The sequence below is a fragment of the Amycolatopsis sp. NPDC021455 genome (genome assembly GCF_040640995.1).
Classification (GTDB): Bacteria; Actinomycetota; Actinomycetes; order Mycobacteriales; family Pseudonocardiaceae; genus Amycolatopsis.
Genome location: NZ_JBFACT010000029.1, coordinates 53866 through 103513, shown reverse-complemented (window position 1 = coordinate 103513; position 49648 = coordinate 53866). Strand labels below are relative to the sequence as shown.

Below are 49648 nucleotides of genomic sequence, written 5' to 3'. Positions count from 1 at the left end.
GAGTGCTCGCCGACTTCACGAGTGCAGCCGCTCACGCCGTCCTGCGCGACGTCGAGCTGCTGGTCACCGGCTGGGGCTGCCGGCCGCTGGACGCGTCCGTACTCGCCCGCGCGCCGCGGCTGCGGGCGGTCGTGCACACCGCGGGCTCGGTCCGCGGGCACGTCACCGAGGCGTGCTGGGAGCGGGGGATCGCCGTGACGTCCGCCGCGGCGGCGAACGCGGTACCGGTGGCCGAGTACACCCTGGCGATGATCCTGCTCTCCGGCAAACGAGTCCTGGAACGCGCCCGTGATCACCGGATCGCGCGGTGTGCGGACGACGGCCTGAGCGTGCCGCCGCACCTGGGCAACTACCGGCGGACCGTCGGCATCCTGTCGGCGTCGATGATCGGACGGCGGGTGATCGGCCTGCTGCGGCCACACGACTTCCACGTCCTCGTGCACGACCCGCACCTGACGGCCGCGGAGGCGGCGGAGCTGGGCGCGGAACCGGTGGGCCTGGCCGCGTTGTTCGCCCGCGCGGACGTCGTCAGCGTGCACACCCCGCTGCTGCCGGAAACCCGGGGGCTGGTCGGGCGCGAGCTGATCGCGGCGATGCGGCCGGACGCCGTGCTGATCAACACCGCCCGCGGCGCGGTGCTCGACCAGGACGCCCTGGCCGAGGCCACCGGCGCCCGCCGAATCCGGGCGATCCTCGACGTCACCGACCCGGAGGTCCTTCGACCGGACCATCCGCTGTGGACGGACGACAGCGTGCTGATCACCCCGCACCTGGCCGGCTCCCAGGGCAACGAGCTGCGGCGGCTGGCCGAACTGGCCGTCGCCGAGGTCACCCGCTGGGCGGCCGGGCAGCCGTTCGCTCACCCTGTCCACCGCGAGCGCCTGGGGATGATCGCGTGAAGCTGCCCGGCGAAGACCGCGTGCTGAGCCCGCACACCGGGTACACGCGGGACCACTGGCTTGCCGTGGCGGACGGCCTGCTGACGGCGGCGTGGCGGTGGGCCACCCCGGGTGGCGCCCGGCTTGATCTGCCGGGGCCGCCGTCGGGCAGCGGTGTCCGCTCGGACGGCCTGGAGGGCTTCGCCCGCACCTTCCTCGCCGCCGCCTTCCGGGTCGCCGGGGAGGACGGGAAGGACCCGCACGGCTGGCTCGAGCGGTACGCCGAAGGCCTCGATGCGGGCACCCGGTCGCCGGGACGTGACGACGCGGAGTCGTGGCCGGTGATCGCCGACCGCAGTCAGCCGATGGTCGAATCGGCCTCGATCGCCCTCGGCTTGCGGCTGACCCGGCCCTGGCTGTGGGACCACCTCGCGCCCGCCGTGCAGGACCGGATCGAGGCCTGGCTGCGCGGCGCGCTTCGGCACCTCCCGGCGCCCAACAACTGGTACCTGTTCCCGTTCACGGTGGCCGGGTTCCTCGCCGAGGTGGGCCGCGCCGACGTCGAGACCGTCCAGGCCCGCGAGCGGGCGCTGGAGCTGCTGGAGGGCTGGTACCGCGGCGACGGCTGGTACGCCGACGGCGACGGCCGCGCCTTCGACCACTACAACGGCTGGGCGCTGCACCTGTACCCGGTGCTGGACGCCCACCTCGCGGGCGAAGCCACGCACTTCGGCCCCCGGCTGCGCGAGCACCTCGAGAGCTTCGGGCTGTGGTTCGGCGGCGACGGCGCACCACTCCACTTCGGACGGTCGTTGACCTACCGGTTCGCGGCCGCGTCGGCGGTCGGCCTCGGCGCCGTCACCGGGAACACGCCGTTGCCGCCGGGGGTGTCACGACGGCTGCTCAGCGGCGCGCTGCACTACTTCCTCGACCGCGGCGCCGTGGACGAGCGCGGGCTGCTGAGCCTCGGCTGGCACGGGCCCCACCTGCCGACAGTGCAGCACTACTCCGGTCCGGCCTCGCCGTATTGGGCGTCGAAGGCGTTCGTGTGCCTGCTCGCGCCGCCGGAGCATCCGCTGTGGACGGCCACCGAGGAACCCGCGCCGAGCGAAACGGCCGACACCGTGTTGGCGCTGCCGACGATGGGCCTGCTGCTGCAGTCGACCCGCGACGACGGCGTCGTCCGGCTGCACAACCACGGCAGCCACGACGTCCGGCCCCACCAGGCCGAGTCGGCGGCCGAGGACAACCCGCACTACGGCCGCTTCGCCTACTCGACCCGGACCGGGCCGACTGCGCGGGACAACCCGCCCGACAACCACTTCGCCGTCGTGGTCGACGGCGTCCGCAGCGTCCGGCGCCGGATCCACCCGCTCGGCGCGGGCCAGGGCGACGGCTGGGGCTGGGCCGCGTCCTGGCACCGCCCGGTGTTCGGGCACGGCCCGGCGGCGGTGCCCGGGCTGCGCGTGGAGAGCGTCACCGTCGTCCGCGGGCGGGACGAGCTGCGGGTGCACCGCGTGCTCGGCGCCCCGCCGGGCGCGGTCGTCGAGCAGACGGGCTGGGCCACCGCGCCCGGCCGGTCCGTGCTCCGGCCCCTCTCCGGCTGGACCGGCCAAGACGAAGCCCGCGCGCCGCACGGCACCGCCGTCGACTCGTGGGTGTCGCTCCCGCGGCTCACCGCGGACGTCCAGGGCAGGGGCGTCTTCGCGGCCTTGGCCGTGCTGGGCACCGAGACGGAGCATCCGGTTGCCTCGGCCACCACCGAGGGAGTCGAGATCGGCTGGCCGGACGGGTTCGCGGTACGCATCCGGTTCGGACCGCTGCAGGTGAGTGCGTTGCGGTAATCCCTTTCGGAAAGGAGTACGCGCATGAGGAAGAAGCGAGGGTTCGCGAGCCTGGTCGCCGTCATCGGGGCGGCGATGGCGGTGACCGGCGGCGGGGTGAGTGCCTCGGCGGCGACCGTGACGCATGTCTACATCGCGGGGGATTCCACCGCGTCGACCTACGTTTCGGCGCAGGCCCCGCGGGCGGGGTGGGGTCAGGCGCTGCCGGTGTTCCTGACGCCGAACGCCGTCGCGGTGAACGTGGCCAAGTCGGGGGCCAGCTCCAAGAGCTTCATCGACCTCGGCCGGCTCGACCACATCCTCGGGCTCATCAAGAAGGGCGACTACCTGCTGATCTCGTTCGGGCACAACGACGAGAAGAGCGACGACCCAGCCCGCTACACCGAGCCGTCGACGACGTACAAGCAGTACCTCTCGCAGTACATCGACAAGAGCCGGGCCAAAGGAGCGATCCCGATCCTCCTGACGCCGGTGGAACGGCGTCACTTCGGCAGCACGGGCGTGATCACCCCGTCCCACGGTGCCTACCCGGCGGCGATGCGGGAGCTCGCGGCGGCCAAGCGGGTGCCGCTGGTCGACCTGACCGCGGCCAGCACGGCGCTCTGGAACCGCGCGGGTGTCGAGGGGACGAAGAAGTACTTCATGATCTTCCCGGCGGGGAAGTACCCGAACTACCCCGACGGCAGCCAGGACAACACGCACTTCCAGGCGTCCGGCGCGATCGAGGTCGCCCGGCTGATCGCCACCGCCCTGCGCGACCAGGGTGCCGTCCCGGCCGCCGACTTCCGGCAGCTCACCGCGACGATCCCGACGAGCGCGATCGTCTGGCCGGCGACCGCGCCTTACTGAGGCGCCGCCGTACCGCGGATGCGGTACGGCGATGACCGCGCGAGGCTGACGCCGTGGACGGCCGGGACCGGAAGGCTGGTCGTTGACCGACTTCCTTCCCGAAAGGCTTCTCACCGTGAGTTCTCTCGCACGTTGGTGCTTCCGGAGGCGGGGTGTCGTCCTCGCCGGCTGGGTGGGCGGCCTCGTCGCCCTGGCCTTGCTGGTGTTCGGCGCCGGTGCGGCGTTCACCGACTCCGCCGACATGCCGGACAGCGAGTCGGCCACCGCCTACCACCTGCTCGGCGAAGCCGGCGGGCAAGCTTCGGCGAACGTCGTCCGTGGCACGATCGTGTGGCACACCGGCGATGTCGGGTCCGGTCCCGTGCGCGAGCGGGTCACCGCGACACTGCACGACATCTCCGCGCTGCCCGGGGTGAAGCAGGTCGTCAGCCCATACACCGCGGTGGGTGCCGCCCAGCTCAACCCCGGCGCCGGCACCGCGTACGCGACCGTCGTCCTCGACAAGGGCGCCGCCACCGAACCGATCGTCCAGGCCGCCGAGCAGCTGCGGGCGCCGGGCTTCGACGTCCAGGCCGGCGGGCAGGCGTTCACCGAGAAGCCCGCGGGGTCGAACGGCACCGAGGCGATCGGGATCCTCGCCGCGCTGGTCCTGCTGCTGTTGTTGTTCCGATCCGTGTGGGCGGCGGTGCTGCCGATCGTCACGGGCCTGGTCGGCGTGGGTGCGTCGCTGCTGGTCGTGATGCTGGCGTCCCACGTGATCGATCTCGCGGCGACCAGCCTCACCATGGGCGCGCTGATCGGCCTGGGCGTCGGCATCGACTACGCGCTGTTCATCGTGAACCGGCACCGCAAGGCGCTGCGGGCCGGCACGAGCGTGCCGGACGCGCTGGCGCAGGCCGCCGACACCTCCGGCCGCGCGGTGGTGTTCGCCGGGGTGACGGTGATGATCGCGCTGCTCGGCATGTTCGTGGTCGGCCTCGGCCTGCTCACCGGCATGGCGCAGGCCGCCGCGGTCACAGTCCTGTTCACCGTCGCGGCCGCGCTCACGCTCCTGCCCGCCCTGCTCGGGTTCCTCGGCTACCGGGTGCTGTCGCGAAAGGACCGCGCGGCCATCGCCGCCGGACGCTTCCCGCTGGCCGAGCGCCGGGCCGCCAAGACGCCCCTGGCCGCTCGCTGGGCGAACCTCGTGCAGCGGTTGCCGGTGGCCGCGGGCGGCGCCGCGCTCGTCGTGACGGTGCTGCTCGCCTCGCCCGTGCTGGGCATGCGGGTGGGCAACGCGGATGCGAGCAGCGACCCGGTGGGCACGCCCACCCGCGCTTACCACGACCTGATGGCCGGCGCCTTCGGCGACGGTTTCGACGCCTCCTTGCTGCTGGTCGCGAGCACGCCGGACACCGCTTCGTCCCGGGCGTTCGCCGCGCTCACGCACCGGCTGGAAGACTTCCCCGGCGTCGCGCACGTCGCCCCCGCCCCGGCACGCGCCGGGCAGCCGGTCGCCTCGGCGACCGTGACTCCGGCGACCACGGCCCAGGCCGAGCAGACCGCGGACCTCGTCACGACGCTGCGCGACGACGTCATCCCGGCCGCGGAGGCGGGCACCGCGCTGAAGGTCTACGTCGGTGGTCAGACCGCCACCAGCATCGACGTCGCCGACGCGCTGATGAGCAAGCTGCCGCTCTACCTCGGGCTCGTCGCGCTGCTCGGCTTCCTGCTGCTGGCCCTGGCCTTCCGTAGCATCCTGGTGCCGCTGGTGGGTGCGGTGAGCAACATCGCCACCATCGCGGTCGGGCTGGGCGCGGTCACCGCGATTTTCCAGAACGGCTGGGGGCTGGCGCTGCTGGGCGTCGGTTCCGGGGCGCCGGTGATGTACCTGGTGCCCGTGTTGGTGGTCGGGGTCATGTTCGGGTTGTCGATGGACTACCAGGTGTTCCTGGTCAGCCGGATGCACGAGGAGTGGGTCCACACCCGCGACAGCAGGCGCGCGGTGCGGGCCGGGGTCGCCGAGACGGGCCGGGTCATCGCCGTCGCGGCCACGATCATGCTCTGCGTGTTCGCCTCGTTCGGGTTCAGCGGTGAGCGGATCGTGGCCATGATCGGGATCGGCTTGGCGATCGCCGTGCTGGTGGACGCGTTCGTGGTGCGGATGACGCTGATCCCCGCCGTGATGACGCTGCTGGGCCGGGCCAACTGGGTCTACCCGCGGTGGGCGGAGCGGATCACGCCGCGGCTGTCGGTCGAAGGCCCCGAGCGGGAGCCGGAGACGCGGGAGATGATGATCCGATGACGATCCGCGTCCTGCTCGCCGACGACCAGGCTCTGCTGCGGGCCACCTTCCGCCTCCTCATCGACGCCGACGAGGACATGGCGGTGGTCGCCGAGGCCGCCGACGGGCAGGACGCGGTCACCAAGGCCCGGGAGGCGCAGGCCGACGTCGTCGTGATGGACATCCGCATGCCCGGGGTGGACGGCATCGAGGCCACCCGGCGGATCACCGCGGACGAGGACCTCGCCGGGGTGAAGGTCCTGGTCCTGACCACGTTCGAGACCGACGAGTTCGTGGTGGCCGCGCTGCGGGCCGGGGCCAGCGGCTTCCTGGGCAAGGGCGTCGAGCCGGAGGTGCTACTGCAGGCCATCCGCACGGTGGCGGCGGGGGAGTCGCTCCTGTCGCCGTCGGCGACCACGGCGCTGATCGGCCGGTTCCTGGCCCAGCCGGAGGCCAGGGAGGCCGGGCCGCGGGCGGAGCTGGGCGAGCTGACCGCACGGGAACAGGAGATCACAGCCCTGGTGGGGGCGGGTCTGTCCAATGCGGAGATCGCCGCGAAGCTGTTCATCAGCGCCGCGACGGCGAAGACGCACGTCAACCGCGCGATGATGAAGACCGGATCGCGGGACCGGGCCCAGCTGGTGGTCTTCGCCTACGAGACCGGGCTCGTCACGCCCCGGGCGCCGCGGTGAATCCGCCGCGGTGGTGGCACGTCGCGGCGCCGGTGGTGGCCGCCGTGCTGGTCGGGGTGTTCCAGCTGTCCTACCGGGGCGCGGACGGCTGGGTGCCGCCGAGTACCTGGCAGCTCGCGGTGTACCTGGCCGAGTGCGTGGCGCTGCTGGTGCGGTACCGGCGCCCGGAGGCGGTCGCCGGGGTGACCGTGGTGTTCAGCGCCGCGCTGCCGGTGATCCGCCCGCACGCGGTGATCGTCGACGTGCCGGCGATCGTCGCGCTCTACACCCTCGCCCGGTACACCGACCGCCGCACGGCGTGGGCCGCCGCGGCGGCCGCGGCGTTCCTGCTGACGATCAGCTCGGCATGGTGGCGCTCGGAGCAGCTGCTCGACATCCGCAACCTGCTGCCCGCCAACTACGTCGGGATCGCCGTCGCGGTCGGCGACTCCGTGCGCGCCAACCGCGCGGTCCTGCGCCAGGCCCAGGACAAGGCCCGCGAAGCCGAACGCACCCGCGAGGAGGAGGCGCGCCGCCGGGTGCGCGACGAACGCGTCCGCATCGCGCGGGACCTCCACGACGTCGTCGCCCACCACATCACCCTCGTCAACGCCCAGGCCGGAGTCGCCCACCACCTGCTGGACCGCCAACCGGACCAAGCCCGCCAGGCCTTGGCCGGCATCAAGGACACCAGCCGGGCCGCGCTCGACGAGCTGCGCGCGACGGTGGGCCTGCTGCGCCAGGACGACGACCCACCCGAATCCCGCCGGTCCGTCCCGGGGTTCGCCGAGGTGGGGTCGCTGGTGGACTCCTTCCGGTCCGCCGGGTACGACGTCCGCCTGACCTCCCACGGGACCGCCCGGCCGCTGGCCGGCGCCGCCGACCTCGCGGCGTACCGGATCGTGCAGGAAGCGCTGACGAACGCCGGCAAACACGGCAGCGAACGCCGCGTGGACGTCGCGCTCACCTACACCGGTGATCAGCTGGCACTGACGGTGTCCAATCCCGGACGGCCCGGCTACCGCGGAGCCGGCACCGGGCACGGGCTCATCGGCATGCGGGAACGCGCTTCCAGCGCCGGGGGTACGTGCACGGCCGGATTCCGGGACGACGGGCAGTACGAGGTGCACGCTGTGCTGCCGCTGCGCGGCGAGGCCGGCTAGTACCGCGTCCGCGGTAGGTGCGGATACCGCTGCACGCCGACGTTTTCCGGCGCCGCCGCGACCAGCATGGAACCGTGATCGACAGTCTGGGCGCGGCCCCGCGAACCAACCGCCGGAGTATCCTGATCCGCTGCGCGACGGCGGTCGTCGTCGTGGTGGCGCTGGTCGCCTTCGTCCGCACCGCCGGCACCGCGGACCTCGGAGCGGTCCTCGGCACCGCCGAGCCGCTGTGGGTGCTCGCCGCGGTGCTGGTCTTCCTCGTGCCGCTGCTGGGCAACGTGCTGGCCCTGCGGGCCGTCGCGCCGGTGTCCCTGCCGTGGGGGCTCACGACGGTCGCCCAGCTGGCGGGTGCGTTCGGCAACCTCGTCGCGCCGGGGAACCTCGGCGGGATGGCGACCAACGTCCGGTTCCTGCAGCGGCGCGGGGTCGCGACCACCGGCGCGGCAGGCGCGGTCGGGGCGGCGCAGGCCACCGCGGTGGTCGTGACGGTGGCGGTGGCGTTGCCGGGCCTGATCGCATCGGGACGGCTCGCGGCCGTGGGTTCGGCGGTCTCCGGCCCGGTGGCACCGATCGCCGTGGCGGTGCTGGCCGCCGTCGTGGTTGCGCTGGGGTGCACGCCGGTCGGCCGGCGGTGGGGGAGCAAGCTGCGCTCGGCGGCGGTGGCCACCTTCGCTTCGTTCCGGTTCGCGCTGGCCGCGCCCGGCCGCGCCGGGCTCGCCGTGGCGGGAAACCTGCTGGTGACGCTGGGCTCGACCGCGGCACTGGCCGCGGCCGTCCAGGCGTTCGGCAGCACCGCGTCGTTCGGTGATCTCCTGCTCGTCGTGGCGGGCAGCGCCCTCGCCGGTGTCCTGCCGGTGCCCGGCGGGGCGGGCGGGGCCGAGGTGATCCTGGCGGCCCAGCTGACCGCGGTGGGACTCCAGCCTCCGGTCGCCTTCGCGGCGGCCGTGCTCTACCGCGTGGTCACGTTCTGGTCCCGGGTCCCGGTCGGCTGGCTCGCCTTCTCGTGGCTGCGGCGAGCCGGTCACCTCTGAAGCCGCCGACGGTCGTTCACCACGCTTCCGTGGGGCGATGGCAGGCAGAAGCGGTGGCAGCCGCCGGACGACCGTGCGTAAGCGATTTCTTGATTGTTTGATCGATTCCTGCTGCGTCCGGCTGAATCGTTCGATTCTTTCGAGGGGGCTCGTACTTTGCTTCTGGCGCTGTTGGTTGACGAGGCGCATCGGACGCGCTTAACGTGCGTGAACCGATTCAAGGACGAATTCCGGTGAGATCGCCGGCGACGGTCGGAGAAGGGATCCGATGTACAGGAGATCCGGTGAGCTCACTGGGCGGGCTGACGGTCCGGCAGGCCGACTGGTCACCGATCGTGCTGGGGGAGGTCGCGGTCCGGCTCTCAAGCCGGCAGCGGCCCAGGGGCGAGATCGTTGTTCGAGAAAGCGCTTACAGGAGTATCGCAAAATCGGGCGGAGCGTTATGATGGGAACGCTCCTGATTGCCTGATCCTGTCGAGTCCAGCTCCAGGATGCCGGTGTGGACCGGCGCTCGATCATGCCTATCGGATAGAGGAGTTCGCATGTCCGCCAAGAACAACGGGATGCTCGCCGTCCTGGCTGTGGCCGCGGCGCTGACCCCGGTGCCCGCCGCCGTGGCAGCCGAGCGGGCCCTTCCCCCGCAGTGTTCGGGATCGGCGCCGATCAAGTGCCATTTCGCGGTCTCGCCGGGAAATTACGACGTCACGGTGGGGCTGGGCGGCCCGAAGGCGGCCGAGACGTCGATTTCGGTGGAGGCGCGGCGGCAGGTGCTGAACACCGTCCGGACGAACGCGGGCCAGGTCGTTCCCACGACGGTCACGGTCAACGTGCGCAACCCGGAGGGGCAGCCCACCGGTCAGGGCGGCACCGGTACCCCGGGGCTGGACATCACCTTCGCGGGAGCCACTCCGGCGATCGGTTCGCTGACCGTCACCCCGGCCGCGGCCCCGCTGGTGACGTACCTAGCCGGCGATTCGACGGTCTGCGACCAGCCGGTCGCCCCCTACACCGGCTGGGGGCAGATCCTGCCCACGGCGGTGCGCAGCGGTGCCGTGGTCGCCAACTACGCGGACTCCGGCGAGAGCTCAGGCAGCTTCCTGGCCAACAAGGCCCTGTTCCCGACGATGAAGCCGTTGATCAAGAGCAAAGATCTGGTGTTCATCCAGTTCGGGCACAACGACAAGCAGACGTCGGCGACGGCGTTCCGCGACAACCTCACCAAGATGGTCAACGGCGTGCGGGAACGCGGCGGGATCCCGGTGCTGGTGACCCCGCCGGTGCGACGGCTGTTCAGCGGCACGAAGCTGACCGCGACCGCACTGCACGTCAACGGCGTCGGTGTGGACCTGCCCGCGGTGATCCGTGCGCTGGGCAAGAGCGCGAACGTCCCGGTGATCGACCTGACCGCCAAGAGCAAGGCACTGGTCGAGTCCCTCGGCCCGGCGGGCTCGCAGAAGATCTACCTGACCCAGGCGGCCGACGGCGTCACCGACAACACGCACTTCTCCGCCTACGGCGCGACCCAGATGTCGAACCTGGTCGTGCAGGGCGTCCGCGAACTGAACCTGCCGCTGGCCGGCTTCCTGCGCTGAGGGAGAGGTGATGGTGTTGTCCACGCTCCGGCAATTCCTCATCGGTGTGCTGGCGCTCGTGCTCGTCCCGCTGACCGGGGTGTCCGCCACCGCGGCGAACCGGTACCGGACGGTCACGGACTTCGACGCGGGCTGGTTGTTCAACTACGGGGACGCCAGCGGTGCCAGTGGTGCGTCCTACAACGACAGCAGCTGGCGCAAGCTCAGCGTGCCGCACGACTGGAGCATCGAAGGCAAGAACCCGCCGTCGAACCCGTTCTCGCAGTCGGCGCCGAGCACCGGCCGGGGCGGGTATCTGCCGTCGGGCATCGGCTGGTACCGCAAGCACTTCTCGCTGGCCGGGGTGCCAGCGGGCCGCCGGGTGTCACTCGAGTTCGACGGTGTGATGGCCAACGCGAGCGTGTACGTCAACGGCACGCTCATCGGCACCCACCCATACGGCTACACAAGTTTCCGTTACGACATCACGGCGGCGGCGAAGCTCGGCGGCGACAACGTCGTGGCGGTGAAAACGGACACGACTTCGCAACCGGCGTCCCGCTACTACACGGGTGCGGGAATCTACCGCGACGTCCGGTTGATCGCGACCGACCCGCTACACGTCGCCCAGTGGGCCACCCGCGTCACCACGCCCGGCAACAAGACGGTGCACGCGGAGACCACGGTGGTCAACGAGAGTGGCGCGGCGGCCAGCGTCAGCGTCCAAGGTGTCCTCACCGATCCCGGCGGGGCCACGCTGCCCGCGGTCACGACGGCGGCCAAGACCATCGCCGCCGGGACGTCGGCCACCTTCGCCTACGACGTGCCGGTGAGCAACCCGAAGCTGTGGGACCTGGCGAACCCGAACCTATACTCGCTGGCCACCAACGTCCTCGTCGGCGGCACGGTGGTGGACGACGACATCACGTCGGTCGGCATCCGCACCTTGACGTTCAACGCCGCGACGGGCATGAGCCTGAACGGCAAGAGCGTGAAGTTCCAGGGGGTCGCCCTGCACCAGGACCTCCACGGCCTCGGGATGGCCGCGCCGCAGCGGGCGGTCCAGCGGCGGCTGGCCCAGCTGAAGGCGCTCGGGGTGAACGCCATCCGCACCGCGCACGACCCGCCGAGCCCGGCGTTCCTCGACCTCACCGACCGGATGGGCTTCCTGGTCCTCGACGAGTTCTTCGACGTCTGGACCCAGCACAAGTACTCCGACGTCGGCGACTACGCGACCTACTTCAACCGGACGGCGACCACTCCCACCGGCACGCCCGCGGTACCCGGAGCGAGTGGCTCGGTGCCGTGGTACCAGGTGGACGCGACCAGCGTGATCACGCGCGACCGCAACCACCCGAGCGTGGCGATGTGGAGCACCGGCAACGAGATCCGCGACCCGATCGCGACCCGGACGCCCCTGCTGACGAAGATGGTCGCGATCGCGCACGCCTTGGACGGCCGTCCGGTGACCCAGGCGCTGTTCCGGCCGGGCGACAGCGGGGACGTCACGGGGGCCACCCGGACCATCGTGGACGTCTTCGGCGGCAACTACCGCCCCGACGAGGTCGTCCAGGCTGCCAAGGCGTCCCCGGCGCGGGCCGGGCTGTTCACCGAGATGGGCACCGACACCGGGGCCTGGACGACCGTCCGGAACAACGCGAACATCACCGGCCTGTTCGTGTGGACCGGTGCGGCGTACCTGGGTGAGGCCGACGGGCTGTGGCCGCGCGCCGAGCCGGACTTCGGGCTGATGGACGCCGTGGGCACGGTCCGCCCGATCGGGTACTCGTGGCAGCGGGCGTGGAGTGCGCCCACGACGTCACCACCGGCGACCGGCACTACCGCGAGCCGCGTGCTGCTCGCACCCGACCACAGCACAGTGTCGACCGACACCGACGACGTCTCCTACGTGAAGGCGACCGTCGCCGACGCGTCCGGCCGGGTGGTGACCGGCTCGTCGGCCCCGATCACCTTCACGGTGAGCGGGCCGGGTGTGCTGGTGGCGGTGGACAGCGGGAGCCCGGTGCAGGAGACGTTCCGCGGCTCGGTGCGCAAGGCCTACCAGGGCGTCGCCTACGGCCTGGTGCGGGCGACGGGCGCGGGCACCATCACGGTGACCGCGAGCGCGGCCGGGCTGACGCTCGGCACCACCACGCTGACCGGCACCACGGCGCCGTTCGTGCCGTGTTCCGGCAACTGCAACTGAAGCCGCTTCGTGGTCGCCGCCGGTGTCCGACGGCGGCGCCCACGAAGCCTCCCACCTTGGAGTGTGCGATGAAACCCTCTGTTTTGGGCCGTGTGCTCGTGTTGTCCGCGGCCGCCGTGACCGCCGCCGTGGCCGGCACCCCGGCCGCCGCGGGCAGCCCGGCGGCCGCGAATACCTACTACGTCGCCCCGGGCGGCAGTGACAGCGCCGCCGGGACACAGGCCGCGCCGTGGGCGTCGGTCGCGCACGCCCAGGCCGTCGCCCAGGCGGGTGACACGGTGTACCTGCGCGGCGGCACCTACACCTACACGCGGGCGAACAAGGCCTGCGCGAGCGGGACCGACCGGGTGGACGCGATCACGCTGAGCAAGAGCGGCAGTTCCGGCAACCCGATCCGCTACTGGGCGTACCCCGGGGAGACACCCGTCTTCGACTTCTCCCGGGTGAGTGACAACTGCCGGATCAAGGGCTTCGACGTTACCGGGAACTTCATCCACCTCAAGGGGCTGGAGGTCAAGGGCGTGCCCCAGAACAACAACCTCAACCACGAGTCGTGGGCCATCTGGATCTCCGGCAGCAACAACACCTTCGAACAGCTGAACCTGCACAACAACATGGGCCCCGGCCTGTTCATCCAGGACGGCGGCGGCAACCTCGTGCTGAACTCCGATTCCCACGACAACTACGACCCGCGGACGTCGAACGGCGCCGGCGAAAGTGCCGACGGGTTCGGCGCCCACATCTCCGCCGGCCACCCGGGCAACGTGTTCCGCGGCTGCCGTGCGTGGTGGAACTCCGACGACGGCTTCGACCTGATCAACGCGTTCTCCTCGGTGACCATCGAGAACTCGTGGGCCTGGCGCAACGGCTACCTGCCGGAGACGACGACGTCGTCGGGTAACGGCAACGGCTTCAAGATGGGCGGCTACGGCGGCAAGTACGTCAGCAACGGCGCCAAGCACACCATCCGGAACTCGGTCGCGTTCAACAACAAAGCCGCGGGCTTCTACGCCAACCACCACACGCTGGCCAACGACTACTTCAACAACACCAGCTACAACAACCACCCGGACTACAACATGCTCGGCATCACCTCGAGCGGCGGTGCCACCGGGCTGGGCAACCTGCGCAACAACATCGCCTACGGCGGGACTCTGACGTCGAACATGTCCGGTACGAGCGCGTCGTACAACTCGTGGAACGTGGGCGGCACGCTGTCGGACGCGCAGTTCCGGAGCGTGTCGACTTCCGGCTGGGACGCGGCTCGTCAGTCCGACGGCAGCCTGCCGGTACTGCCGAACCTCCGCCTGGCGCCGGGCAGTTCGCTGATCGACAAGGGCACGAACGTCGGCCTGCCCTACACCGGCAAGGCCCCGGACCTCGGCGCGTTCGAGTCCTGAGAAGAGCCGGCGGCTTCCGGGAGCGCGGACAGCCGGACGAATCAGCAGAGGTATTCGACAAGGAGGTCGTCACATGCTGAGGAAGAAAGCCCGGCGAACACTCGCCTCGATCGTGCTTCCCGTCGCCGTCGTCCTGACATCCGTCGGCGCGCCCGCGACGGCCGCGCCAGTACCGCAGGCCGCGGCTGCCACGATCCAGAACGACGTGTTCTGGAAGGACACCTCGGGCAACCCGATCTACTCCCAGGGCGGCGGGGTGCTCAAGGTCGGCGGCACGTATTACTGGTACGGGGCCAAGTACAACGGCGCGGTCAGCTACTACAACAACCCGGGCGGCGGGAAGAACGGGGACACCTCGCTCAGCGCGATCACCATCTATTCGTCGACCGATCTCGCGAACTGGAAGTTCGAAGGCAACGCGCTCACCGGCAGCGACCTCGGCGGCGGCTGGGTCGGCCGGATCGGCGTCGCCCGCAATCCGAACACGGGCAAGTTCGTGCTCGTTTCGCAGCTGAACAGCGGGTTGGTGTTCGCCACGAGCAGCACGCCGAACGGCCGGTTCACCCGGGCGGGGACGCAGTCGAGCATCAGCGGTGTGTCCACCGGCATGTCCGGTGACCAATCGGTCTTCACCGACGACGACGGCAAGGCGTACCTGATCTACAGCAACAAGAGCGGCCGTTCCCACCTGTACGTGTCGTCGTTGCGCGCCTCAGACTTCCTGCAGGTAGACCCGGCCAAGAACGTCTACAACAGCTCGGCGGGCGGGCGCGAAGGCAACATCATGTTCAAGTACAACGGGACGTACTACTTCTGTTCCTCGGACCTGCACGGCTGGAACGCGTCCCACACGTACTGCATCAGCGCGAAGAACATCATGGGCCCGTACTCCGGGGAATTCGTCCTGCAGGGAACCGACGCGGACTTCTCGCACGTGACGCAGACCGGCCTGGCGTTCACGGTGACCGGGTCGTCCGGCTCGTTCGTGATGTTCGGTGGTGACCGGTGGAGCGACTTTGCGGGCAACGGCATCGGCTACAACCAGTGGCTGCCGGTGACCTTCAACGGCTCGACGCCGGTGTTCCACTCGCTGAACCAGTGGACCGTCGACGTGGCCGCGGGGACGTGGGCGGTCGGGCGGGGCAACAACTACGTCCTCAACCCGAGCGCGGAGGCCGACCGGGTGGCCCAGAACGACCTCGCCGGCTGGACCACCACCGGTGGCACCGTCAACAGCAACAAGCAGGGCGGGCACACCGGGCGGTGGGCGTTCGCGCAGAGCTCGTCGTCGGCCTACACCGCCTCGCGGTATCAGAACATCTCGCTGCCGAACGGGACGTACACGCTGTCGGCGTGGGTGAAGAGCAGCGGCGGGCAGAAGAAGGCGACCATCTACGCAAAGAACTTCGGCGCGGGTGAGCTGAGTTCGTCGATCAACGGCTCGCTCGGGAGCTGGACGAAGGTGAGCGTCTCCGGCATCACGGTGACAAACGGGTCGATCCAGGTGGGGATGTACTCCGACGCGAACGCGGGCAACTGGGTGAACGTCGACGACTTCAGCCTGGTGCAGAACGGCTGAGGTCCCGGACACGCCCGGCGGGCTGTTCACCCGCCGGGCGCGCCTTCTGCAATCACAGCGTGAGGAGTAGGACGTGTCCCGTGTCTTCAGACGAGCCTTTTCGGGGTTGGTCACGGCCACGCTGCTGGCCGCCTCGGCGCCCGGCGCGCGTGCCGCGCCCAGCGCGCCAGCAGCCGGCGCGACCTACTACGTCGACGCGGCCCAGGGCAACGACAGCGCGGCTGGGACGGACAGCGCGCACGCGTGGCGCAGCCTCGCGCGCGTCAACCAGACGACGTTCCACGCGGGGGAACAGCTACTGCTGCGGGCGGGCGGCCGCTGGAGCGGTCAGTTGTGGCCGAAGGGCTCCGGCGCCTCCGGGGCGCCGGTCACCATCGACCGGTACGGCGACGGCGCGAACCCGCGCATCGACGGCGGTGGCGCGGTCGCGGACACCGTGCGCCTCGCCGACCAGGAGTTCTGGACGATCCGCCACCTCGAGGTGACCAACCAGGCACCGGCGACGAGCACGCCGGGAGCCAACCTCAAGGACCTGCGGGGCATCCACGTCACCGGCACCGGCGGACGGGTGCTCCACGGCTTCGTCGTCGACGGCGTGAACGTCCACGACGTCACCGGCGAGGTGAACTGGATCGGCGGCGACACGGCGGACAACGCACCCGGTATCCACTTCAAGACGGGCTGGGACCGGTCGAAGAAGACCGGCGGCATCGTCTTCGACTCGACCGTGGCGAACATCGGGGCACCTCCGGCGACGCCGACCGTGCTCGACGGCGTCACGATCCAGAATTCGGTCATCACCAACACCTCCTTCGCCGGCATCTCGGTCAAGCAGTACTCCGGGGACGCTCCCGGCGCTGTCGCCACCGGCTGGGGCAGCCGCACCAGCGCTGGCGACAGCAAATTCACCCCGCACACGAACGTCGTCATCAGCGGCAACCACATCAGCCAGCCCGGCACCGCGTACGGGTGCAACGGCGTGTACCTCACCGGCGTCCGGCACGCGGTGGTCGAGCGGAACGTCGTGTACCGGGCCGGGACGTCCGGCATCGAGGCCTACTTCGCCGACGACGTGACCATCCAGTCCAACGAGGTCGCCGAGACCAGCCAGAAGGCCAACGGCGCGGACTCCAACGGCATCGACGCCGACAAGGCCACCACCAAGGTGGTCGTCCAGTACAACTGGTCACACGGCAACGGCGACGGCGTCCTGTTGTGCCAGTTCTCCTTCGGTGACGTCGTGCTGCGCTACAACGTGCTCGCCGGCAACACCAGGTACCCGCTCTACCTGCACTCCGACAAGGCCGCGAAGGCCAAGGTCTACGGCAACACGCTCTACAACGACCGCGGCAAGAACCTGATCTACGGCTACGGGACGTCGCTGGCGTCGTCCTACGACATCACGGACAACATCCTGTACTCGACCACGGCCGGAGCGTCCCTCACTACCAGTCCGACCATCCGCTACGACAGCAACCTCTACGGCGGAGCCACCCTGCCGGTACCTGCCGGCGACACCCACGCGGTCCGCGCGGACCCGCAGTTCACCGGGGCACCGGACTACGCGGCGGGCACACCGGCGTCCGGGCCGCGGCTCACCGCGGCGTACGGTCTGCGGGTCCGTCCCGGCTCGCCCGCGGTGAACCGGGGCGTCGCGATCAGCGGCAACGGCGGCCGGGACTACGCGGGCGCCCCGCTGTACACGGGCAAGCCGGACATCGGCGCATTCGAAGTGGGATAGCCGCTTCCGGGGCAGCGGCCGCCGGGCTCGTTACCGGTAACCGTGGTGCCGGGGTTGATCGGTGTCGTCGCGTCCGTTCCCCAGCTCGTCAGCAGTTGCAGCGCTTCGGCGGATTTCGATCCCGGTTCGGCGTGGTAGGTGACCATCATCTGGTCGGAGTCATCGGGCAGCGGAAACGTCTCGTAGGCCATCCGGAGCTCGCCCACGAGCGGGTGGCGCAGCCGCATCGGGCCGTGGCTCTTGCGGCGCACCTCGTGGGCCGCCCAGAGCCGGCGGAACTCTTCGCTGCGCACCGACAGCTCGCCGATCAGCGCGGTGAGCCCCGGATCGCCGGGGTGGCTGCCGGCGTGCATGCGCAGGATGCCGGTGACCGCGCGAGCCTTGCGCTCCCAATCGATGAACAGGTCGCGCGTGCCGGGGGAGAGGAAGATCAGCCGTCCCCAGTTGCGCTCTCCCGGCGGGAGTTCCGCCCAGTTTCCGAATAGTGCGGCGGCGGGTTTGTTCCAGCCGAGGATGTCCATGCGGAGGCCGTTGACGTAGGCGGGCACGTCGGTCATCGCGTCGAGCAGCTGCTGGACAGCGGGGCGAAGCTGCTGTGCCCGGGGTGCCGGTTTGCCGGCGGCGCGTCGGGTGGGCTTGACCAGCTGCGTGAGGTAGGCGCGTTCGGTGTCGGTCAGCTTGAGCGCGGTGGCGATGGCCTCGAGGACCTCCGTCGACACGTCCGCGGCGTTGCCCTGTTCGAGGTGGGTGTAGTACGAGATCGATATGCTGGCGACCTGGGCCAGCTCTTCCCGGCGGAGCCCAGGAACGCGGCGGCGCGTGCCGTAGTCGGGCCGGCCGACATCGGCGGGCTGAAGCCCGGCTCGGCGGCCTACGGAGGAACCCGCTGAGCTCCTCGCGCCGGTTAGTCATTCCCGAACTTGGTAGCCGGAGACGATGGGTGTGGTGACGGTGCTGATCGACGCGTTGTCACGCCGTGCCCTCCGGTTCGGCCGGATCGATTGTCCTGAACCCGCCGGGCGGTACGCATCCGCCCATCAGGGTCATGTTCTCCACATGGTTGCGCGTGAACCTCTCGGTGTAGGCCATCCGCTTGTCGAGCGGTTGCCTCCTTCCGTTCAACTTGAACTCGGCCCAGGCTTGGATTTCCGGCGCGATGGTCACGCCGGTCAAGTCCACGGTCACTTCCTCCGGCTGAAGAGGTCGGTTTGCCGTGAACCGCCCGACTACAAGTTCTTGTTCGATGTGGCTGTAGGGCATGACGTTCTCGTCGAACAAAATGGTGACGTCGCTCGGCGGGGCAACCCTGATGCGATGCTCATCGACACGGCCAAGCCCGATGTGGAGTTCTCGGTGGCGGTCTTTACGGGCCAGCTCGTTGAGCCACCAGGTCAAGTTGCTCTCGGGTCCCCATGGAGACTGGTAGGGCTGTGCCTTCTCGAGTGCTTCGATGATGCGTTGCGGCAACATCCTGAGACGATTCGCCTGGCGCGCGAAGTCGTCCGGAGTCGAGCAGACCGGAAACTGGATGCTGCCCGCCTGTGGTGGGGGATTCTGACCTGTGACCGCGGCGGCGAGGGCGTAGATGGCGTTGTCAAGGGATGCCCGCAGCGCAGCCAGCCACTCGGAGAAGATGAGTGCCAGCTCGGCCGGCGCGGGCTGGCGCATGACTGCCAAGATCTCCAATGTGCTGGGATCGACGCTCCGGACGTCGATGTCCCACGGGTGCGCCGAGATGTAGGTCGCCCAGCATCGGGCAAACTCCCGGTGCTTGCCGGCTACTCGGTCGAGTCGCGCAAACGCGCGATCGTAGAGTTCTTGCACGGGCTACGCCCGGTTATCAAGGGGGCGTCGGATCCTTGGCTCCTGCTTCGGGGACGCCCTCCGACATAACGTAGGACACCACCCGTTCCGGTCAGAGCCGGTCCGGGAGCGCCCACGTTCGTCGTTGGGTACCCACGCTGCAGGGCGCAGGTGCGGCGAGGGGTGTACTTCGATCACTAGTCCGCCTTTCAGGCTCCCTCGAGTCGTGGAGTTCGACCATAAACCTCCAGCGACCACGTGGGCGACCGGAACCGCGCCGTACCGGGGCCGGCCGTTCGTCTGGCTGGAGTTGTCGCATCGAGGAGAGCAGTACCGGGAGGCTGTCACCCTGCGGGCGGTGTCCTGCAAGGCTGGTCACCACATGTCTCCAGTGGGGCTGATTGCCGGAGTTAGGAGCGTCGGTGTGCCGCACTTGGCACACCATCGCTACTTCGGAGGGGTCATGGGAATACAGAGGTGCTTCGGTGCTGAGGGAGCATCATTTTCGCGGTTTGGGGCGCCTCTTGGCCGCTGTTCCGGTCGGACGCTTCCGACTGGTTTCGGTGCTGCCGTGCTGGCGAGATGAGTGGTATGCCTCGACCACTGTCTTGGAGATGCGCCCCTGATCGGCTACTTCATACCCGTTGGCTCGAGCCCACGTGCGGATGTCGTGAGTCGCCGTGTAATTCACAATTGGCTCCTGTTCCTTTTTTGTGCTGTCGGTCGGCTGGCCGACGGCGACTTTGATCCGGCGGCCTCCGGTTCGACGTGCGGCCGCCACATATGGGGCCAGCGCTTCGCGCAGTGCGTTGGTGTTCATTGTGGACAGGTCGATCTCGTAGGCGACGCCGTCGAGTCCGAACGGGACGGTTTGCTCGGCGGGGCTGCCGTCCGTGTCGTCGAGTATCTCGATCGAGACCCTCTTGGCCATCTGCTCACCCTTTCCTTCTGGTGCTGGTTCAAATGTCGTTTCGTCGAATAGTAGCGTCGCGGAATAGTGGGGTGTTGTTGGGTTTGCTCATGTAGAGGCTCTTTGAGTTTCTTTCGAGGGCCTATTGACTGTCGGTGGTGTCGTCGGCGTGGATAGGTGTGTGCCGGGGCGAACACTTCCCTGGCCGGCTCGATTGTTCGACAACAAGAATGGAGTGCGGGATGGAGATCGAATGTGACCACGGGAACGGGGACGGCTGTGCTGTCGCCGTGGCCATCCGTGAGCTGGCTGCGGCCGTGCGGTCGACTGTGCCGGAGCCGCCGGTGGATCCGGATGCGTTGCTGACCGCGGAGGAGGTGGGGGAGTTGCTGCAGCTGTCCCCGAGGACCTTGAAGGACCAGGCTGCCGCCGGCGTCTTGCCGCATCACCGGTTCGGCAAGCACTACCGGTTCACCCGCGCCGATGTCGCCGAGATCGTGCGCCTCAGCGCCACGCCGATGAAGCCGCCGCGGCGGCGAGTGTCCGTGCAGGACGTCGCCCAGGACTTCCGCGCCGCGTGATGCGGGCGGAGCAAGAAAGAAGAGGAGTGAAGGATGGCCCACGGCCAGGAAGAGCCCGGCACGGGTGAGTGGCGTGCCCGGTACAAGCGTCCCGACGGGACATGGGGAAGCAGGTCAGGGTTCCCCACCAAGAAGGCTGCCGAGGAGTGGGGGCTGGAGCAGGAGGCCCTGATCCGGCGGAACCTGTGGCTGGACCCGCGGGACGGTGAGACCCGGTTCGACGACTTTGCCGAGGAGTGGCTGGCGGCGGTGGCTCCGCGGCTGGAGCTGAACACGGTCGCGAAGTACCGGTCGTTCCTCGACACCCAGCTGCTGCCGCAGTGGAAGGCATGGCCGCTGATCGCGATCTTCAACGGGTATGTCGAGATCGAGCGATGGCTCTCGGAGCTGCACGAGGACTACGCCGAGTCGTCGGTGGCCTCGTACTTCGCGCTGTTCTCCACCGTCCTCAACGCCGCCGTGCGGGCTCGGATGATCCCGGCCAACCCGTGCAGCGGGGTCCGGGTGTCCAGCGGCGAGTTCGACACCGAGCGATTGGTCGCCACGCCGGCCCAGGCGCTGCGGGCCGCGATGCGGCTCTACGAGCTCGGGCTGGGCAAGTCGGGGTTTGTGCTGTGCCTGATGGATTTCTATACCGGTGCCCGATGGGGTGAACTTGTCGGGCAGCAGCGGCACGAGTACGACTCCGAGCGTCGCGGCATCGAGATCCGGACGCCGCTGAAGGAGGTGGCGGGTAAGGTCTACAAAGGAGGCCGGAAGAGTGATGATCATCACGCGGATGCCCGCCAGCGGCCACCGACGCGGCGCGGGAACTCCCGGCCGAAGAAGGGCAGGACCAAAACCCCTGCGGGTACGAGGTTCGTGGCCCTGCCGCCCGGGATCGCGGTGCTGTACGAGGAAGTGATGGACAGCCATCGGGAGCCCTTCGTGCTGTGCACGCCGGAGGGGCACCCGTGGCGGCGGTCGAACTTCCGCATCCGTTTCTGGCGGCCGGCGTGGGACGGCGTCGAACTCGACGACGCCGGAGCAGGGGAGCGACGGCCGCCAATCCTGCCCACGTTCACCTTCCACGAAGGCCGTCACACGCACAGCACCTGGCTGACGGAGGACGGGATCCCGGAGGTCGCCCGCCGCGCGCGGCTGGGCCAGAAGATGAAAGGCATCGCGCGGGTCTACGACCACGTGACCCCGGCGATGGTCAATCAGATCCTGGATGCCCTGGAGGAGCGCTGGCTGCGGTCGCTGGCGGCGCTGTACCCGGGCGAACGGGCGAAACTGGTGTCCTGGTTCCCCCACCTGCGGTCCCGCCGGTTGATCGGGCCGGGTCCGGGAGCCGTCGCCGGATCGTCGCCGACTGACAGCTAGAAGCCCCGCCCCTCCGGGGAGGGACAGGGCTTCTGACCTGCGAAAACATGTGGTGCGCGATACTGGGATTGAACCAGTGACCTCTTCCGTGTCAGGGAAGCGCTCTCCCGCTGAGCTAATCGCGCGAGGTGGAGACGGGATTCGAACCCGTGTACACGGCTTTGCAGGCCGTTGCCTCGCCTCTCGGCCACTCCACCGTGACTAGGCCCGAGAGCCTACCGAGCGGATGACGGGATTCGAACCCGCGACCCTCACCTTGGCAAGGTGATGCGCTACCAGCTGCGCTACATCCGCATTCCGCAGCTCCGGGAACCCGAGTCCCCGTCGCCGTGGTGTGGGAAAACCATATCGGACCCCGGAACCGGGTCCGACACCGGGGTGTCACTTCGCCGTTGCAAGGCCGTCATCAGGCCAGATCGTGCGGGATGAGGTGGGTGAGCGCGTCGTCGACGTCGACCCACAGGTGCTCGTTGCCCGGCAGCACCACGTCGTACGTCCGGTCGAGGAAGTCGGCCAGCTCCTGGGCCGACGCCTCGAACATCGCGTGCCCCGACGGCGAGTTCAGCTCGATCAGGACGGCTTCCGGGTCCTCGACGGAAGGGCGGATGCGGACGTCCCCGTCGCCGGCGTCGGCCAGGAGGCCGTCCGCCAGGAGGTCGCGCGCGTACACCCATTCGACCCAGCCCGCGCGGCCGGTGCGGAAGGCGGCGACGACCGCGTACGGGTCGCGTGTGTCGTAGCGCAGCTCCACCTTGACCGGAACCGCGGGAGTCCGCGGCGCCAGCAGGTCGAAGACCGCCGTCGAGCGGAGCGTCACGTGATCGTTGCGCATCGTCCTACCCTTCGTCTCCCTTCCCGGCCCGGCCCGGCCGAGGGCATCACCACTGGGACGCATCGGGAGGCCGATTCCGTCGCGGGTGAGCCGCATATCACCCGTCCGGGCTCGCCGGCCCCCTTCTCCACCCGTGACCACCCACGGCGCGCAGCTGACCGGCGCGCCCCGTGGGGCCCACGCCTCCATACTGCGCGGTTTAGCCGCCGGGCGATAGCACCGTCGCACGGGTGTCGAACGTGCCGTCAGGCGGCCCCCCGCCGGCACAACCCCGGCTAGCTCGGGTTTGTTCGTTCCGTACTCGCCGGTAAGCGGAGTGTGGTCGGACAGGACCACCCGTTTGCAGGCGCCCTAAAGTCGTAGGCTAGAGTTCTCCCAACAACAAGGCGGGCGATTAGCTCAGCGGGAGAGCGCTTCGTTCACACCGAAGAGGTCACTGGTTCGATCCCAGTATCGCCCACTCGATTCGGGGTAGCCCCTGTTCGCGGAATGCGCGAACAGGGGCTCTCTCGTTCTGTGTCCTGTGGGGGCCGAGCCCCCACACCCCCGCCGGGGGCAAGCCCCCGGACCCCCGCGCGTGGTCCCGTTGCCGGAGCGAGTTCCGGTATGCGGAGTGGTCCATCCAGCCGGGTCGGGTCGCGGGGGAGTGAACTTCCGTAAGTGGAGTGAACGATCCGTTCGGATCTTGCGTATCAGGTGTCGAGAGCAGTTCGCGCCCGTGCCGCCGGGGCTCGCCGGAGCTGCCTCTGAATCCTGCCGCTGCGGTGGGTTTCCGTTGAACGAACCCGTGCGGGAGGTGTGGATGTGATCTTCGGCACCGCGCCTGCCCGGCCGGTCCGGAGTACTTGCGACAAAACTCCGTACGCGTGACGAATTGACGTCGAACGTCACGATCCGTGTACCGGGCACCCGCGCCGCGGTGGCCGCGCCCGCGCTCTGGTCCACTGTGGACCACCGCCGTGGCGCAGTGTCCACAGTAGATCTTTCCGGCCGTGCTCGGCCGTTCGCGAACGCCTGGTCCGCCCGGGTGCGGGTAACGTTCCTCCCATTACGGAACGTAGTTTTCTCGAGGATACGTCCTCTCACTCATCGTCATCTTCTTGTTATCTTTCGGCCATTTTCTGGCGGATAAGACGCGCAGCATGTGGCTGGAAATCCTTGTAACGATGGCGAGAGAGTCGCCGATACCTTGCCGTGTGAAGCCCTCCGCGGGCGCCGCGCGAGACCTGAGTCGTGATGACGCTACGAAATCACCCTCGGTGACGCTGCGTGCTTGCGGATCCAACCCCGATCCCTGTTCCCGGGAGGTCAGATGGAAGAGTCTGTGCGGCCCTCTTACACGGTGAGCCAGCCACCGCCGCACATCGACCTCCAGGCCATCCCGCGTCCCGCCCACCGGGACGCCCAGCCGGACGGTGAACCCTCGCCGTCTCCCAAGGCATTGCCCGCCGCCTGGGAAGCGAGGTACCGGGCCTGGGTCATCGGCAGCGACGTCTTCATCACGCTGTTCGTCATCGCGATCAGCGCGTTCGTCATCGATCGCGTTGCGCCGCACGACATGCACGCCTTCGGCACCATGCTCGCGGTGTTCGTCTCCCTGCCGGTCAGCCGGGCGTGGAGCCCGCGCGTGCTCGGCGAAGGCGCGGAGGAGTACCGCACCCTCGGCCGCGGGTTCATCACCGCCGCCGTCCTGGTCGCGCTGGGCGGCCTGCTGTTCGGCGCGCTCGAGGTCCAGGTCTGGGTGTTCGTCGTCGTCCCGGCGATCGCGCTCGTGGCCTTCCCGCAGCGGTACCTGCTGCGCCAGGTGCTGCACCGCAAGCGCGCCAAGGGACTCTGCCTGCTGCCGGTGATGGCGGCCGGCAGCCCGGAGACCGTCGCCGACCTCATCGCCCGCACCCGCTCCGAGGTGCACGTCGGCTGGCGCGTCGAGGCCGCCTGCACCTTCACCGGGCACGGCGCCGACCGCGACAGCGGCGAGATCGACGGCGTCCCGGTGGTCGGCAGGCTCGAAGAGCTTTCGCGGTACGTGCGGCGCGGCGGCTACCGGGTCGTGGCGATCACCGCGGACCAGTACTGGACGCCGAAGCGGCTGCAGCGGCTGGCCTGGGACATGGAGGGCACCGGCGCCGAGATGGTCGTGGCGCCCGTGCTGATGGAGGTCGCCGGGCCCCGGCTCAACGTCACCGGCGTGCTCGGCATGCCCCTGCTGCGGGTCACCGCGCCGATGTTCACCGGCGGCCGCCGGGTGGTGAAGGAGATCGTCGACCGCTGCGGCTCGGCGCTGCTGCTCACCCTGCTGTCCCCGCTGCTGCTCGCGATCGCGGTCGCGATCAAGCTGAACGACCGCGGCCCGGTCATCTACCGCCAGCGCCGCGTCGGCCGCGACGGCGCGACGTTCACCATGCTCAAGTTCCGGACGATGGTCACCAACGCCGACGAAATCCGGAAGACCCTGGAGGCCGAGAACGAAGGCGCGGGTCCGCTGTTCAAGATGAAGCGCGACCCCCGTATCACCCGCGTGGGTGGTTTCCTGCGCCGGTATTCGCTCGACGAGGTGCCGCAGCTGTTCAACGTCGTCTCCGGGAAGATGTCGCTCGTCGGGCCGCGGCCGCCGCTGCCGGAGGAGACCGCGCAGTACGCCCCGGACGCCCGGCGCCGGCTGCTGGTCAAGCCGGGGCTGACCGGCCTCTGGCAGGTCAGCGGGCGCAGCGACCTCACGTGGGCCGAGAGCATCCGGCTCGACCTGCGCTACGTCGAGGACTGGTCCCTCGCGCTGGACCTGGTGATCCTCTGGAAGACCTTCCGCGCGGTGATGGGCGGGCAGGGCGCCTACTGACCCGTCCCCGCACCGCGCACGCGCACCACGGCCGCCGATCCCCGCCGCAGGGGTCGGCGGCCGTGTCCGTTCCGGCCGGTGATCCGCTTCACAAGTAGTTGAACGCGAAATAGTTGAGCGCTCAACCTGGTTGGAGCGGGTACCGACCCAACGGAAGGAAGAACAGCCCCATGACCACCTTTGCCGAGCAGACCGAGGCCCTTCAGCTCCCCGCGGACGTCCAGAACCTCCTGTTCCGCGAGGCGCGCACGGCCAACAGTTTCAGCTCCGAGCCGGTGACCGAGGAGCAGGTCCGCGCGATCTACGACCTCGTCAAGTGGGCCCCGACGTCGATGAACACCCAGCCGCTGCGCGCGCTGGTGCTCCGCACCGCCGAGGCGAAGGCCCGCCTGCTCCCGCACATGTCGCCGGGCAACCGGGACAAGACCGAAGCCGCTCCGCTGACCGTCGTGCTCGCCGCCGACGTCGACTTCCATGAGAACATCCCGCAGGTCTTCCCGCACAACCCGGGCGTGAAGGACAACTTCTCCGACGAGCAGGGCCGGGTCGAGTTCTCGAAGCTGAACTCGCTGCTGCAGGTCGGCTACTTCATCATCGGCGTCCGCGCCGCCGGCCTGGCCGCCGGCCCGATGACCGGCTTCGACGCCCAGGGCGTCGACGACGAGTTCTTCGCGGACAAGAAGTGGCGCTCGCTCGTCGTGGTGAACGTCGGCAAGCCGGGGGAGAACCCGTGGTTCGACCGCCTGCCGCGGCTGGACTTCGACCAGGTCGTCGAGACGCTCTGACGTCGATCGGGCAGGCCGCTCCCGGCTCCGGAGGCGGCCTGCCCGGCGTTCGCGCCACGCGCGTGAGGCGCGCGCGGGCCGACGACTAGCATCGACGGCGTCGTCTTTGTCACTCCAGCTTGAGGAGCCGATCGTGTCCCAGTCGCCCCCCGTTTCCCCCGTGGCCGCCTCCCGTGTGGTGGTACCGGCGGGCACTACGGCGGGCGCGGCGGTCCGCGAAGCCGGCCTGCCGACCAAGGGCGAGGACACGATCGTCGTAGTCCGCGACGCCGACGGGAAGCTGCGCGACCTCGCGTGGGCCCCGGAAACCGACGCCGAGGTCGAGCCGGTCGCCGCGAACACCGAGGACGGGCGCAGCGTCATCCGCCATTCGGCGGCGCACGTGCTCGCCCAGGCTGTCCAGCAGCAGTTCCCCGAAGCCAAGCTGGGCATCGGTCCGCCGGTGAAAGACGGCTTCTACTACGACTTCGCCGTCGACACTCCGTTCACCCCGGAGGACCTGCAGGCGCTCGAAAAGCGCATGAAGCAGATCATCAAGGGCGCCCAGCAGTTCTCGCGGCGCGTTTTCGACTCCGTCGACGAGGCCAAGAAGGAGCTCGCCGACGAGCCGTTCAAGCTCGAGCTCGTCGACCTCAAGTCCGAAGTGGACACCTCCGAGGTGATGGAGGTGGGCGAGGGCGAGCTCACCATTTACGACAATCTCGACCCGCGCACCAAGGAACGTGTCTGGAGTGACCTCTGCCGTGGTCCGCACGTGCCGACCACGAAGTTCATCCCGGCCTTCACGCTGACCCGCGTCGCCGCGGCGTACTGGCGGGGTAGTGAAAAGAACCCGCAGCTGCAGCGGATCTACGGCACCGCGTGGGAATCCACCGAGGCACAGGACGCCTACCTCGAGCGCATCGCCGAGGCCGAGCGCCGCGACCACCGCAAGCTCGGCGCCGAGCTCGACCTGTTCTCCTTCCCCGAGGAGATCGGCTCCGGCCTGCCGGTGTTCCACCCGAAGGGCGGCATCATCCGCCGCGAGCTGGAGAACTACTCGCGCCGCCGCCACGAGGAGGCCGGCTACGAGTTCGTGAACACCCCGCACATCAGCAAGGGCGAGCTGTTCCACACCTCCGGCCACCTGCCCTACTACGCGGACACGATGTTCCCGCCGGTGCAGTTCGACGAGGAGAACTACTACCTCAAGGCCATGAACTGCCCGATGCACAACCTGATCTTCCGCTCGCGCGGGCGGTCCTACCGCGAGCTGCCGCTGCGGCTGTTCGAGTTCGGCACCGTCTACCGCTACGAGAAGTCGGGCGTGGTGCACGGCCTGACGCGCGTGCGCGGCCTGACGATGGACGACTCGCACATCTACTGCACCAAGGAGCAGATGCCGGGCGAGCTGCGGTCGCTGCTCAAGTTCGTCCTCGACCTGCTGGCCGACTACGGCCTTTCCGACTTCTACCTCGAGCTGTCCACCCGTGGCGACTCCGACAAGTTCATCGGCGAGGACTGGGAGTGGGAGGAGGCCACCGAAACGCTGCGGCAGGCCGCCATCGACTCCGGTCTCGAGCTGGTCCCGGACCCGGGCGGCGCGGCCTTCTACGGCCCCAAGATCTCGGTGCAGGCCAAGGACGCCATCGGCCGCACCTGGCAGATGTCGACCATCCAGCTGGACTTCAACCAGAACAAGCGGTTCGAGCTCGAGTACACCGCGCCCGACGGCTCGCGTCAGCGGCCGGTGATGATCCACCGCGCGCTGTTCGGCTCGATCGAGCGCTTCTTCGGCGTGCTGACCGAGCACTACGCGGGCGCGTTCCCGGCGTGGCTCTCGCCGGTGCAGGTGGTCGGCATCCCGATCACCGCCGACCAGGTCGGGTACCTGCAGGACGTCGAGAAGGCGTTGCGCGCCAAGGGCATCCGCGTGGAGGTCGACGCGAGCGACGACCGCATGCAGAAGAAGATCCGCACGCACACCACGCAGAAGGTGCCGTTCATGCTGCTGGCCGGCGCCAAGGACGTCGAGGCGGGCGCGGTGTCGTTCCGCTTCCGCGACGGCGGCCAGATCAACGGCGTGCCGGTGGAAAAGGCGGTCGAGGCGATCGCGGAGTGGGTCGCGCGGCGGGAAAACGCGTCGCCGTCGGCCGAGGCGCTGGAGACGGTCGTTCGGTGAGTGAGGGTCCCGAGCTCGTCGAGCAGCAGGGCATCGGGGTCCAGGACGCGTTCCAGCGGCTCTGGACCCCGCACCGGATGGCCTACATCAAGGGCCAGGACAAGCCGGAAGACGACGAAGACACCGGCTGCCCGTTCTGCCGCATCCCGTCCCTGGACGACAAGACGGGCCTGATCGTCGCGCGCGGCGAGACGGTGTACGCGGTGCTGAACCTGTACCCCTATAACCCGGGCCACCTGATGGTGGTCCCGTACCGGCACGTCGCGGACTACACCGAGCTGACGGTCGAGGAGACGCGCGAGGTCGCGGAGTTCACACAGCACGCGATGAAGGTGATCCGCGCGGTGTCGGGTGCGCACGGGTTCAACATCGGCCTGAACCAGGGCGTGATCGCGGGCGCGGGCATCGCGGCGCACCTGCACCAGCACCTGGTGCCGCGCTGGGGCGGGGACGCCAACTTCATGCCGATCATCGGCCAGACGAAGGTGCTGCCGCAGCTGCTGGGGGAGACGCGGGACCTGCTCGCCGACGCCTGGTGAAGTCGTCTGGACCACCGTCGGGACAACACCGTGGGACGGCGCGCCGACGACCGGCAAAAACTCCTTATTGAGTGTTCAACCGCGGGTATAGTGGAGGTATGTCCGAAACCCGATGGCTCAGCGACGACGAACAGCGCGTCTGGCGTGAGTTCAACGCGGCCACCCGGATGCTCAGCGCGCATCTCGAGGGCCAGCTGCAGCACGACTCGGGCATGCCGCACACGTACTACGAGGTCCTCGTCGCGCTCTCGGAAGCGCCCGGCCGCCGGCTGCGGATGAGCGAGCTCGCCGACGCGCGGCAGGCGTCGCGTAGCCGTCTTTCGCACGCCGTCGCGCGGCTGGAAGCGAACGGGTGGGTGCGGCGCGAGGCGTGCCCGACCGACAAGCGCGGCGCCTGGGCGGTGCTGACCGACGCGGGTTTCGCCGCGCTGGAAGCCGCGGCGCCCGGACACGTCGAGGCCGTCCGGGAAAGCCTGTTCGACCCGCTGACGCCGGAGCAGGTCAAGGCGCTCGGCGAGATCAGCGCGGCGATCCGCCGTCGGCTGTCGCCGAAATGCGCCGCCGCCGTGGCCGCCGAAGAGGCGCGAGAGCACGAGGGCCAGCTCACGAAATCGGGCTGACCCGGGGCGGCGCGTCGGGTTCGCCGAGGCGGGTGGATAGGCTGCATTCGCCCACCCGACCCTCGTAGCCAGGTGCCTCGACGAACCGATGCTCAATATCTTCGCGCGTGCCTCCGTCTCCCGCGTCACCGATCCGATCGGCCAGGCGCTGGTCCGCGCCGGGCTGACCCCGAACGTCATGACCGTGTTCGGCACCACCGGCGCGGTCGTCTGCGCCCTGCTCTTCTTCCCGACCGACCACTTGCTGTGGGGCACCTTCACGGTGTGGGGCTTCGCCATGCTCGACATCCTCGACGGCGCCATGGCCCGGGCCCGCGGCTACGGCACGCCGTTCGGCGCGGTGCTCGACGCGACCTGCGACAGGCTGGTGGACGGGGCCCTGTTCGCCGCCATCGCCTGGTGGTGCTTCGTCGTCGACGACAACCGCCCGGCGGCCGCTGCGGCCCTGCTGTGCCTGGTGCTCGCCCAGGTCATCTCCTACGTGAAGGCCCGCGCGGACGCCTCCGGCCTGCCGGTCGACGGCGGGCTCGTCGAGCGGGCCGAGCGGCTGATCATCGCGCTGGTCGGCACCGGCCTGCACGGCTTCGGCCTCCCGTACACCGTGGACGTGACGCTCTGGCTGCTCGCCGCGGGCTCGGTGATCACGCTGCTGCAGCGCACGGCCGCCGTGGCGAAGGCGGCCCGCGAGGCCGCCGCCGGGGAGCAACCGGCATGAGCAGGCTGAGCGAGCGGTTGAGCGCCTTCGGCTACGCGGCCGGGTGGAAGCTCGCCGGCTGGCTGCCCGCCGGGTTCGGCGGCACGGTCTTCTCGCTCGGCGCGGACCTGGCCGTCCGCCGGGACGGCGGGGGCGTGCGGCAGCTGCGCGCGAACCTCGCCCGCGTGGTACCGCAGGCCGACCCGGTCGAGCTGGACGAGCTGACGCGGCGGGCGATGCGCTCCTACGCCCGGTACTGGCACGAGACGTTCCGGCTGCCGTCGATGGACCACAAGGAGGTCAGCGCCAAGGTCGCGGCCTCGATCACCGGCGTGGAGAACCTGGACGCGGCGCTCGCCGAGGGCAACGGCGCGGTGATGGCGCTGCCGCACAGCGGGAACTGGGACGTCGCCGGCGTGTGGCTGGCCGACTACCTCGGCGGCTTCACGACGGTCGCCGAGCGGCTGAAGCCCGAGTCGCTCTACCGCCGGTTCGTCGAGTACCGCGAGTCGCTCGGCTTCGAGATCGTCCCCCTGACGGGTGACAGTTCGGCGATGCGCGTGCTGCTGAAACGGCTGCGCGAGAATAAGGCCGTCTGCCTGGTCGGCGACCGCGACCTCACCACCAGCGGCGTCCCGGTGAAGTTCTTCGGCGAGAAAGCCCGCTTCCCCGGCGGCCCGGCGCGGCTGGCCGCCACGACCGGCGCGGCGCTGATCCCGGCCGGCTGCTGGTTCACCGAGGACGGCTGGCAGATCCGCCTGCACCCGCGCATCCGCGTCACCGCGCGGGCCGAGGTCCCGGCCGCGACCCAGGCACTGGCGGACATCTTCGCCGGCGACATCGCCGCGCACCCGGCCGACTGGCACATGGTGCAGAAGTTCTGGCCGGCCGACCTCGAGGCGGGCGAGCAGGTCAGCCTCGAAGAAGCGAGCTGAGCGTGGCCACGCGGCCGATGCGGGTCGGGATCGTGTGCCCCTACTCCTTCGACGTGCCCGGCGGGGTCCAGGGGCACGTGATCGACCTGACGAAGGCGCTGCTCGCCCGCGGGCACGAGGTGTCCGTGCTGGCGCCCGCCGACGAGGACGCCGACCTGCCGGAGTTCGTCCACCCGGCGGGCAAGGCCCTCGGCATCCCCTACAACGGCTCGGTCGCGCGGCTGCAGTTCGGCCCGGTGTCCTACGCCCGCGTGCGGCGCTGGATCCGCGAAGGCGACTTCGACGTCCTGCACCTGCACGAGCCGGCCGCGCCGAGCCTTTCGCTGCTCGCGCTGCTCATCGCGGACGGCCCGATCGTGGCGACGTTCCACACGGCGACGACGCGCTCGCGCACGCTGTCGGCGTTCCAGCCGGTGCTGCGGCCGCTGCTGGAGAAGATCACGGCGCGGATCGCGGTGTCGGCGCTGGCCCGGCGGGTCCAGGTCGAGCACGCGGGCGGCGACGCCGTGGAGATCCCCAACGGCGTCGACGTCGGGTTCTTCGCCTCCGCGACGCCGTTGCCGGGCTATCCGCGGGCCGGGGGCACGGTCGGGTTCGTCGGCCGGTTCGGGGAGCCGCGCAAGGGCATGGGCGTGCTGCTGGAAGCACTGCGGCGGATCCTGCCGGAGTTCGAGGACCTGCGGCTGGTCGTCGTCGGCCGGGGCGACGCCGACCAGCTGCGCCGCGACGCCGGGCCCGAGCTGGCCCCGCACCTGGAACTGCTGGGCCAGGTCGACGACCACGTGAAAGCCCAGGCGCTGCGCAGCGTCGACGTCTACTGCGCGCCCAACACCGGCGGCGAGAGCTTCGGGATGATCCTCACCGAGGCGATGGCGGCCGGGACCCCGGTGCTGGCCAGCGGGCTCGACTCGTTCCGGCGGGTGCTCGACGACGGCCGCTCCGGGCTGCTGGTCGAGACCGGTGACCCGGCGGCGCTCGCGGACGGGCTGCGCGAGCTGCTCGGCGACCCGGCGCGCCGGGCGTCGCTGGCCGCGGCCGCGGGGGAGCGCGTCACGATGTACGACTGGTCGGTGGTGGCCACGCAGGTGCTGCGCGTCTACGAGACGGCCGTCGCCGCCGACCCGCGCCGGGTGGCGGCGCCGGAGCGGGAGCTCGCCCGGTGAACGTGCTCGGCTGGCTGCTCCCGCTGCTCGCGCTGGTCGTCCTGCTGGGCGGGTTGTTCCTGGTGGCGACGGCGAACCGGCTCGACCGGCTGCACGTCCGGACGGACGCCGGCTGGGCCGCCCTCGACGCGGCGCTGGCGCGCCGGGCCGTCGTCGCACGGGCGATCGCCTTGGTACTGGGCGACACCGCGCTGCGGACGTCGGCCGAGCGGGCCGAAGCGGCGCCCCGGCCCGACCGCGAAGCCGCCGAGAACGAGCTGACCTTGCAGCTGAGCCGCGTCGACCGGGCGAGGCTGCCCGCCGAGCTGGCCGAGGAGCTGACCGACGCCGAGCACCGGGTGGTGATCGCCCGGCGCGTCCACAACGACGCCGTCCGCGACACGCTGCGGCTGCGGCGGCGGCGCAAGGTGCGGTACTTCCGCCTGGCGGGGACCGCGCCGTTGCCGGAGTACTTCGAGTTCGCGGAGCCGGAGGTCTGACATGTGGTGGGTGGTCGTCGAAGAGCAGCGCGGCGGCGGTGAGGCACGCAGCTGGAACGTCACCAAGACGAAGCCGGCGGGGGCGGACCGCGAGCACGCGGACGAGGTGGCGCGGCGGCTCGCGTTCTCGCACGAGCCGGTGCACCCGTCGTCGGTGAAGGAGCGGAAGGTGCTGCGGGTCGGCGACGGCTACCTCGTCATCGCGACCGGCCGGACCTCGACGTTCCACTTCCGCGTGACGCTCGGGGAGACCGTGACCCCGCCCGGGGACTGAAACGTTTCGAGGGCCGCTCGCGTCGAAAGAGCATGAGCTCGAACTGGTGGGTGGTCATCGAAGAACAGCGTGGCGCGGGCGACGGCAGGAGCTGGTCGCTGTCGGAGACGTTCCGCTTCGAAGACCAAGAGAGCGCCGAAGCCGAAGCACTGCGGCTGGCCCGGGAGTACCAGCCGGTCTACCCGTGGTCGCCGAAGTCGCGGACGGCGATGCGGATCCCGGGCGGCTACCTGGTGATCGTCGAAGGCCGGACGTCGAAGTTCCATTTCCGGCTGACGGTCGGGGAGGCGATCTGACGCTCGAGCAGTGACAGACTGGGCGGCATGAGTGAGACCTGCGACGTCGCCCACGGCACGGCCCCGGCCGACCCGGGCGTGCGGACGCTGGTGGCGGTGTTCGCGTCGCCGGTGTCCCGCTTCCTGCTCCGCTTCGCGCGCGACCTCGGCTACCACGTCGCGCTGTACGAACCCGACGCGGCGCGCGCCACCGACGTGCCGGACGGCTTCGAGGCGGACACGACGCTGCCGCCGCTGGACGGCTCGGCGGACGTCGTCGTCACCGACCACCACCGGCCGGAGCTGGGCGCGGTGCTGAAGGCCGCGATCGAGGGGAGGCCGCGCTGGGTCGGCGTGCTCGGCAACCCGCGTCACGAGGGCCCGCACGTGGCCGCGCTGCGCGGGCTGGGCGTGCCGGACGAGGAGATCGCGCGCGTGCACCGCCCGGTCGGCTTGAACATCGGGTCGCGAACCCCGCCGGAGATCGCGCTGGCCACCCTCGCGGGCCTCCTGGCCGACCGCAACGGCCGCCCCGGCGGCTTCGACTTCGGCTCGTAGCCGGACGACACGTACCCAGACAGTCGGCTCGCGTACCCAGAGGGCCGGCCGACGTACCCGGACGGTCGGTTCGCGTACTCAGGCGGTCGGTTCACCGAGCCGACTGTCCAGGTACGCGAGCCGACCGTTTCGGTTCGGCTAGTGGACCGCCAGTCCTTCCGGCATCGGTTCGAACCTCGCGTGGCGGCGGGTGAACGTCGCCGTGCCCGAGGTCATCGACCGGAGGTCGATGAGGTAGCGGACCAGCTCGGTCGCCGGGACCTCCGCCCTGATCACCGTCCGCCCGCCTTCGCCGGCCTCGGTGCCCAGGACCCGGCCCCGCCGGGACGACAGGTCGCCGAGCACCGTGCCGAGGTGCTCGTCCGGCAGCCGGATCGCCACCTCCTCCAGGGGTTCCAGCATCGTGATGTGGCCGTTCGCCGCCGCCTCCCGCAGGGCCAGCGCGCCGGCGGTCTGGAACGCCGCGTCCGACGAGTCCACGCTGTGCGCCTTGCCGTCGACCAGGGTCACCTTGACGTCGACCACCGGGTGGCCATCGGCGAGGCCGCGCGCCAGCTGGGCCCGCACGCCTTTCTCGACGCTCGGGATGAACTGGTGCGGCACCGCGCCGCCGACCACCTTGTCCACGAACTCGAACCCGGCCCCGCGCGGCAGCGGCTCGACCTCGATGTCGCAGACGGCGAACTGGCCGTGCCCGCCGGACTGCTTGACGTGCCGGCCGTGGCCCTTGGCCGGCTTGCTGAACGTCGAGCGCAGGCTGATCTTCACCGGTTCGGTGTCGACGTCCGCGCCGCCGGCCCGCAGCCGGGACAGCACGACGTCGGCGTGCGCTTCGCCCATGCACCAGAGCACCAGCTGGCCGGTCTCGGCGTTGCGGTCCAGCCGCAGCGTCGGGTCGCCCGCGACCAGGCGGGAGAGGTTGCGGGCCAGGGTGTCCTCGTCGCTGCGGGTCTTCGCGACCACCGCCACCGGCAGCAGCGGTTCCGGCATCGCCCACGGCTCCATCAGCAGCGGGTCGTCGGGGGAGGAGACGGTGTCGCCGGTTTCCGCCGAGCCCACCTTCGTCAGCGCGCAGAGGTCGCCCGCGACGCAGTAGGGCACCTCCCGCAGGTTCGCGCCGAGCGGCGAGTAGAGGTGCGCGACGCGCTCGTCGGCGTCGTGGTCCTCGTGGCCGCGTTCGGCGAGGCCGTGCCCGGACACGTGCACCGGCCGTTCGGGGCGCAGGGTCCCGGAGAACACCCGGACGAGTGACACCCGGCCGACGTAGGAGTCGACGGCCGTCCGGACGACCTCCGCGGCGAGGGGGCCGGCGGGGTCGGCGCTGATCGCGGCGTGCTCGCCGCCGTCCGGCGTGGTGACGTCGGGTGGCCGGTGCTCCAGCGGGGACGGGAACGCGCGGACGATCCCGTCGAGCACCTCGGCCAGGCCGATCCCGCTGGTCGAGCACACCGGGATGACGGGGTGGAAGGAGCCGCGCGCGACGGCGGTTTCGAGGTCGGCGATCAGGGTTTCCTCGGCGATCTCCTCGCCGGCGAGGTAGCGGTCCATCAGGGACTCGTCCTCGCTCTCGGCGATGATCCCTTCGATCAGCTCGTTGCGGGCCTCGGCCATCCGCTCCAGGTCCGCCGGATCGGGCTCGCCCACCTTCGGCGGGTGGCCGCCGGAGTAGTCGAAGTACCGCTGGGTGATCAGCCCGACCAGGCCGTCGCCCGCGGGCAGGTACAGCGGCAGCACCCCGGCGCCGAACGCGGACTGGCAGGCGGCGATCTCGGCCATCGCGTCGGCCCGGTGGTGGTCGAGCCGGGAGACGACGACCGCGCGCGGCATCCCGACCGCGGCACACTCCTCCCACACCGCGACCGTCGCCGCGTCGACGCCTTCGGAGGCGCTCACGACGAACAGCGCGGCGTCGGCCGCGCGCAGCCCCGCCCGCAGCTCCCCGACGAAGTCGGCGTACCCGGGCGTGTCGATCAGGTTGATCTTGTGGCCCTGGTGCAGCACGGGCGCGACCGAAAGGCCCACCGAACGCTGCTGGCGGACCGCCGCCGGGTCGTGGTCGCAGACCGTCGTCCCGTCGACCACCGACCCCGCGCGCGGCACCGTGCCGGACGCGGCGAGCAGGGCCTCCGCCAGGGTGGTCTTCCCGGAACCCGCCGGGCCGACGAGCACGACGTTGCGGACCTTGGCGGGGTCGTCCACAGCGACGGCGGCCCCGGTGTCGGCGTTCTTGGCTTGTTTGTCTGCCATGACGACTCCTCGGCGAACGGCTGGTGTACGGGATGTGTCCTCGATCACACACCCGCTACCCTGGTCACGGCAAGGCAGGGCTCCCCGGACCAGCCATATGCCCTGGGAGCGGCGGGGCCCGGGGAGTGCGGCAGGGGGAGGGTGGCGGTGGACAGGCGGACGTTCCTGCGGATGTCCGGGGCGGTCCCGGTGGCGGGCCTGGCGGGGTGGCCACCACCGGACGACTGGGCGCGGCTGCGGCGGCGGCTTTCCGGGCCGCTGTTCCGGCCCGGCGACCCCGGCTACCCGGAGGCCAAGCAGGCGTTCTTCACGATGTACGACGACCGGGTGCCGGCCGCGGTCGTCGGTGCGGCGCGCGTCGAAGACGTCCAGGCGGCGGTCGCCTTCGCGGCCCGGCACGGGCTGCCCGTCGCCGCGCGCGGCGGCGGGCACAGCTACCCCGGTTACTCCACTGTGGACGGCGGGATCGTGGTGGACCTGAGCCGGTTCTCGGGGATCGAAGTACGCCCGGACGGCCGCGCGGTGATCGGCGCCGGGGCCCGGCTCGGGCCGATCGCGACGACGCTCGCCGCGGCCGGGCGCGTGCTGCCGGCGGGCAGCTGCGACACCGTCGGCATCGCCGGGCTGACCCTCGGCGGCGGCGTCGGCGTGCTCGACCGCAAGTACGGGCTGACCTGCGACCACCTGGAGGCGGCGCGGATCGTGACCGCCGACGCCCGCCCGCGCACGGTGTCGAAGACGGCCGAGCCGGACCTGTTCTGGGCGCTGCGGGGCGGGGGCGGCGGGAACTTCGGGATCGTCACCGGCTTCACGTTCCGGACCGTGCCGATCGCGGACGTGGCCACCTTCAAGCTGGAATTCCCGGCGGGCACCCAGGCGGCGCTGCTCGCCGCCTGGCAGGAGTGGCAGCCGTCGATGCCGGACGAGCTGTGGTCCGGCCTGAACCTCGACGCCACCACTTCGAACGCCGGCGGTAGCTTCCTGGGCACGGAAACCCGGATGAACGAGCTGGTCGACGACCTGGTCCGCCGCGTCGGCACCCCGCCCACCGAGCGGGACGGCCGGGTGCTCGACCACCTGGCCGCCATGCGGTCGTTCGACGACCCGGAATCCCGGCCCGGGGCGGTGGCGGCGAGAGCGGCGTACGTCGGGACCTCCCGCATGCTGACGCGGCCCGCCGACGACCCCGCCGCGGTCGTCGAGGTCCTGCTCGGCGCTCCGGGCGTCGGCACGCTCGTCGACTCCGCCGGCGGCGCGATCGCCCGCGTCGGCGTGCGTGAAACGGCGTTCCCGCACCGGAAGGCGCCGGCCAGCTTCCAGTTCCTGCACGGCGCGACGCCGGCGGACGGCGGCGAGGCCGAGGCCCGGTGCGCGCTCGCCGTGGTCCGGGACGGGCTGGGGCCGGAGTTCGGCACGACGGGTTACGTCAACTACCTCGACCCGGAGATGCCGGACTGGGCGCGGGCGTACTACGGCGTGAACGTGGCGCGGCTGCGCGCCGTCGCGCGGAAGTACGACCCACGAGGAATTTTCGCGTTCCCGCAAGGGCTTTCCTCACCCGGCTCGACTGTCCACATGGGATAGACCTAGACTGCGCCGGACCCGAGGCAGAGAGGCAGCGCGTGCTCGACCTGGCTTTTTCCACCGAGGACCTGGCACACACCCGGTTCGCGTTCTCTCCCGCGTGGGAGATCGTGGCGAGCGTCCGCGTCCTGAACTCCCCGGGCTCGCACGCCCTGCACCTGCCGTGGGTCAAGCGCGCCACCGCGGCGCTCGACGAAGCCGGCCTCGACATCGGCCTCCTGCGCGACCTCGTCCCGCTGCGGCACCTGCCCGGCTTCCTGGCCGGGACGCCGTCGACGCCCCTGCCCGAGCTGGCCGACGAGCTCGCCGACCTGCGTGACGTGCCGGCCCGCGTCGTCCGGCGCGAGCTGGACGCGATGGCCGGGCCGCGGTCGCCCGCGCTGAGCCGCTTCCGCCGCGACCCGGAGGCGGGCCTCGAGCGGCTCGCGACGCTGATGGAGCGGTACTGGGACCTCGTGCTCGCCCCCGACTGGCCGCGGATCCGCGCGCTGCTCGAGGCCGACGTGCTGCACCGGTCCCGGCTGCTGGCCCACGGCGGGGCCGCCGAGCTGTTCAACGACCTCACGCCGCTGGTCCGCTGGCAGGGCGGCACGCTGACGGTGGCGCACCGGCACCTGCGCGCCGCGGTGCCGCTGGACGGGCGCGGTCTCGTGCTCGTGCCGTCGGCGTTCGTCTGGCCGCGGGTCTTCTCCAAGACCGACATGCGCTGGCAGCCGGTGCTGCGTTACCCGCCGCGCGGGATCGCCACGCTGTGGGAGACCGGCACGGCCGCCGCGCCCGGCGCCCTGGCCGCCGTCGTGGGCCGCGGCCGGGCCATGCTGCTGGCCGAACTGGCCGCGCCGGCGTCCACCGCGGAGCTGGCCCGGCGGACCGGGCTGAGCGCCGGGGCGGTGTCGCAGCACCTCGGCGTCCTCAAGGCCGCGGCCCTGGTCAGCGGGCACCGTGCCGGACGTCACGTGCTCTACACGCGGACTCCGCTCGCGGAAGCCCTGGTCGCGGGCACCGGCGAAGTGGACTGCTGAGATACCCGCGTACTGGCCTGCCTGAAGGGTCCACCGCCGACTTACGCTCGGAAGACGTAACCCCCTCTCGTCTCGAAAGGCCCCGTCGTGTCCGAGCAGCAGACCACTCCCACCAGCGGCACCGTCCAGTCCGTCACCGGCACCGCCAAGGTGAAGCGCGGCATGGCCGAGATGCTCAAGGGCGGCGTGATCATGGACGTGGTCACCGCCGAGCAGGCCAAGATCGCCGAGGACGCCGGTGCCGTCGCGGTGATGGCGCTGGAGCGCGTGCCCGCGGACATCCGCGCCCAGGGCGGCGTGGCGCGGATGAGCGACCCCGACCTGATCGACGGCATCATCGAGGCCGTCTCGATCCCGGTGATGGCGAAGGCCCGCATCGGCCACTTCGTCGAGGCGCAGGTCCTGCAGTCCCTCGGCGTCGACTACATCGACGAGTCCGAGGTGCTCACCCCGGCCGACTACGCCAACCACATCGACAAGTGGGCGTTCACCGTGCCCTTCGTCTGCGGCGCGACCAACCTCGGCGAGGCGCTGCGCCGGATCACCGAGGGCGCGGCGATGATCCGCTCCAAGGGCGAGGCGGGCACCGGCGACGTCTCCAACGCCACCACCCACATGCGGAAGATCCGCGGCGAGATCCGGCGGCTGCAGTCGCTGCCCGAGGACGAGCTGTTCGTCGCGGCGAAGGAGCTGCAGGCGCCGTACGAGCTGGTCAAGGAGGTGGCCGAGGCGGGCAAGCTGCCGGTGGTGCTGTTCACCGCGGGCGGCATCGCGACCCCGGCCGACGCGGCGATGATGATGCAGCTCGGCGCGGAAGGCGTGTTCGTCGGCTCGGGCATCTTCAAGTCGGGCAACCCGGCCCAGCGCGCGGCCGCGATCGTCAAGGCGACGACGTTCCACGACGACCCGGACGTGCTGGCGAAGGTCTCGCGCGGCCTGGGCGAGGCCATGGTCGGCATCAACGTCGAAGAGGTCCCGGAACCGCACCGGCTCGCCGAGCGCGGCTGGTGAAGCTTTCCGCCGGTTGAGAGGCCCGGTGGACGTCCGTCCACGGGGCCTCTCCCGTGTTCGGCCCGCAGCCGGGTTTCACACTGTCATGGTGTGGTGCGCTGCGAGATAGGTGACGAGGTTGTCGGGTGCGTACGGCGGCTTCATGTGCGTGTGGCGGTCCACCGCGGTGGAGGCGGCGAACTCGGTCTGCGGGTCCACCGTGCCGATGCCGCGGACCACCGAGCCGAACAAGCGGAAGAACGCGGTGGGCGATTCGTGCAGTTCGCCGAGTGGCTTGCCGGGGTGCAAGCCGGTGAAGGCGCCGGGCTTGAAGTCGAGGCCGCAGTGGTGCGCCCGGTCGGTCATCCAGCGCAGGGCGAGGTCCGAGAGATCGGACACCGGATGCCCGCCGCCGACGTCGGAGTGGTCTCCGGCGAACCAGACCTGTGCGCGCTCCTGGCCTTCCGACGGATCCCAGACCGCCGGTTTGAACGACGTGCGGTGCTCGTCCACGGCCAGGGCCTGGAAGGCCGACTGCACGATCGAGGACAGCTGCGTGTCGTGGAACTGCCAGCGCCGGTTCAGCAGGTTGAGCAGCCGGCCGCCGCTGAGGGGAATGCCCAGTGCGCCGACGGTGTCCCAGACCCCGATGAACCGGATGGGCGTCCGGTCTTCGTGGGCGTACTTCTCGCGGAATTCCTTGGCCTTCGGGCTGTTGGGGCCGGTGGCCGAGGTGTCCCGGTCCCGGTAAAGCCGGTAGGCCTCCTTGACGAGGCCCGCGTTCTCCCGGCGCAGGACACCGCAGTTCCGGATGAAACCCACGGTACTGCGTGCGGTGTACGCGCCGCGGCTGAAACCGAAGAAGAAGAGCTCGTCGCCGGGTTCGAAGTTGTCGACGACGAAACCGTAGGCGTCCCGCACCTTGGCCGACAGTCCCGCCCCGAACGCGCCACCGGTGAGGTGGTCCCACAGGCCCGGCCCGGTGCCGACGCCGTCGCCGTGGAAGGCGATCTGGCGAATACCGGCGGAGTCCGTTTCGGCGACGGCGTTCTTGACCTTCGCCACGTTCGTGGGATTCGGCCGGCCGAGTTTGTCCCAGGTGCCGTCGCAGCAGATCACCAGTCGTTTCGCCATGTTTCCTCCCCGGCGCCGGATCATCGTAAGTCGCAGTTGGACAGTGGCGTGTTACGTGCGTGCGAAGGCCAGACGGGCCGGCGTGACCGCCAGAACGCCGACGTGGGGAACCGGCGTTCCCAGCCGTAGATTTCCGAATAACGGGCGAAGTAGTCGGCTGCCATGGCGTCGATTAGCGCGGAGTAGCCCGCCCGGTCGCCGTCAGCCAGGGCGGCCGCCGCGGCGATCGCCGTTCGCAGCGCGGAAGTCACCCCGCCGGAGGAAAGCGGATCCGTCGCGAAGGCGGCGTCCCCGACCGCCAGCCAGCCAGGTCCGGCACAGGGGCACAGCCGATGGCCGGCGGCGGTGACGAGCCGGACGGGGCTCTCTTCCCGGCCGCATACGAACTGCCGGACGTGGGTGGTGGCCACCACCGCCGCGCGCCAGCCGGCCGGCGTCGCCAGCCCGGCCCGGGCCGCGATGGGTGCGTCGGTGAAGCAGGCGACGATCCGGTGCCCGTCCGGCAGGGGCGCCGAATACCACCAGCCCTCCGCCACGGCTTCCACGAAGGTGTCGCAGAACGGCTCGTCGCCGCGGCGAGGGACCACCCGGGCCGCGCAGACCAGCCGGTCGTGCCGGGCCGGCCGGGCGTGGAGCCCGCGGGAGATCCGGGCGGCCCGGCCGGTGGCGTCCACCACCGCGTCCGCAGAGGCGGGGATCGCCGCGTCGACGGTGAAGCCGCCCGCGATCCGGCGCACTCGCCGGACCCGCGCCGGAAACACCGTCGCGCCCGCCCGTGCCGCGGCGGTCACGAGCATCTCGTCGAAGCGCGCCCGGTCGACGTGCCAGCCGGTGCCGTGTGGACTGAACAGGAACGACTGTGACGACACCTCGTCGGTGCCCCAGGCGCCGGACGTCCCGTACGACGGCAGCGCGCCGAGCGCGGCGAACTCGGCTCCGACACCGAGCTCGTGCAGCACGGGGTTCACGGCGGGTGGCAGGGACTCGCCCAGGCGCGGCCGTTCGTAACCCGGGGCCGCGAGGTACAACCCGACGTCGGCGCCCAGACGCGCCAGCAGCAGCGCGGTCGCCGAGCCGGCCGGACCGCCGCCGATCACCGCGACGTCGAGGTGCCTCACTGGTTCAGCGGGTCGCTGTCGGTTTCGACGAGTCCTTCGGCCTGCCGCGTGACGAACCCCATCGTGGTCCAGCCGCCTGCCACGAACACGGGTCTGCTGTACCCCCGGTTCCACTGAACCGGCGCGGCGCCGGGCGGGGAGCCGGCCAGCACGACCTGGCCGGGCCGGGGCGCCGGCCACCAGAGCGGGTTGCACGCGTGGAAGTCGGCTTGCCACGGCAGGGACATGCCCGCGGTCACCTGACCGGGTTCGACCTGGTGGTGGTCGAGCCGGAACGACGGCTGCCCGTCGATCGTCTTGATCGGCCCGTACCTCGCGGGGTCGAGGAGGAACTCGCCGGCCTCGATGCCGGGGGAGAGCGCCCCGCCGACGCAGTTTTCCAGTGCGGCCCTGTCCATTCCGCCGGGGGTGACCGCGCCGGCCGCCGGTGGTCCGTCCACCCACGCCGCGTTCCAGGACATGTCCGGCTTCGCGGCCGTCACCCAGTCCCGCACCCTCTGTTTCTGGGTCGGGGTCAGCGGCAGGTCCAGCGCTCCGCCCCGGCCGGACGCGAGCCGCGGCATGTGCCACCTTCCGCCGGGTCGCTCGACGAGCCCGAGGATCTGCTGCGAGGGTGGCACGGGGTGACGGAAGCGGCGGTGGTGTGGCCGGGCGACCGCGGCGACGGCGCCGGAGTCGATGGCGGCCTGCAGGATGGGGTAGATGTCGTCCACATAGGACGGCGCCGCGGATTTCTGCCGCTGCGTCGCGAGCGCGTCGAACATCGCGTCCCAGAGCCGGATCACGTTGCCGACCGGTGGTGCGAACTTCGGGGGTGCGGTGATCACCCACGACGCTGCCACCGGGTGGTCCGTGCCGTCGACGCGAACGGTCGCTTCGACCGGGCCGTCGGCGATGTCGTCGTACCAGTCGTCGCTGTCGTCCTGGGCGGACAGCGGTGTGCCGGCGGGGGACCCGGCGGCGCCGGCCCCGCCGAAAACCAGCAGCCGCCCGGCGTCGTCCAGCCGGATTTCCCCCAGCGGAACCCGTTGGGGCCGGCATCCCCTGAGGACGAATTCGCCGGTGTCGAACTCGGCGCGCCGGTGGCGCCGGTCGACGGTGCGCGGCCCGGGATCGATCACCAGGTCACGGAGGGCGTCGCCGGAATAGGTCGCGTTCCGCGTCGAATCGGGCCGGAACAGCCGGGCGGCCGCTTTCGCGTTGACGAGGTGGACGGTCCAGGTGATCTCGACGCCGGGTCCTTCGACCAGTTCCGTGGCGACGCCCCGTTCGTCGTAGGCGAACAACCGGAACCGCGCGACCTGGCGCTTGATCCGGCCCGAACCGTCCTTGTAGGACCCGTCCGCCGGTGCCGAACGGTCCCAGCGCCGTTCGGGGCCGATGAAACAACCGTCCGGGCTGTTCCCCACCCGCGCGATACCGATCGCCGGGTGAATGCGTACCTCGACCACACCCATCAGATTCCACTTCGACAGAAAATCACGCGAACCGCGGTTCCGGGTCGTCTCGTACTCCTGAGTCGTGGCCGGGAAAAGAACGTTACAAGAGCGGTTTCAATGGCCGGCCCCGAAACAGCCGAATCCCGCGGCGGCGACGAGCGCTTCCAGTCCGTTGCCGCGCAACGACTTCTGGGCGTCCGCGAGCGCGGCCGCCGGTGCGGCGCCGTGCGCGAGCGCCCGGTGGAATTCGACCATCAGCGGCCGGGTTTCCGCGTCGGGCACGGGAACCACGGACGCGATGAGGTGGACCGTGCCCGACCCCATGAACGTGGCGCTGAGACCGAGGAGCTCATCGCCGGTGCACACCACCGACCGGCCACTGTCGCAGGAGGCGAGCACGACGGTCCGCGGCACCCGGTCCAGCCGTTCCAGGTCGTGCACGACGAGCGGGCCGTCGTGCAGCCGCAGGTCGGAGAACAGCGGCTGGTCCACGGCGAGCCTGCCGTGCGCGGCCAGGTGCACGGTGTCGGCCGTGCCCACGGCTTTCAGCACGGCCTCGACGGTGGCGGCTTCGCCCACGAGCGGGGTGACGCCGTGCAACGCCGCCACGGCCTGTGCTTCGTCGCGGGCTCCGGCCAGGCCGGGCCCGGCGGCGACCGCGACCGTGCCGAGGACCGCGTCGCGGCGTTCGGCGGCGGCGTGCCACAGCGTGGCCGACGGCGACACCGTGACCGGGCGCCCCGAGCACGACGGCAGCACCGACCACGGCACGCTGTGCAGCGGACCGGTCGGGACCAGGACGAGCGGCCGGTCACCGATCTCCGGCAGGCGGCCGAAAAGGGTCCGGTCCAGCACCTCCGCGGTCCGCTGCAGCAACATCAGCGCGGCGGCCCGCGACTGCGCGCTGCCGGTGCGGTGCGCGAGGCGCCGGAGGGCGAACGCCAGGCGGGTTGCCAGCTCGGCGACGTCGTGGCCGGTGTCCAGCGCCCGCAGCCGCAGCCGTCCGCCGACCAGGCTGAGGGCGTGCAGGGCGCCGTCCGCCTGCGCGAACTCGATGAGCGCGCGATCGCCGAGGTCGAGGTCGGCGGGTTTGACCGGGGTGGCAGGCGACGGTCCGGGCGCGCCCGGGTAGAGCCGCGTCCGGTCCCGGATCCGGCGTTCGAGCAGGGACTGCCGGTGCCGCAGTTCCGGCGCCGTGCGCCCGGGCTGGTCGATCTCCCGCACCGTCGCGCGCAGTTCGGTGAGCAGGGCGGCGAGCTCCGGGTCGTCGGGCGGGCGGACCGGCCGGTGGGCGAGCCTGCCGGCCCGGCCGCGTTCGGCCCACTCGAAGACCCGTGCCGGCTCGCCGGAGCGGAGGGCGAGCCGCAGCCCGAGTTCGCTCAGCTCGCTGCGGTGCGCGGCGGAATGGGCCCGCAGGTCGGTCGCCCCGAGCGAGGCGGCGTGCTCGTCGAGGATGCGCAGCCCGGCCCGCACCGCCCGGTCCGTGGCCTGCGGGTTCCCGTCTTCCCAGGCCAGCAGGGCGCGGGCGTACCAGCCGCGCGCGCGGAGCGCGGCCGGCCCGCGCCGGGCCAGCGCACCGGCGCGGTGGAGGTGGAACCGGCTCCGCTTGGCTTCGGCGCGGGAGCCGGCCAGCCGCGCGGCGGCGAGGTGGGCTTCGAGGGCCGCGGCGGGCCAGCCCGCCGAGCGCAGGGTGGCCACCATGGTCTCGGCGTCCTCGCCGGAGACCGGCGTGTCGCACCCCAGCGCCAGCTGGGCCCGCAGCACGCCCAGCTGGGCCAGCGCCGCCCATTCCACGCGCTGCTGGCCGACGAATTCCCGGTGGGCCCGGCGCGCCTGGTCCAGCGCGGTCGCCCAGTCGCGGCCGAGCACCGCGGCCTGGGCGAGCAGCAGCCGCGCGGCCGGCACGAGCAGGTGCCGCTGATCCCGTTCGAACGCGAGCACGGCTCGCTCGGCGGCCTCGGCGGCCTCGCCCCGCGCGCCCACCGAAAGCAGCAGTTCGGCCTGGTCGGAGAACACCGGGCCGAGCTGGCCGCCTAGTTCGCCGATCGCCAGCTCGGCCCGGCCGAGCCGGGCGAGCGCGGCGGGAACGTCGCCACGCACGGTCTCGAGGAAGCCGAGGTTCTCGTCGATGATCGCCGTGGCCAGTTTCCGGCCGAGCCGCCCGGCCAGCTCGCGGGCCTCCTCGAGGTCGGCCTCGGCGGCGGGGAAGACGTACCGTTCGGTGTGCAGGATGCCGCGGTTGACCAGCGCGCGTTGCAGGTTCAGGAGGTCACCGCCGTCGCGCAGCAGCGAAATGGCGGACTCGTACTCGGTGTGGGCCTCGGTCAGCCTGCCGATCTGGTGCAGGATGTCGGCGCGCTGGGCGCGCGCCCGCGCGTGCCCGGCCCCGGTGAGCGAAGCGACGGCGTCGTCGATGTTCCGCAGCGCCTCGTCGGGTTTTCCGTGCTGGAGCAACGCCGCCGCGAGCGGGATTCGCGTTTCGCCGGCGAGGGTGGGTGAGCCGGATTTCTCCGCGAATTCTACGGAATTTCGCAGGTGATTGATCGCGCTGTCGACGTTCCCGCATTGCAGCAATGCGCGGCCCCACGCCCGCTCGGCGATCGAGGCCGCGGCGTCGTCGCGTTCGGCGTCGGCCCGGAGTCTGGCCCGTTCCGCGACCGGCACCGCGCGACCGGCGTCGACGTCGGCACGGCGCAACGCCTCGAGTGCCTGATCCAGGGCCGCGGTCGGTTTCATGCCTGAAGCATGAACCGTGTTGGCGGTATCCGGAACTATTTTTCCGATGCTGGAATCAAACGGGTGAGGGACGCCTCCGTCGAGCAAGGGCCGAGTACGAACGGAAGGCAGATCATGACCGTGCGGACCGAACTGATTGTCGACTCCCGATACGTCGACGTCGTGGGAAACAAACTGAAGAACCTCGGGGTCTGGGCGGGAGCAACGGAACCGGAGACCGACGACGTGCTGCAGTTGTCGTTGATAACGGACCTGGCCGGAATCGCGGAGTTCGCGACGAAGATCCGCGCGAAGTATTGGCAGGAGATTTCCGCGCTCGAGCGCCGCGGCGGCCGCCAGTTCACCGATCTCGACGTGCTGCTGTACGAGGTGCGCAATCAGTTCGCGAGTGAACTCGGGGCCGTGCCGGCGATCGGGAAGAACCGGGACACGCTGATCGGCTACCCCCAGCACAAGGGGGTCGGTGATCCCGACTTCGGTGACCGGATCGACCCGCCCGGTAACACGTACGAGGTCGCGGCGGAGAACCCGGTTCGCGTCGGCGTCGTGGACACGCCGATGTACTGGCACCCCGATTTCCCGAAAGACCGGATCGAGACCGAGCCCGACGTGGAGGCGGCGCCCGACCGGAAGGGCATCTATTCGGTGTGGGCCGGGCACGCCACGTTCGTCGCCGGGCGGATCTGGCAGGCCGCGCCGGAGGCGCACATCATCGTCAAGGCCGCGCTGAGCGACCGGACCGGCGACGGCACGTCCTGGGAGACCGCGCGGAAGATCGCCGCGTTCCGGGACGAACGGATCCAGGTCCTGAACCTGTCCTTCGGCACGGTGACCGCCGACGGGGAACCCCCGATGGCCCTCCGCCGGGCCATCGACGTGCTCACCGCGGCCAACGAGAAGCTGGTGATCGTGGCCGCCGCGGGCAACCTCGGCCACCGCGCCCGGCCGCCGTGGCAGATCTGGCCCGCGGCGATGAACGGCGTCCTCGCCGTCGGGGCGATCGGCGCGGACTTCAGCATGAAGCGGGACTGGGTCGACACCGAAGCCGAGGGCCTGCGGGTCAACGGCTACTACCTCGACAAGCCGGTGCGGCTGTCCGACGCGTCGGAGCAGAACTTCGAGGGTTTCGCGCGGTGGAGCGGGACGTCGTTCGCCGCGGCCGCCGTCACCGGCAAGATCGCCCACGATCTCGCGTGCGGCAAGCACTGACCGGCCCTTCCGACCCGAGGTGGTGCCATGCGGGACGATCCTGCCGTGATCGCACTGGTCAAGCGCGCCCGGGACGGCGACAGCCGGGCCTGGGACCAGCTCGTCGAGCGGTACGCGCCGCTGGTGTGGTCGGTCTGCCGGCGGTACCGGCTGTCCCCGGCCGACTGCGACGACGTCGGCGCGGGCGTGTGGCTCAGGCTCGTCGAAGGCCTGCCGTCGCTGCGTGAGCCGGCCGCGCTGCCGGGCTGGGTGGCGACCGTCACCCGCCGGGAATGCCTGCGGTTCCTGCGGGAGCAGCAGCGGACGCAGCCCATGCCCGACGACGGCCGGCTCGTCGACGAGGCGGCTCCGGACGCCGATGCCGAGCTGCTGAAGCAGGAGCGGTTCATCGCGCTGCGCCAGGCGTTCGCCGAGCTGCCGTCCCGCTGCCGGGAGCTCCTGACCCTCCTGTTCAGCGATCCGCGGCTGCCCTACGCCGAGATTTCGGGGAGACTCGGCATGCCGATCGGGGGGATCGGCCCGTCCCGCTCGCGGTGCATCGCCGCGCTCCGCGGCAGCCGGGCACTGGCGTCGTTCGTCGATCGCGAGGAAGCGTGATGGCCATGGCGGACCACTGGAGCAGCCAGGAAGAGCTGCTCGCCGAGCTGGGCGAGGCGCTTCGGTCCGCGCAGGAGGTGCCCGCCGGGTTCGTCGAGGCGGGCAAAGCCGCGTTCTCGTGGCGCGATCTCGACGCGGAGCTCGCCACCCTGTCCCACGACTCCGCCGCCGCGCGGCCGGCGGGGGTGCGCGCCGACGCGGCCCCGTTGCGTGCGCTCACCTTCTCCGGCCGCGACTTCACGATCGAGCTCGAGGTCGGCTCCGGTGATCTGCACGGGCAGGTCGTGCCCGCGCAGCCGGGCGAGCTCGACGTCGAAACCCGCGAAGGGACCGTCCTGACCGTGCCGGTCGACGAGGTCGGCTGGTTCGTCGTCCGGCCCAAGCCGGCGGGACGGTTCCGGCTGCGCGTGCGCATCCGATCGGGACACATCGTGCTCACGGACTGGACGACGGTTTAGCGGTTCCACCGCGTATCACGGCCGCGGTTTCCGCCCCCCGTTCGACGACGGCACGGACGGTGCCGGGAACGGAGGAGGAAAGAATGGCCGCGGAAGAGAAGAAACACCCCGCCGCGGGGGAGAAGCGGAACGGGTGCGGCGATTGTTCGGGCTGTGGCGGCGGGTGTGAGGAGCCGGTCCCGGGTGAATGCGGCGGTCCGGCGCCGGTTCCCTGGCTGCCCTACGACCGGGCCCAGTACTTCTACGAAGGCCGGGTATTCGTTCTCGACCGGTTCGACCAGGGCCGGCTGGAGATCAGGATCACCTACCAGCACGCGCTCAGCCTCGTCGGCAGGCAGCAGGGTCCGCTGCTGTACACGGTGACCCTGCTGCCCGGTGAGTCGGTGGAGGTTTCGGAATTCGACCGCTACCGCCGGGTGCGGGCCGCGGAACAGCGGCTGTCGGTGCATTCGTCGTTCCGGCAGACGATGAGCGCGCTGTCCGAGACCAGCAGGTTCTCGTCGGCGTCGGCGTACACGGACAGCCTGGTGGACATCCGCACGCGGGCCGACACGTCGGTCTCCGCGGGCGGCGGGCTCGCCGGCTTCTTCGGCGCTCCCCAGGTGCGCGGCGAATTCGGGGTCGCCACCGAGACGACCGTGGCCAGCGGTGCGTCGGTGCGGACGGCGAGTTCCCAGTTCACCCGGCACGCCATCACCGCCGCGCAGTCCACCGAGGCGGAACGGTCGGTCGTGGTCTCCACCTTCGACGAAGCCGACGGCCAGACCACGACGCGGCGGACCCTCCGCAACGAAAACCCGTGCTACGCGATCACTTACCACGTGCGGCGGGTCCTGGAGGTGTATTCCGCGTCGAGCAGGGTCGAGGCGATCGAGTGGCGCATCGGCGACACGCCCTGGCGGTCCATCGAGGACAGGGCGGCGGAACTCGAGCGCGCCATGGAGCGGCTCGGCGACGTTCTGCCGCGGCCGTTCGAGGAGGCCACGGACCCCCGGCAGGTGACCCTCCCGACGGACGGGACGCTGTACGAGGCGGAACTGGCTCACTGCTCCTCGTGCGATCCGATGCGCGAGGCGCGGCTGCGGATCGAGACGGAGGAGTCCCGGAT

The 49648-nt window shown here is 70.9% G+C and carries 42 protein-coding genes and 4 tRNA genes (1 of these 46 cut by a window edge); 34 read left to right on the top strand and 12 right to left on the bottom strand.

Going from position 1 to position 49648, the window contains the following annotated elements; translation table 11 throughout:
* The 12 genes from AB0G28_RS28290 to AB0G28_RS28235 form a co-directional block, all read left to right on the top strand.
* The coding region (locus tag AB0G28_RS28290; RefSeq protein WP_361095318.1) for a hydroxyacid dehydrogenase at positions 1-899 on the top strand (899 nt) is incomplete at its 5' end.
* Positions 896-2722 carry a DUF2264 domain-containing protein gene (locus AB0G28_RS28285; RefSeq protein WP_361095315.1) on the top strand — a complete coding sequence of 609 codons (1827 nt, stop codon included), beginning with the start codon at positions 896-898 and terminating at the stop codon, positions 2720-2722. The genes AB0G28_RS28290 and AB0G28_RS28285, both read left to right, overlap by 4 nt.
* 24 nt (positions 2723-2746) lie before the next feature.
* Positions 2747-3571, top strand: a complete 825-nt coding sequence (locus AB0G28_RS28280) for a rhamnogalacturonan acetylesterase (protein ID WP_361095312.1) — start codon at positions 2747-2749, stop codon at positions 3569-3571.
* A gap of 115 nt (positions 3572-3686) precedes the next feature.
* Complete coding sequence (locus AB0G28_RS28275) at positions 3687-5855, top strand: MMPL family transporter (protein WP_361095309.1); 2169 nt, start codon at positions 3687-3689, stop codon at positions 5853-5855.
* Positions 5852-6526 carry a response regulator transcription factor gene (locus AB0G28_RS28270; RefSeq protein WP_361095306.1) on the top strand — a complete coding sequence of 225 codons (675 nt, stop codon included), beginning with the start codon at positions 5852-5854 and terminating at the stop codon, positions 6524-6526. Before AB0G28_RS28275 ends, AB0G28_RS28270 begins: the two co-directional genes overlap by 4 nt.
* Positions 6523-7668 carry a histidine kinase gene (locus tag AB0G28_RS28265; RefSeq protein ID WP_361095303.1) on the top strand — a complete coding sequence of 382 codons (1146 nt, stop codon included), beginning with the start codon at positions 6523-6525 and terminating at the stop codon, positions 7666-7668. Before AB0G28_RS28270 ends, AB0G28_RS28265 begins: the two co-directional genes overlap by 4 nt.
* A gap of 74 nt (positions 7669-7742) precedes the next feature.
* Entirely contained in the window at positions 7743-8699 is a 957-nt protein-coding gene (locus AB0G28_RS28260; protein WP_361095300.1) for a lysylphosphatidylglycerol synthase domain-containing protein, read from the top strand.
* A 542-nt stretch (positions 8700-9241) separates the two neighbouring features.
* Entirely contained in the window at positions 9242-10291 is a 1050-nt protein-coding gene (locus tag AB0G28_RS28255) for a rhamnogalacturonan acetylesterase (protein ID WP_361095296.1), read from the top strand.
* Positions 10292-10301: 10 nt separating this feature from the next.
* Positions 10302-12476, top strand: coding sequence for a glycoside hydrolase family 2 TIM barrel-domain containing protein (locus AB0G28_RS28250; RefSeq protein ID WP_361095293.1), 2175 nt, complete (start codon positions 10302-10304; stop codon positions 12474-12476).
* Between the two features lie 68 nt (positions 12477-12544).
* Positions 12545-13876, top strand: a complete 1332-nt coding sequence (locus tag AB0G28_RS28245) for a right-handed parallel beta-helix repeat-containing protein (protein WP_361095290.1) — start codon at positions 12545-12547, stop codon at positions 13874-13876.
* Between the two features lie 73 nt (positions 13877-13949).
* The gene (locus AB0G28_RS28240) at positions 13950-15455 is read left to right on the top strand and encodes a family 43 glycosylhydrolase (protein WP_361095287.1); all 1506 of its coding nucleotides are present in this window, start codon (positions 13950-13952) and stop codon (positions 15453-15455) included.
* Positions 15456-15528: 73 nt separating this feature from the next.
* On the top strand, positions 15529-17196 hold the full coding sequence (locus AB0G28_RS28235; protein WP_361095284.1) for a right-handed parallel beta-helix repeat-containing protein: 1668 nt from the start codon (positions 15529-15531) through the stop codon (positions 17194-17196).
* Here AB0G28_RS28235 and AB0G28_RS28230 read toward each other — a convergent pair.
* The 3 genes from AB0G28_RS28230 to AB0G28_RS28220 all read right to left on the bottom strand — a co-directional run bounded on the left by AB0G28_RS28230 (position 17136) and on the right by AB0G28_RS28220 (position 19930).
* On the bottom strand, positions 17136-17957 hold the full coding sequence (locus tag AB0G28_RS28230; RefSeq protein WP_361095335.1) for a helix-turn-helix transcriptional regulator: 822 nt from the start codon (positions 17955-17957) through the stop codon (positions 17136-17138). The two genes, AB0G28_RS28235 and AB0G28_RS28230, sit on opposite strands and share 61 nt — an antisense overlap.
* 208 nt (positions 17958-18165) lie before the next feature.
* Positions 18166-19020, bottom strand: a complete 855-nt coding sequence (locus AB0G28_RS28225) for a hypothetical protein (RefSeq protein ID WP_361095281.1) — start codon at positions 19018-19020, stop codon at positions 18166-18168.
* A 478-nt stretch (positions 19021-19498) separates the two neighbouring features.
* The gene (locus tag AB0G28_RS28220; protein WP_361095278.1) at positions 19499-19930 is read right to left on the bottom strand and encodes an Lsr2 family protein; all 432 of its coding nucleotides are present in this window, start codon (positions 19928-19930) and stop codon (positions 19499-19501) included.
* Positions 19931-20151: 221 nt separating this feature from the next.
* Here AB0G28_RS28220 and AB0G28_RS28215 point away from each other — a divergent pair, with 221 nt between their 5' ends.
* Together AB0G28_RS28215 and AB0G28_RS28210 are read left to right on the top strand one after the other, a co-directional pair.
* On the top strand, positions 20152-20490 hold the full coding sequence (locus tag AB0G28_RS28215; protein ID WP_361095274.1) for a helix-turn-helix domain-containing protein: 339 nt from the start codon (positions 20152-20154) through the stop codon (positions 20488-20490).
* 153 nt (positions 20491-20643) lie between these two features.
* On the top strand, positions 20644-21855 hold the full coding sequence (locus AB0G28_RS28210) for an integrase (protein WP_361095332.1): 1212 nt from the start codon (positions 20644-20646) through the stop codon (positions 21853-21855).
* 50 nt (positions 21856-21905) lie between these two features.
* Here AB0G28_RS28210 and AB0G28_RS28205 read toward each other — a convergent pair.
* From AB0G28_RS28205 to AB0G28_RS28190, 4 genes are all read right to left on the bottom strand, one after another.
* A tRNA-Val gene (locus AB0G28_RS28205) sits at positions 21906-21980 on the bottom strand.
* Between the two features lies 1 nt (position 21981).
* A tRNA-Cys gene (locus tag AB0G28_RS28200) sits at positions 21982-22052 on the bottom strand.
* 24 nt (positions 22053-22076) lie between these two features.
* A tRNA-Gly gene (locus AB0G28_RS28195) sits at positions 22077-22149 on the bottom strand.
* A gap of 112 nt (positions 22150-22261) precedes the next feature.
* On the bottom strand, positions 22262-22687 hold the full coding sequence (locus AB0G28_RS28190) for an SsgA family sporulation/cell division regulator (RefSeq protein ID WP_013227152.1): 426 nt from the start codon (positions 22685-22687) through the stop codon (positions 22262-22264).
* Positions 22688-23075: 388 nt separating this feature from the next.
* Here AB0G28_RS28190 and AB0G28_RS28185 point away from each other — a divergent pair.
* From AB0G28_RS28185 to AB0G28_RS28125, 13 genes are all read left to right on the top strand, one after another.
* Positions 23076-23147, top strand: a tRNA-Val gene (locus tag AB0G28_RS28185).
* 852 nt (positions 23148-23999) lie between these two features.
* Positions 24000-25523 (top strand): sugar transferase, encoded by a 1524-nt coding sequence (locus tag AB0G28_RS28180; protein WP_361095271.1) that lies wholly within the window; start codon positions 24000-24002, stop codon positions 25521-25523.
* A 170-nt stretch (positions 25524-25693) separates the two neighbouring features.
* Complete coding sequence (locus tag AB0G28_RS28175; RefSeq protein WP_361095268.1) at positions 25694-26308, top strand: malonic semialdehyde reductase; 615 nt, start codon at positions 25694-25696, stop codon at positions 26306-26308.
* Between the two features lie 133 nt (positions 26309-26441).
* Positions 26442-28469 (top strand): threonine--tRNA ligase, encoded by a 2028-nt coding sequence (gene thrS, locus AB0G28_RS28170; RefSeq protein WP_361095265.1) that lies wholly within the window; start codon positions 26442-26444, stop codon positions 28467-28469.
* Complete coding sequence (locus tag AB0G28_RS28165; protein ID WP_361095262.1) at positions 28466-29008, top strand: HIT domain-containing protein; 543 nt, start codon at positions 28466-28468, stop codon at positions 29006-29008. The genes thrS and AB0G28_RS28165 overlap by 4 nt, the downstream gene beginning before the upstream one ends.
* 98 nt (positions 29009-29106) lie before the next feature.
* Positions 29107-29628 carry a MarR family transcriptional regulator gene (locus AB0G28_RS28160; protein ID WP_361095259.1) on the top strand — a complete coding sequence of 174 codons (522 nt, stop codon included), beginning with the start codon at positions 29107-29109 and terminating at the stop codon, positions 29626-29628.
* Between the two features lie 88 nt (positions 29629-29716).
* Positions 29717-30343, top strand: a complete 627-nt coding sequence (gene pgsA, locus AB0G28_RS28155) for a phosphatidylinositol phosphate synthase (protein WP_361095256.1) — start codon at positions 29717-29719, stop codon at positions 30341-30343.
* Positions 30340-31257 carry a phosphatidylinositol mannoside acyltransferase gene (locus AB0G28_RS28150; protein WP_361095253.1) on the top strand — a complete coding sequence of 306 codons (918 nt, stop codon included), beginning with the start codon at positions 30340-30342 and terminating at the stop codon, positions 31255-31257. Before pgsA ends, AB0G28_RS28150 begins: the two co-directional genes overlap by 4 nt.
* A 17-nt stretch (positions 31258-31274) precedes the next feature.
* Positions 31275-32420 carry a glycosyltransferase family 4 protein gene (locus tag AB0G28_RS28145; protein ID WP_361095329.1) on the top strand — a complete coding sequence of 382 codons (1146 nt, stop codon included), beginning with the start codon at positions 31275-31277 and terminating at the stop codon, positions 32418-32420.
* Positions 32417-32899 (top strand): NUDIX hydrolase, encoded by a 483-nt coding sequence (locus AB0G28_RS28140; protein WP_361095251.1) that lies wholly within the window; start codon positions 32417-32419, stop codon positions 32897-32899. Before AB0G28_RS28145 ends, AB0G28_RS28140 begins: the two co-directional genes overlap by 4 nt.
* A gap of 1 nt (position 32900) precedes the next feature.
* The gene (locus tag AB0G28_RS28135; RefSeq protein ID WP_361095248.1) at positions 32901-33173 is read left to right on the top strand and encodes a hypothetical protein; all 273 of its coding nucleotides are present in this window, start codon (positions 32901-32903) and stop codon (positions 33171-33173) included.
* Between the two features lie 32 nt (positions 33174-33205).
* Positions 33206-33469, top strand: coding sequence for a hypothetical protein (locus AB0G28_RS28130; protein ID WP_361095245.1), 264 nt, complete (start codon positions 33206-33208; stop codon positions 33467-33469).
* Between the two features lie 27 nt (positions 33470-33496).
* Positions 33497-34006, top strand: coding sequence for an XdhC family protein (locus AB0G28_RS28125; RefSeq protein ID WP_361095242.1), 510 nt, complete (start codon positions 33497-33499; stop codon positions 34004-34006).
* A gap of 138 nt (positions 34007-34144) precedes the next feature.
* Here AB0G28_RS28125 and AB0G28_RS28120 read toward each other — a convergent pair whose 3' ends face one another.
* Complete coding sequence (locus tag AB0G28_RS28120; protein WP_361095235.1) at positions 34145-36253, bottom strand: elongation factor G-like protein EF-G2; 2109 nt, start codon at positions 36251-36253, stop codon at positions 34145-34147.
* Between the two features lie 147 nt (positions 36254-36400).
* Between AB0G28_RS28120 and AB0G28_RS28115 the strand changes: the two genes are divergently transcribed.
* From AB0G28_RS28115 to pdxS, 3 genes are all read left to right on the top strand, one after another.
* Positions 36401-37837 (top strand): FAD-binding oxidoreductase, encoded by a 1437-nt coding sequence (locus AB0G28_RS28115; protein ID WP_361095232.1) that lies wholly within the window; start codon positions 36401-36403, stop codon positions 37835-37837.
* Positions 37838-37875: 38 nt separating this feature from the next.
* A complete protein-coding gene (locus AB0G28_RS28110; RefSeq protein ID WP_361095229.1) occupies positions 37876-38859 on the top strand; it encodes a DUF5937 family protein in 984 nt (327 codons plus the stop codon).
* An 87-nt stretch (positions 38860-38946) separates the two neighbouring features.
* Positions 38947-39870: a pyridoxal 5'-phosphate synthase lyase subunit PdxS gene (gene pdxS / locus AB0G28_RS28105; protein ID WP_361095226.1), complete on the top strand. Its 924-nt coding sequence runs from the start codon at positions 38947-38949 to the stop codon at positions 39868-39870.
* A 75-nt stretch (positions 39871-39945) separates the two neighbouring features.
* Here the strand turns inward: pdxS and AB0G28_RS28100 are convergent, their stop codons facing one another.
* The 4 genes from AB0G28_RS28100 to AB0G28_RS28085 form a co-directional block, all read right to left on the bottom strand.
* A complete protein-coding gene (locus AB0G28_RS28100; RefSeq protein WP_361095223.1) occupies positions 39946-40983 on the bottom strand; it encodes a DUF2235 domain-containing protein in 1038 nt (345 codons plus the stop codon).
* Between the two features lie 20 nt (positions 40984-41003).
* A complete protein-coding gene (locus tag AB0G28_RS28095) occupies positions 41004-42101 on the bottom strand; it encodes a tryptophan 7-halogenase (RefSeq protein ID WP_361095220.1) in 1098 nt (365 codons plus the stop codon).
* Positions 42098-43558 (bottom strand): LodA/GoxA family CTQ-dependent oxidase, encoded by a 1461-nt coding sequence (locus AB0G28_RS28090; RefSeq protein WP_361095217.1) that lies wholly within the window; start codon positions 43556-43558, stop codon positions 42098-42100. The genes AB0G28_RS28095 and AB0G28_RS28090 overlap by 4 nt, the downstream gene beginning before the upstream one ends.
* Positions 43559-43654: 96 nt before the next feature.
* Positions 43655-46276, bottom strand: a complete 2622-nt coding sequence (locus tag AB0G28_RS28085; RefSeq protein WP_361095213.1) for a CHAT domain-containing protein — start codon at positions 46274-46276, stop codon at positions 43655-43657.
* 162 nt (positions 46277-46438) lie between these two features.
* Between AB0G28_RS28085 and AB0G28_RS28080 the strand changes: the two genes are divergently transcribed.
* The 4 genes from AB0G28_RS28080 to AB0G28_RS28065 form a co-directional block, all read left to right on the top strand.
* The gene (locus AB0G28_RS28080) at positions 46439-47485 is read left to right on the top strand and encodes a S8/S53 family peptidase (RefSeq protein ID WP_361095210.1); all 1047 of its coding nucleotides are present in this window, start codon (positions 46439-46441) and stop codon (positions 47483-47485) included.
* Between the two features lie 27 nt (positions 47486-47512).
* Positions 47513-48082 carry a sigma-70 family RNA polymerase sigma factor gene (locus AB0G28_RS28075; RefSeq protein ID WP_361095207.1) on the top strand — a complete coding sequence of 190 codons (570 nt, stop codon included), beginning with the start codon at positions 47513-47515 and terminating at the stop codon, positions 48080-48082.
* Positions 48082-48540 carry a hypothetical protein gene (locus AB0G28_RS28070; RefSeq protein ID WP_361095204.1) on the top strand — a complete coding sequence of 153 codons (459 nt, stop codon included), beginning with the start codon at positions 48082-48084 and terminating at the stop codon, positions 48538-48540. Before AB0G28_RS28075 ends, AB0G28_RS28070 begins: the two co-directional genes overlap by 1 nt.
* An 83-nt stretch (positions 48541-48623) precedes the next feature.
* Positions 48624-49648 carry the 5' portion of a hypothetical protein gene (locus AB0G28_RS28065; protein ID WP_361095201.1) on the top strand. It continues 73 nt past the right edge of the window, so only the first 1025 of its 1098 coding nucleotides appear in the window; it begins with the start codon at positions 48624-48626; the stop codon falls past the right edge of the window.

Excerpts from the sequence above, each read along its gene's own strand:
- AB0G28_RS28150 (WP_361095253.1), top strand. The coding sequence starts at position 30,340 with ATGAGCAGGCTGAGCGAGCGGTTGAGCGCCTTCGGCTACGCGGCCGGG.
- AB0G28_RS28125 (WP_361095242.1), top strand. The coding sequence starts at position 33,497 with ATGAGTGAGACCTGCGACGTCGCCCACGGCACGGCCCCGGCCGACCCG.
- AB0G28_RS28245 (WP_361095290.1), top strand. The coding sequence starts at position 12,545 with ATGAAACCCTCTGTTTTGGGCCGTGTGCTCGTGTTGTCCGCGGCCGCC.
- AB0G28_RS28075 (WP_361095207.1), top strand. The coding sequence starts at position 47,513 with ATGCGGGACGATCCTGCCGTGATCGCACTGGTCAAGCGCGCCCGGGAC.
- AB0G28_RS28190 (WP_013227152.1), bottom strand. The coding sequence starts at position 22,687 with ATGCGCAACGATCACGTGACGCTCCGCTCGACGGCGGTCTTCGACCTG.
- AB0G28_RS28070 (WP_361095204.1), top strand. The coding sequence starts at position 48,082 with ATGGCCATGGCGGACCACTGGAGCAGCCAGGAAGAGCTGCTCGCCGAG.
- AB0G28_RS28240 (WP_361095287.1), top strand. The coding sequence starts at position 13,950 with ATGCTGAGGAAGAAAGCCCGGCGAACACTCGCCTCGATCGTGCTTCCC.
- AB0G28_RS28120 (WP_361095235.1), bottom strand. The coding sequence starts at position 36,253 with ATGGCAGACAAACAAGCCAAGAACGCCGACACCGGGGCCGCCGTCGCT.
- AB0G28_RS28130 (WP_361095245.1), top strand. The coding sequence starts at position 33,206 with ATGAGCTCGAACTGGTGGGTGGTCATCGAAGAACAGCGTGGCGCGGGC.
- AB0G28_RS28135 (WP_361095248.1), top strand. The coding sequence starts at position 32,901 with ATGTGGTGGGTGGTCGTCGAAGAGCAGCGCGGCGGCGGTGAGGCACGC.
- AB0G28_RS28085 (WP_361095213.1), bottom strand. The coding sequence starts at position 46,276 with ATGAAACCGACCGCGGCCCTGGATCAGGCACTCGAGGCGTTGCGCCGT.
- AB0G28_RS28090 (WP_361095217.1), bottom strand. The coding sequence starts at position 43,558 with ATGGGTGTGGTCGAGGTACGCATTCACCCGGCGATCGGTATCGCGCGG.
- AB0G28_RS28255 (WP_361095296.1), top strand. The coding sequence starts at position 9,242 with ATGTCCGCCAAGAACAACGGGATGCTCGCCGTCCTGGCTGTGGCCGCG.
- AB0G28_RS28250 (WP_361095293.1), top strand. The coding sequence starts at position 10,302 with ATGGTGTTGTCCACGCTCCGGCAATTCCTCATCGGTGTGCTGGCGCTC.
- AB0G28_RS28175 (WP_361095268.1), top strand. The coding sequence starts at position 25,694 with ATGACCACCTTTGCCGAGCAGACCGAGGCCCTTCAGCTCCCCGCGGAC.
- AB0G28_RS28180 (WP_361095271.1), top strand. The coding sequence starts at position 24,000 with ATGGAAGAGTCTGTGCGGCCCTCTTACACGGTGAGCCAGCCACCGCCG.
- AB0G28_RS28280 (WP_361095312.1), top strand. The coding sequence starts at position 2,747 with ATGAGGAAGAAGCGAGGGTTCGCGAGCCTGGTCGCCGTCATCGGGGCG.
- AB0G28_RS28160 (WP_361095259.1), top strand. The coding sequence starts at position 29,107 with ATGTCCGAAACCCGATGGCTCAGCGACGACGAACAGCGCGTCTGGCGT.
- AB0G28_RS28145 (WP_361095329.1), top strand. The coding sequence starts at position 31,275 with ATGCGGGTCGGGATCGTGTGCCCCTACTCCTTCGACGTGCCCGGCGGG.
- AB0G28_RS28215 (WP_361095274.1), top strand. The coding sequence starts at position 20,152 with ATGGAGATCGAATGTGACCACGGGAACGGGGACGGCTGTGCTGTCGCC.
- AB0G28_RS28100 (WP_361095223.1), bottom strand. The coding sequence starts at position 40,983 with ATGGCGAAACGACTGGTGATCTGCTGCGACGGCACCTGGGACAAACTC.
- pgsA (WP_361095256.1), top strand. The coding sequence starts at position 29,717 with ATGCTCAATATCTTCGCGCGTGCCTCCGTCTCCCGCGTCACCGATCCG.
- AB0G28_RS28220 (WP_361095278.1), bottom strand. The coding sequence starts at position 19,930 with ATGGCCAAGAGGGTCTCGATCGAGATACTCGACGACACGGACGGCAGC.
- AB0G28_RS28270 (WP_361095306.1), top strand. The coding sequence starts at position 5,852 with ATGACGATCCGCGTCCTGCTCGCCGACGACCAGGCTCTGCTGCGGGCC.